This is a genomic window from Streptomyces sp. NPDC038707, from assembly GCF_040636485.1.
Taxonomy (GTDB): Bacteria; Actinomycetota; Actinomycetes; order Streptomycetales; family Streptomycetaceae; genus Streptomyces.
In genome coordinates this window covers 227,816-281,700 of sequence record NZ_JBEZUP010000008.1, presented here as the reverse complement: position 1 = coordinate 281,700, position 53,885 = coordinate 227,816, and the positions used below count along the sequence as shown (strand labels likewise).

General features: G+C 72.1%; 48 protein-coding genes and 1 pseudogene. 38 read left to right on the top strand and 11 right to left on the bottom strand.

The genetic code is table 11. The features are described from left to right. Positions 1-211 precede the first annotated feature (211 nt). From AB0E62_RS14455 to AB0E62_RS14445, 3 genes are all read left to right on the top strand, one after another. Entirely contained in the window at positions 212-913 is a 702-nt protein-coding gene (locus AB0E62_RS14455) for an HAD family phosphatase (protein ID WP_362192245.1), read from the top strand. Between the two features lie 377 nt (positions 914-1,290). Then, entirely contained in the window at positions 1,291-2,895 is a 1,605-nt protein-coding gene (locus AB0E62_RS14450; protein ID WP_362192243.1) for an ABC transporter substrate-binding protein, read from the top strand. 98 nt (positions 2,896-2,993) lie between these two features. Next, complete coding sequence (locus AB0E62_RS14445; protein WP_362192241.1) at positions 2,994-4,577, top strand: ABC transporter substrate-binding protein; 1,584 nt, start codon at positions 2,994-2,996, stop codon at positions 4,575-4,577. A 99-nt stretch (positions 4,578-4,676) separates the two neighbouring features. Here the strand turns inward: AB0E62_RS14445 and AB0E62_RS14440 are convergent. Beyond that, a pseudogene (locus tag AB0E62_RS14440) lies at positions 4,677-5,347 on the bottom strand (response regulator transcription factor). A 53-nt stretch (positions 5,348-5,400) separates the two neighbouring features. Continuing rightward, positions 5,401-6,339, bottom strand: a complete 939-nt coding sequence (locus AB0E62_RS14435) for a RecB family exonuclease (protein ID WP_362192239.1) — start codon at positions 6,337-6,339, stop codon at positions 5,401-5,403. Between the two features lie 175 nt (positions 6,340-6,514). Between AB0E62_RS14435 and AB0E62_RS14430 the strand changes: the two genes are divergently transcribed. From AB0E62_RS14430 to AB0E62_RS14420, 3 genes are all read left to right on the top strand, one after another. Then, positions 6,515-8,047, top strand: coding sequence for a site-2 protease family protein (locus AB0E62_RS14430; protein ID WP_362192237.1), 1,533 nt, complete (start codon positions 6,515-6,517; stop codon positions 8,045-8,047). Between the two features lie 64 nt (positions 8,048-8,111). Continuing rightward, positions 8,112-9,014 carry a tRNA (adenine-N1)-methyltransferase gene (locus tag AB0E62_RS14425; RefSeq protein WP_351549202.1) on the top strand — a complete coding sequence of 301 codons (903 nt, stop codon included), beginning with the start codon at positions 8,112-8,114 and terminating at the stop codon, positions 9,012-9,014. Positions 9,015-9,226: 212 nt separating this feature from the next. Next, the gene (locus tag AB0E62_RS14420) at positions 9,227-9,790 is read left to right on the top strand and encodes a hypothetical protein (protein ID WP_362192235.1); all 564 of its coding nucleotides are present in this window, start codon (positions 9,227-9,229) and stop codon (positions 9,788-9,790) included. A 7-nt stretch (positions 9,791-9,797) separates the two neighbouring features. Here AB0E62_RS14420 and AB0E62_RS14415 read toward each other — a convergent pair whose 3' ends face one another. Further along, the gene (locus AB0E62_RS14415; protein ID WP_362192233.1) at positions 9,798-10,100 is read right to left on the bottom strand and encodes a ferredoxin; all 303 of its coding nucleotides are present in this window, start codon (positions 10,098-10,100) and stop codon (positions 9,798-9,800) included. Between the two features lie 518 nt (positions 10,101-10,618). Between AB0E62_RS14415 and arc the strand changes: the two genes are divergently transcribed. From arc to prcA, 6 genes are all read left to right on the top strand, one after another. Continuing rightward, entirely contained in the window at positions 10,619-12,385 is a 1,767-nt protein-coding gene (arc, locus tag AB0E62_RS14410; RefSeq protein WP_362192231.1) for a proteasome ATPase, read from the top strand. 232 nt (positions 12,386-12,617) lie between these two features. After that, entirely contained in the window at positions 12,618-14,129 is a 1,512-nt protein-coding gene (gene dop, locus AB0E62_RS14405; RefSeq protein WP_362192229.1) for a depupylase/deamidase Dop, read from the top strand. Between the two features lie 171 nt (positions 14,130-14,300). Continuing rightward, positions 14,301-14,519, top strand: coding sequence for a ubiquitin-like protein Pup (locus tag AB0E62_RS14400; RefSeq protein ID WP_030608326.1), 219 nt, complete (start codon positions 14,301-14,303; stop codon positions 14,517-14,519). A gap of 46 nt (positions 14,520-14,565) precedes the next feature. Next, positions 14,566-15,159 (top strand): endonuclease VII domain-containing protein, encoded by a 594-nt coding sequence (locus AB0E62_RS14395; RefSeq protein ID WP_362192227.1) that lies wholly within the window; start codon positions 14,566-14,568, stop codon positions 15,157-15,159. Next, positions 15,111-15,956 (top strand): proteasome subunit beta, encoded by an 846-nt coding sequence (gene prcB, locus AB0E62_RS14390; protein ID WP_362192225.1) that lies wholly within the window; start codon positions 15,111-15,113, stop codon positions 15,954-15,956. The genes AB0E62_RS14395 and prcB overlap by 49 nt, the downstream gene beginning before the upstream one ends. A gap of 61 nt (positions 15,957-16,017) precedes the next feature. Continuing rightward, positions 16,018-16,770: a proteasome subunit alpha gene (gene prcA, locus AB0E62_RS14385; protein WP_362192223.1), complete on the top strand. Its 753-nt coding sequence runs from the start codon at positions 16,018-16,020 to the stop codon at positions 16,768-16,770. A gap of 60 nt (positions 16,771-16,830) precedes the next feature. Here prcA and AB0E62_RS14380 read toward each other — a convergent pair whose 3' ends face one another. After that, entirely contained in the window at positions 16,831-17,847 is a 1,017-nt protein-coding gene (locus AB0E62_RS14380; RefSeq protein ID WP_362192221.1) for a LacI family DNA-binding transcriptional regulator, read from the bottom strand. A 106-nt stretch (positions 17,848-17,953) separates the two neighbouring features. Between AB0E62_RS14380 and AB0E62_RS14375 the strand changes: the two genes are divergently transcribed. The 16 genes from AB0E62_RS14375 (at position 17,954) to AB0E62_RS14300 (ending at position 34,690) form a co-directional block, all read left to right on the top strand. Beyond that, a complete protein-coding gene (locus tag AB0E62_RS14375; protein ID WP_362192219.1) occupies positions 17,954-19,213 on the top strand; it encodes an MFS transporter in 1,260 nt (419 codons plus the stop codon). Positions 19,214-19,222: 9 nt separating this feature from the next. Beyond that, entirely contained in the window at positions 19,223-20,584 is a 1,362-nt protein-coding gene (pafA, locus tag AB0E62_RS14370; RefSeq protein WP_030608306.1) for a Pup--protein ligase, read from the top strand. Positions 20,585-20,725: 141 nt separating this feature from the next. After that, entirely contained in the window at positions 20,726-21,730 is a 1,005-nt protein-coding gene (locus tag AB0E62_RS14365; RefSeq protein WP_362192217.1) for an FKBP-type peptidyl-prolyl cis-trans isomerase, read from the top strand. 83 nt (positions 21,731-21,813) lie between these two features. After that, positions 21,814-22,185 carry an FKBP-type peptidyl-prolyl cis-trans isomerase gene (locus AB0E62_RS14360; RefSeq protein WP_362192216.1) on the top strand — a complete coding sequence of 124 codons (372 nt, stop codon included), beginning with the start codon at positions 21,814-21,816 and terminating at the stop codon, positions 22,183-22,185. A gap of 143 nt (positions 22,186-22,328) precedes the next feature. After that, positions 22,329-23,282: a WYL domain-containing protein gene (locus tag AB0E62_RS14355; RefSeq protein ID WP_362192215.1), complete on the top strand. Its 954-nt coding sequence runs from the start codon at positions 22,329-22,331 to the stop codon at positions 23,280-23,282. Between the two features lie 14 nt (positions 23,283-23,296). Further along, positions 23,297-24,301 (top strand): WYL domain-containing protein, encoded by a 1,005-nt coding sequence (locus tag AB0E62_RS14350; protein WP_362192213.1) that lies wholly within the window; start codon positions 23,297-23,299, stop codon positions 24,299-24,301. A gap of 144 nt (positions 24,302-24,445) precedes the next feature. Then, positions 24,446-24,739, top strand: a complete 294-nt coding sequence (locus AB0E62_RS14345) for a hypothetical protein (protein WP_362192211.1) — start codon at positions 24,446-24,448, stop codon at positions 24,737-24,739. Positions 24,740-24,937: 198 nt separating this feature from the next. After that, positions 24,938-25,132 (top strand): hypothetical protein, encoded by a 195-nt coding sequence (locus AB0E62_RS14340; protein ID WP_362192209.1) that lies wholly within the window; start codon positions 24,938-24,940, stop codon positions 25,130-25,132. Between the two features lie 259 nt (positions 25,133-25,391). Then, positions 25,392-25,673, top strand: a complete 282-nt coding sequence (tatA, locus tag AB0E62_RS14335) for a Sec-independent protein translocase subunit TatA (RefSeq protein ID WP_362192207.1) — start codon at positions 25,392-25,394, stop codon at positions 25,671-25,673. Positions 25,674-25,720: 47 nt separating this feature from the next. After that, positions 25,721-26,674 (top strand): twin-arginine translocase subunit TatC, encoded by a 954-nt coding sequence (gene tatC / locus AB0E62_RS14330; RefSeq protein ID WP_362192205.1) that lies wholly within the window; start codon positions 25,721-25,723, stop codon positions 26,672-26,674. Positions 26,675-26,830: 156 nt separating this feature from the next. Continuing rightward, a complete protein-coding gene (locus AB0E62_RS14325) occupies positions 26,831-29,683 on the top strand; it encodes a DEAD/DEAH box helicase (protein ID WP_362192203.1) in 2,853 nt (950 codons plus the stop codon). A 369-nt stretch (positions 29,684-30,052) separates the two neighbouring features. Next, positions 30,053-31,723, top strand: coding sequence for an ATP-binding protein (locus AB0E62_RS14320; RefSeq protein ID WP_362192201.1), 1,671 nt, complete (start codon positions 30,053-30,055; stop codon positions 31,721-31,723). Then, positions 31,720-32,124 carry a roadblock/LC7 domain-containing protein gene (locus tag AB0E62_RS14315; RefSeq protein ID WP_362192199.1) on the top strand — a complete coding sequence of 135 codons (405 nt, stop codon included), beginning with the start codon at positions 31,720-31,722 and terminating at the stop codon, positions 32,122-32,124. Before AB0E62_RS14320 ends, AB0E62_RS14315 begins: the two co-directional genes overlap by 4 nt. Beyond that, positions 32,121-32,537, top strand: a complete 417-nt coding sequence (locus AB0E62_RS14310) for a DUF742 domain-containing protein (RefSeq protein ID WP_362192197.1) — start codon at positions 32,121-32,123, stop codon at positions 32,535-32,537. The genes AB0E62_RS14315 and AB0E62_RS14310 overlap by 4 nt, the downstream gene beginning before the upstream one ends. Then, complete coding sequence (locus AB0E62_RS14305) at positions 32,518-33,138, top strand: ATP/GTP-binding protein (RefSeq protein ID WP_362192195.1); 621 nt, start codon at positions 32,518-32,520, stop codon at positions 33,136-33,138. The genes AB0E62_RS14310 and AB0E62_RS14305 overlap by 20 nt, the downstream gene beginning before the upstream one ends. A 46-nt stretch (positions 33,139-33,184) precedes the next feature. Further along, the gene (locus AB0E62_RS14300) at positions 33,185-34,690 is read left to right on the top strand and encodes a cytochrome P450 (RefSeq protein ID WP_362192193.1); all 1,506 of its coding nucleotides are present in this window, start codon (positions 33,185-33,187) and stop codon (positions 34,688-34,690) included. A gap of 55 nt (positions 34,691-34,745) precedes the next feature. Here the strand turns inward: AB0E62_RS14300 and AB0E62_RS14295 are convergent, their stop codons facing one another. Next, positions 34,746-35,708 carry a pseudouridine synthase gene (locus AB0E62_RS14295; RefSeq protein ID WP_362192191.1) on the bottom strand — a complete coding sequence of 321 codons (963 nt, stop codon included), beginning with the start codon at positions 35,706-35,708 and terminating at the stop codon, positions 34,746-34,748. Positions 35,709-35,829: 121 nt separating this feature from the next. On the opposite strand from AB0E62_RS14295, the gene AB0E62_RS14290 reads away from it, so the two are divergent. After that, a complete protein-coding gene (locus AB0E62_RS14290; protein ID WP_362192189.1) occupies positions 35,830-36,411 on the top strand; it encodes a GNAT family N-acetyltransferase in 582 nt (193 codons plus the stop codon). 220 nt (positions 36,412-36,631) lie between these two features. On the opposite strand, the gene AB0E62_RS14285 is transcribed toward AB0E62_RS14290, so the two are convergent. After that, positions 36,632-37,483: a siderophore-interacting protein gene (locus AB0E62_RS14285; RefSeq protein WP_362192187.1), complete on the bottom strand. Its 852-nt coding sequence runs from the start codon at positions 37,481-37,483 to the stop codon at positions 36,632-36,634. Positions 37,484-37,626: 143 nt separating this feature from the next. Then, entirely contained in the window at positions 37,627-38,532 is a 906-nt protein-coding gene (locus AB0E62_RS14280) for a 5'-3' exonuclease (protein WP_362192261.1), read from the bottom strand. Between the two features lie 169 nt (positions 38,533-38,701). Here AB0E62_RS14280 and AB0E62_RS14275 point away from each other — a divergent pair, with 169 nt between their 5' ends. From AB0E62_RS14275 to AB0E62_RS14260, 4 genes are all read left to right on the top strand, one after another. After that, positions 38,702-39,778 carry a glycine betaine/L-proline ABC transporter ATP-binding protein gene (locus tag AB0E62_RS14275; RefSeq protein ID WP_362192185.1) on the top strand — a complete coding sequence of 359 codons (1,077 nt, stop codon included), beginning with the start codon at positions 38,702-38,704 and terminating at the stop codon, positions 39,776-39,778. Beyond that, positions 39,771-41,585: an ABC transporter permease/substrate binding protein gene (locus tag AB0E62_RS14270; RefSeq protein WP_362192183.1), complete on the top strand. Its 1,815-nt coding sequence runs from the start codon at positions 39,771-39,773 to the stop codon at positions 41,583-41,585. Before AB0E62_RS14275 ends, AB0E62_RS14270 begins: the two co-directional genes overlap by 8 nt. Before the next feature lie 383 nt (positions 41,586-41,968). Then, a complete protein-coding gene (locus AB0E62_RS14265; protein WP_344350417.1) occupies positions 41,969-42,544 on the top strand; it encodes a helix-turn-helix domain-containing protein in 576 nt (191 codons plus the stop codon). A gap of 22 nt (positions 42,545-42,566) precedes the next feature. Then, positions 42,567-43,289, top strand: coding sequence for a helical backbone metal receptor (locus AB0E62_RS14260; protein WP_362192178.1), 723 nt, complete (start codon positions 42,567-42,569; stop codon positions 43,287-43,289). On the opposite strand, the gene AB0E62_RS14255 is transcribed toward AB0E62_RS14260, so the two are convergent. Then, a complete protein-coding gene (locus AB0E62_RS14255; protein ID WP_362192176.1) occupies positions 43,201-44,346 on the bottom strand; it encodes a TDT family transporter in 1,146 nt (381 codons plus the stop codon). The genes AB0E62_RS14260 and AB0E62_RS14255 overlap by 89 nt on opposite strands. 70 nt (positions 44,347-44,416) lie before the next feature. Here AB0E62_RS14255 and AB0E62_RS14250 point away from each other — a divergent pair, with 70 nt between their 5' ends. Together AB0E62_RS14250 and AB0E62_RS14245 are read left to right on the top strand one after the other, a co-directional pair. Beyond that, on the top strand, positions 44,417-45,340 hold the full coding sequence (locus AB0E62_RS14250; RefSeq protein ID WP_362192174.1) for a LysR family transcriptional regulator: 924 nt from the start codon (positions 44,417-44,419) through the stop codon (positions 45,338-45,340). A 216-nt stretch (positions 45,341-45,556) separates the two neighbouring features. Continuing rightward, positions 45,557-46,522: an aminoglycoside phosphotransferase family protein gene (locus AB0E62_RS14245; RefSeq protein ID WP_362192172.1), complete on the top strand. Its 966-nt coding sequence runs from the start codon at positions 45,557-45,559 to the stop codon at positions 46,520-46,522. On the opposite strand, the gene AB0E62_RS14240 is transcribed toward AB0E62_RS14245, so the two are convergent. Continuing rightward, positions 46,491-47,177, bottom strand: a complete 687-nt coding sequence (locus tag AB0E62_RS14240) for a gamma-glutamyl-gamma-aminobutyrate hydrolase family protein (protein ID WP_362192170.1) — start codon at positions 47,175-47,177, stop codon at positions 46,491-46,493. The genes AB0E62_RS14245 and AB0E62_RS14240 overlap by 32 nt on opposite strands. A 109-nt stretch (positions 47,178-47,286) precedes the next feature. Further along, positions 47,287-48,024 (bottom strand): FCD domain-containing protein, encoded by a 738-nt coding sequence (locus AB0E62_RS14235; protein ID WP_362192168.1) that lies wholly within the window; start codon positions 48,022-48,024, stop codon positions 47,287-47,289. Between the two features lie 95 nt (positions 48,025-48,119). On the opposite strand from AB0E62_RS14235, the gene AB0E62_RS14230 reads away from it, so the two are divergent. From AB0E62_RS14230 to AB0E62_RS14220, 3 genes are read left to right on the top strand one after another with little or no spacing between them, the layout of a single operon-like run. Further along, positions 48,120-49,478 (top strand): glutamine synthetase family protein, encoded by a 1,359-nt coding sequence (locus AB0E62_RS14230; protein ID WP_362192166.1) that lies wholly within the window; start codon positions 48,120-48,122, stop codon positions 49,476-49,478. Positions 49,479-49,489: 11 nt separating this feature from the next. Beyond that, entirely contained in the window at positions 49,490-50,863 is a 1,374-nt protein-coding gene (locus AB0E62_RS14225; RefSeq protein WP_362192164.1) for an aldehyde dehydrogenase family protein, read from the top strand. Further along, on the top strand, positions 50,860-51,642 hold the full coding sequence (locus AB0E62_RS14220; protein WP_362192162.1) for a 3-oxoacyl-ACP reductase: 783 nt from the start codon (positions 50,860-50,862) through the stop codon (positions 51,640-51,642). Before AB0E62_RS14225 ends, AB0E62_RS14220 begins: the two co-directional genes overlap by 4 nt. 6 nt (positions 51,643-51,648) lie before the next feature. Here the strand turns inward: AB0E62_RS14220 and AB0E62_RS14215 are convergent, their stop codons facing one another. Beyond that, positions 51,649-52,851, bottom strand: a complete 1,203-nt coding sequence (locus tag AB0E62_RS14215) for an amino acid deaminase/aldolase (RefSeq protein WP_362192160.1) — start codon at positions 52,849-52,851, stop codon at positions 51,649-51,651. Between the last annotated feature and the right edge of the window lie 1,034 nt (positions 52,852-53,885).

Genomic DNA, 53,885 nt, shown 5'->3' with positions numbered 1-53,885 from the left:
GGCGTCCACCTGTCCGAGGAGTTCCAGCTCCACCCCGAACAGTCCACCGACGCCATCGTGATCCACCACCCCGAGGCGAAGTACTTCAACGCACGATGAGGCACGGTTCACTCGGCACACTGATCGGATAAGTCGTACACTGGTCGGTCCACCACAGGCCGGTTCCCCACCGGGGAACCGGCCTGGTCGTCCCTCAAGGAGGTGCGCCCGGATGACCAGCACGGTCCCCGCGCCAGCAACCCGTACGGCCGAAGGCTCCGCCCTGCAAGCGGTGCTGCTGGACATGGACGGCACCCTGGTGGACACCGAAGGCTTCTGGTGGGACGTCGAGGTCGAGGTCTTCGCCTCCCTCGGCCACACCCTCGACGAGACCTGGCGCCATGTCGTGGTCGGCGGCCCCATGACCCGCAGCGCCGGCTTCCTCATCGAGGCCACCGGCGCCGACATCGGCCTCGCCGAACTCACCGTACTGCTCAACGACGGCTTCGAGAGCCGGATCGACCGGGCGCTGCCGCTGATGCCCGGCGCCGCCCGGCTGCTCGCCGAACTGCACCAGCACGAGATCCCCACCGCCCTGGTCTCCGCCTCCCACCGGCGCATCATCGACCGCGTGCTGTCCGTCCTGGGCCCGCACCACTTCACCCTGTCCATCGCCGGCGACGAGGTCTCCCGCACCAAGCCCTTCCCGGACCCCTACCTGCTCGCCGCCGCCGGACTCGGCGCCGACCCGGCCCGGTGCGCCGTGATCGAGGACACCGCCACCGGGGTCGCCGCCGCCGAGGCCGCCGGCTGCCGGGTGGTCGCCGTCCCCTCCGTCGCTCCCATCGGCCCGGCCCTGGGACGCACCGTCGTCTCCTCTCTGGAAGAGGTCGACCTCGCGTTTCTCCGCGGCATGATGACGAAAACGCACTAGCCGCACACCCGGGCGGAATACGTCCGCCGCCCGGCCGAATCCAACCGGCCCGCACCATGGCCGAGAGTGTGACGTTCGCCACCTTCAGGGGTCTCGACAACGTTGCCCACGCATGCTGAACGGCCCCTGCCGGGCGGTTCGGGAGAGACCTTGTGTCCCGATTGGTGGGAAGCTGCACTAATCCTGTCGCTGTCGGGTTTTCGGTGTGTCCGCGACCGGTTCCCCTGCGTGATGGCGGGTCAGCTCACGCGGCCGTGAACCCCCCTGCGGGTGCGGACTAATCTCATCGCGAGAACACCGCCGAGAACCCCCGTGATCCCTCGCACCACCCCTGCATGCCGGATACACGGACCCGACAGCTCTGGAGAAACTCCCGCATGAACCGCAAGACTTTGGTGCTGCCGGCGGTGGCCGGCCTGCTCACCCCGGTTCTCGCCGCGTGCGGCGGATCCGACAGCGGGAGCAAGAGCGGTGACGCCATCGTCGTCGGTACCACGGACCAGTTCACGGCCACCAAGGAAGCCCCCGCGCCCCTCGACCCGGCCTACGCCTACGACGTCGGCAGCTGGAACATCCTGCGCCAGTCCGTGCAGACCCTGATGGCGCAGCCCAAGGGCGAGGGCGAACCCGTCCCGGACGCCGCCGAGAGCTGCTCCTTCACCGACAGCGGCAGCGAGCGCTACGCCTGCAAGCTGCGCGACGGCCTGAAGTTCGCCAACGGCGACCCGGTCACCGCCGAGGACGTCAAGTACTCCATCGAGCGTGTCCTGCGCATCGACTCCGACAGCGGTGTGTCCGCCCTGCTGAACACCATCGACACGATCGAGACACAGGGTGACCGCGATGTCGTCTTCCACCTGAAGACCGCCGACGCCACCTTCCCGTACAAGCTGTCCACCCCGGTCGCGGGCATCATCAACCCGAAGGACTACCAGAAGGACAAGCTCCGCGAGGGCTTCGAGATCGACGGCTCCGGCCCGTACACCTTGAAGGCCGACGTCGAGGACGACGCCATCAAGAGCGTCACCTTCACCAAGAACCCTTCCTACAAGGGCAATGTGACGGTGAACAACGACAAGGTCGAGCTGCGCTCCTTCCCCGACGCCGACGCCATGGGCGAAGCGATCGACAAGGGCGACATCGACGTGATGACCCGCACCATGTCGCCCGCCCAGATCCAGAAGCTGGACGCCGGCGACGACGAGAAGGTCGAACTGGTCGACATGCCCGGCCTGGAGATCCGCTACCTGGCCTTCAACACCAACGCCCCCAGCGTCAAGGACAAGGCCGTACGCCAGGCCATGGCTCAGCTCATCAACCGCGGCGAACTGGTCTCCAAGGTCTACGGCACCCAGGCCGAGCCCCTGTACTCGCTGGTCCCGGCCACGGTCACCGGCCACTCCAACTCGTTCTTCAACAATTACGGCAACCCCAGCGCCGCCAAGGCCAAGGCCCTGCTCACCAAGGCCGGCATCACCACTCCGGTGAAGCTGACCCTGCACTACACGACCGACCACTACGGCTCGGCCACCAAGCAGGAGTTCGAGATCCTGCAGAAGCAGCTCAACGACAGCGGCCTGTTCGACGCCTCCATCGAGGGCCACCCCTGGAAGACCTTCCGGCCCGCCGAGCAGAAGGGCCAGTACGACGTCTACGGCATGGGCTGGTTCCCCGACTTCCCGGACGCCGACAACTTCCTCGCGCCCTTCCTCGACAAGGACAACTTCCTCGGCTCGCCGTACAACAACGGCACCATCCAGCGCTCGCTGATCCCGCAGTCCCGCCGCGAGGCCGACCGGCTCGGCGCCGTCAAGAACCTGACCGAGATCCAGAACACCGTCGCCGACGACGTCCCGGTCCTGCCGCTGTGGCAGGGCAAGCAGTACGTCGCCGCCCGCGACGACATCACGGGCACCGCCTACGCCCTCAACTCCTCCTCGACGCTCCAGCTGTGGGAGCTCGGCCGCGGCGTGAGCGGCTGACGGCTCTCCGTACCCGGGGCCGCGCACGGTGCGGCCCCCGGTGCCCGGGTCCAGGCACCGCGGACCCGGGCTGACGAACCGACGACAAGGCACTCCGAGTGAACCTGCGCAACCAGTGGCCGGTCCTGCCCCTCGTGGCGGGGCTGGCCTCCGGCCTGTTGACCGGCTGCGGCTCCGAGACCGGTGACTCCGGGGGCACCGGCTCCTCCGTGGTGGTGGGGATGTCCGACGACGTCCTCGCCACGGACCCGGCCGCCGGCTACGACCCCGGCTCCTGGCTGTTGTTCAACAACGTCTTCCAGTCGCTGCTCAGCTTCCCCAAGGGCGCGACCGAACCCGAGCCCGAACTGGCGAAGCAGTGCGCCTTCACCGACACCCGGGCCATGGTCTACAAGTGCGAGCTGAAGGACGGCCTGAAGTTCAGCAACGGTGACGACCTCACCTCCGCGGACGTGAAGTTCTCCTTCGACCGCATGCTGAAGATCGACGACCCGACCGGTCCCGCCCTGATGTTCCCGATGCTCGACAAGGTCGAGACACCGGACGCCAAGACGGCCGTCTTCCACCTGAAGGTGCCCGACGCCACCTTCCCCAGCAAGATCGCCTCCGGCGCCGGCTCCATCGTGGACCACCGCCAGTACCAGCCGAACGCCCTGCGCACCGACCACCAGGCGATCGGCTCCGGGCCCTACAAGCTGGACTCCTTCGACGAGGACCAGGCCGTCTTCTCCGTCAACGGCAACTACAAGGGCAGCGCCGGGATCAACAACTCCGGCGTCACCCTGAAGTTCTTCCACGGCGACCGCACAGCGCTGAAGGAAGCCCTCCTGGACGGCGGAGTCGACGTCGCCTACCGAGGTCTGACCGCGGCGGACATCAGCCAGCTCGACCAGCAGGACGACAGCAAGGGCATCGACGTCATCGAGGGCACCAGCGCCGAGGTGCAGCACCTGGTCTTCAACATGAAGGACCCGGTGGCCGGCAAGCTCGGCGTCCGCAAGGCCATGGCCTACCTCATCGACCGCGACGCCCTGATCAAGGACGTCTACCAGGGCACCGCCACCCCGCTGTACTCGATCGTCCCGGCCGGCGTCGCGGGCCACAACACGGCGTTCTTCGACACCTACGGCGCCCGCCCCTCCCGGGCCAAGGCCGCCGCCGCCCTGCGCGCCGACGGCATCACCGGCAAGGTGAAGCTCACCCTGTGGTCCACGCCGTCGCGCTACGGCCCCGCCACCGACGAGGAGCTGAAGGCCATCGCCGAACAGCTCAACGCCAGCGGCCTGTTCGACGCCGACGTCAAGTCCGTCGCCTTCGACCAGTACGAGAAGGACATCGCCGCCGGCAGGTACGGCGTGTACGTGAAGGGCTGGGTCCCGGACTACCCGGACGCCGACAACTTCACCGCCCCCTTCTTCGGCAAGGGCAACGTGCTGGGCAACCACTACGACAACCGCACGATCACCGGCACCCTGCTCCCCGATACCGCCGGGCAGAGCGACCGCTCGGCCACCGACAAGGACTTCGGCAAGCTCCAGAACATCGTCGCCGACGAGCTGCCCGTCCTGCCGGTCTGGCAGGCCAAGCAGTACGCGGTCGTCCGCGACGGCGTGTACGGCCTGGAGTACTGCCTGGACGCCTCCACGGTGTTCCGGTTCTGGGAACTCAGCAAGAGCGAGTGACACCGCGGAGCCACTGACGCCGGACACGGCGAAGGGCGCCCCGCTCCCGAGGGAGAGGGGCGCCCTTCGCCGTCGCCGCCCGCCCCGCCGGGCGGATGCCTACTGGGCGCCGGGGCGCACCAGCCCGCTCTCGTACGCGTACACCGCCGCCTGCACCCGGTCCCTGAGACCCAGCTTGGTCAGCACATGCCCCACATGCGTCTTCACCGTCGTCTCGCTGACGAACAGGTCCGCCGCGATCTCCGCGTTGGACAGCCCGCGCGCCACCAGCTTCAGCACCTCCACCTCACGGTCCGTGAGGGTGTGCAGGGTGTCCGGCACCGGCTCCTCGCCCGACGGCAGATGCGTGGCGTACTTGTCCAGCAGCCGCCGGGTGATGCTCGGCGCGAGCATCGCCTCGCCGTTCGCCACCACCCGGATCGCCTGCACCAGCTCGTTGGCGGGCGCGTCCTTCAACAGGAAGCCGCTCGCCCCGGCGCGCAGCGCCTCCACCACGTACTCGTCCAGATCGAAGGTGGTCAGCACCAGCACCTTGGCCGGGCCGTCCCGGCCGGGGCCGGTGATCTGCCGGGTGGCCTCCACCCCGTCCATCCGCGGCATCCGGATGTCCATGAGCACCACATCCGGTTGCAGCGCGCGCACCTGGTCGAGGGCCTGGAGGCCGTCACCGGCCTCGCCGACGACCGCGATGTCCTGCTCGGCCTCCAGGATCATCCGGAAACCGTACGCAGCAGGGGCTGGTCGTCGACCAGTAGGACACGGATGGCCACGTGACACTCCTTCGCTAGTCCGGGCCCATTCTGCCCTGCCCCCGCCGCCCGCCTCACCCGGCCCGCGACCCGGGAGACCGGACCGGCAGCGGATAGGGCGGGGGAGTGCCGCCGAACTCCGGACAGTGCGCCCGGTGGTCGCACCACCCGCACAACTTGGTCGGCCGCGGCCGCCAGTCCCCGCTCTCCGTCGCCTGCCGGATGGCCTCCCACAGCGCGTGCAGCCGACGCTCCACCCGCTCCAGATCGGCCGGGACCGGGTCGTACGTCAGCACGTCCCCGCTGCCGAGGTACACCAGCTGGAGCCGGCGCGGCACGACACCCTTCAGCCGCCAGACCACCAGGGCGTAGAACTTCATCTGGAAGAGCGCGCCCTCCGCGTACTCCGGGCGCGGGGCCTTGCCCGTCTTGTAGTCGACGATCCGCACCTCACCGGTCGGCGCCACGTCCACCCGGTCGATGATCCCGCGCAGCCGCAGCCCCGAGTCCAGCTCGGTCTCCACCATCAGCTCCCGCTCGGCCGGCTCCAGCCGCGTCGGGTCCTCCAGCGTGAACCAGCGCTCCACCAGCCGTTCCGCCTCGGCCAGCCAGCCGGCCAGCCGCTCGCCCTGCGGATCGTCGGCGAACAGCTCGGTCAGCTCGGGGCGGCTCTCCCGCAGCCGGTCCCACTGCCCCGGGATCAGCGCCTTCGCCCGGGGCGCCGTCCGCTCCCCGGCGGGCGCGTCGAACAGCCGCTCCAGCACGGCGTGCACCAGCGTGCCCCGGGTCGCCGCCTCGCTCGGCTTCTCCGGCAACCGGTCGATCACCCGGAACCGGTACAGCAGCGGACACCGCATGAAGTCACTGGCCCGCGACGGCGACAGCGACGCCGGCGCCACGGCACCGCGCTCCCCGGCGTCCCCACCCGGGCCACCGCTCGCCACCGGGCCGGCCCCGGTCCCGGCCCGGTCACCCGTGTCCGACGGCACTGCCTCGTCGATGCTGCTGTCCATGCCCCAGACCCTACGGCCCCCCACTGACAACGACCCGTCACGGCCCGCGCCACCGGGCGTCCACCAAGCGAACACAACAGGTGCCCGGGCGGAACGCGCAGCCACGGGCGCATACCATCGACCAGAGACCCTTCCGGCCGGCAGGTGCGGAAGACGCTTCGAACGAGGGGACACCGTGGACGTGAGCGGCGGGAGCGGGCAGCCCCGGTCCGGTGACGACAGGCCGGCCGAGCACTCCGCGGACCCTACGGCCCCGGTGACCGGAACCACCGGCTCCGAGGCCCGGAGCCACACGTCCGAGTCGGACGGCCCCGTCCCACCGGCCACCCGCGCCGACAGCACACCCCCCGCGGACGGCCCCCAGGACACACCCCCCGGTGACGAGCCGCCCGGCACCCACGGCCCCGGCACGCCCGAGGACCGGCCCGCCGGACCCGGCGCCCCCCGCCCCACCGGCCCCGCCCCGGGCACCACACCCCCCGACCAGCACCGCCCCTTCGCCCACTCCGGCATCGCCAAGGGCCGGCCGCCCCGGCCACGGCCCAAGGAACCCGGCCCCGGCGGCGGCATCCTCATGGGCCGCCCCTTCGGCGTGCCCGTCTACGTCGCACCCAGCTGGTTCCTCGTCGCCGCCCTGATCACCTGGGTCTTCGGCGGACAGCTCGACCGCGTGCTGCCCGAGCTGGGCGCCGCCCGCTACCTGGTCTCCCTCTTCTTCGCGGTCGCCTTCTATGCCTCCGTCCTGGTCCACGAGCTGGCCCACACGATCGCCGCGATCCGCTTCAAACTCCCCGTCCGCCGCATCCAGCTCCAGTTCTTCGGCGGCGTCTCGGAGATCGAGAAGGAGGCCGAGACCCCGGGCCGCGAATTCGTGCTCGCCTTCGTCGGCCCACTGCTCTCCCTGGTCCTGGCCGGCCTGTTCTACCTCGCCATGAAGCCCGTCGAACCCGGCACCGTACCCGGCGTCCTGCTGGCCGGACTCATGGTCTCCAACCTCATCGTTGCGATCTTCAACTTCCTCCCCGGCCTGCCCCTGGACGGCGGCCGCATGCTCCGCGCCGTCGTCTGGAAACTCACCGGCAAACCCATGAGCGGCACCGTCGCCGCCGCCTGGGTGGGCCGCGCCCTCGCCGTCTCCGTCCTGATCGGCCTGCCGCTGCTCAACTCCTCCGGCGCCCTCGGCGGCGGCGGAGAGGACACCGGCGGCATGGACACCGTCACCGACGCGCTGCTCGCCGCCATCCTCGCCGCGATCATCTGGACCGGCGCCGGCAACAGCCTGCGCATGGCCCGGCTGCGCGAACACCTCCCCGAACTGCGCGCCCGCACCCTCACCCGGCGGGCCGTACCCGTCGAGAACGACACCCCGCTCTCCGAGGCCCTGCGCCGCGCCAACGCCGCCGGCGCCCGCGCCCTCGTCGTGGTCGACGCCGACGGCACCCCGCTCTCCCTCGTCCGCGAGGCCGCCATCGTCGGCGTACCCGAACACCGCCGCCCCTGGGTGGCCGTCAGCGGCCTCGCCCAGGAGCTGACCGACGGCATGCGGGTCTCCGCCGAACTGGCCGGCGAAGACCTCCTGGACGTCCTGCGCGCCACCCCCGCCACCGAATACCTCGTGGTCGAGGAGACCGGCGAGATCTACGGCGTCCTGTCCGCGGCCGACGTCGAGCGCGCCTTCGTCCGCGCCATGGCCCGGCCGACCCCCTAGCAGGCCGGCAGGACCCGGCACCGGCACGGTCAAGCCCCCTGCGGGAACCCGGTAGGCTGGTCACATGTCCGAACCGACCGGTGCCGCCCGCAGGCGCGGGCCCTTCAAGGTCGGGGACCAGGTACAGCTGACCGACCCCAAGGGCCGCCACTACACGTTCACGCTCGAAGCCGGAAAGAACTTCCACACCCACAAGGGTTCCTTCCCGCACGACGAACTGATCGGTGCTCCCGAGGGCAGCGTTGTCCGCACCACCGGCAACGTGGCCTACCTCGCGCTGCGCCCCCTGCTCCCCGACTACGTCCTCTCCATGCCCCGCGGGGCAGCCGTCGTCTACCCGAAGGACGCGGGACAGATCCTCGCCTTCGCCGACATCTTCCCCGGCGCCCGCGTCGTGGAGGCCGGCGTCGGCTCCGGCTCGCTCAGCAGCTTCCTGCTGCGGGCCATCGGCGACCAGGGCATGCTGCACTCCTACGAGCGCCGCGAGGACTTCGCCGAGATCGCCCAGCAGAACGTGGAGCGCTACTTCGGCGGCCCGCACCCCGCCTGGCAGCTCACCGTCGGCGACCTCCAGGACAACCTGTCCGACACCGACGTCGACCGGGTCATCCTCGACATGCTCGCCCCCTGGGAGTGCCTGGAGGCCGTCTCCAAGGCGCTCGTCCCCGGCGGCATCCTGTGCTGCTACGTCGCCACCACCACCCAGCTCGCCCGGACCGTGGAGTCCATCCGGGAGATCGGCTGCTTCAACGAGCCGACCGCCTGGGAGACCATGATCCGCAACTGGCACATCGAGGGCCTGGCCGTCCGCCCGGACCACCGCATGATCGGCCACACCGGCTTCCTGCTGACCGCCCGCCGCCTCGCGGACGGCGTCGAGCCGCCCATGCGCCGCCGCCGCCCCGCCAAGGGCGCCTACGGCGAGGACTACGCCGGCCCCAACGCCGACGGCGGCGCCGGCCGCTGACCGGCCCCCACCCCTGCAACGCGAGGGCGCCGTGCCCGAGTTCCCCGGCCACGCCGGGAACCCGGGCACGGCGCCCGTCCGTTGACCCGGCACCGGCCGCAACGCCTCCCACACGGGCCCGCACCCGGCGGACCCCGCCGTTCCCCCGCACTGTGACGTGTGGCACGATGCAGGCCATCCCACCGGCACCGCCCTCGCAGGAGACGCTCCTCGTGCAGCAATCCGCCGTTCCGGAACTCGCGCACACCCGGACCCGCCCCATCCACTGGGTCGCCACCGCCACGGCCCTCGCGGGCGTCGTGGCCCTCTCCTCCGTCGTCCGGCCGGGACCGGCCACGGCCGCCCAGCCCGCCCCCGCCCGGCCCGCCGCCGCGCCGCCGAGCACCACCGGCGTCGCCTTCCCGCTGGACTGCGGACCCGTCGAAGCCGTGGTCGTCAAAAAGGCCACCGGCGACCTGGACGGCGACGGCAGGCCGGAAACCGTCGCCGTGGTCCACTGCGACGCCCCCATGGGCACCCCGCCCGACGGGGTCTACGTCCTCACCCACGGCGCCGACAGCCGCACCGCACGCGTGGTGGCCACCCTCGTCCAGCCCAGGGAACGGCTCACCGTCACGGAATTCCGCATACACGAGCGCGGCGTCTCCGCCACCCTGCTCGGCTACTCCTCGGACGCCGTGCCCAGTTGCTGCCCCGACACCCGCACCCCGGCCACCTGGCGATGGAACGGGAACGCGTTCGTCCGCTCCACCCCCGCCGGGGCGCACAGCGTCTGAACCGGACTCACTCCGCGTCGGGCCCGTACACCTCGACCCTGTCCGAAACCCGCCGGACGTGGATGCACTCGCCGGGACACTCCCTCGCCGAGTCCACCACGTCCGTCAGCAACGGCAGCGGCACCGGCACGCTCGCCCCCGGAGCCTGGAGCAGCTCGTCGTCCGCACCCTTCACGTACGCGAGCCCGTCGATGTCCAGCTCGAACACCTCCGGGGCGTACTGGGCACAGATCCCGTCGCCGGTACACAGGTCCTGGTCGATCCAGACCTCCAGCGCCTCGCCGCCCGCGGCCTCCTGCTGCACGGTCATCTCTCCTGCCGTCGGTTCGCCGCACGGCCCCGGCGCCCGAGGGCCGGCCGGGTCCGCACCAGCGGTCGTTGAACACCCCCGACCCTACCTCCGGCCGCTTCCCGGCCACCGGGCACCGCCCCGGGTTTCCGGCCCCGCCCGCCCGGGTACCAGCGCCGGACCGGGAGAGGCAGCACCGGCGGCCGGACCGACCGTCCCCAGCCGCCACGGCAGTGACACCATCCGCCTGAACCATCGCTCTACGTGACGACCGTACGAGCGCGCCGAGTGCTGCCCCGATCCCGGCCGAACGGTCCCCGTACGGACAACTCCGGCCAGCCACGAAGGGTTTCGACCGCAGCATGGATGGAACAAGCTGCTTTCCCCTCACGTTGAGTGGGTATCCCCTCCGTGCGAGGGAGTGTGCACCGGGTGACCGACGACACACCTTGACAGTCTTTGTGATCTAGGGGTTTCAATCGACACCCACCCAGGTAGGGTCTGGAAGCGTCCAGCTCCCCTTGGAGGAGGTGAGGACCGTGGCAGCCCACGACGACGACATGAACCGCGGCATCCGCCCGGGACGCGGGTCCGACGACCCGGCCGGGCAGATCGCCTACCTTGAGCAGGAGATCGCCGTCCTGCGCCGCAAGCTCGCCGACTCTCCGCGCCACACGAGAATTCTCGAAGAGCGGATCGTCGAGCTGCAGACCAATCTGGCCGGCGTGTCCGCCCAGAACGAGCGGCTGGCCAACACCCTGCGCGAGGCCCGCGACCAGATCGTGGCCCTCAAGGAGGAAGTCGACCGGCTCGCCCAGCCGCCGGCCGGCTTCGGTGTCTTCCTGCAAGCCAACGAGGACGGCACCGCCGACATCTTCACCGGCGGCCGCAAACTCCGGGTGAACGTCAGCCCCAGCGTCGACCTCGACGAGCTGAGGCGCGGCCAGGAAGTCATGCTCAACGAAGCGCTCAACGTGGTCGAGGCCATGGAATACGAGCGCGTCGGCGACATCGTCACCCTCAAGGAAATCCTCGAGGACGGCGAGCGCGCCCTCGTACTGGGGCACACCGACGAGGAACGGGTGGTCCGGCTCGCCGAGCCCCTGCTCGGCATCACCATCCGCGCCGGTGACGCCCTGCTGCTCGAACCCCGCTCCGGCTACGTCTACGAGGTCGTGCCCAAGAGCGAGGTCGAGGAACTGGTCCTCGAAGAGGTCCCCGACATCGGCTACGAACAGATCGGCGGCCTCGGCAACCAGATCGAGGCCATCCGCGACGCGGTCGAGCTGCCGTACCTCTACCCCGACCTCTTCAAGGAGCACGAGCTGCGCCCGCCCAAGGGCGTCCTGCTCTACGGCCCGCCCGGCTGCGGCAAGACCCTGATCGCCAAGGCCGTCGCGAACTCGCTCGCCAAGAAGGTCGCCGAGGTCACCGGCCAGGCCGCCGGCAAGAGCTTCTTCCTGAACATCAAGGGCCCCGAGCTGCTCAACAAGTACGTCGGCGAGACCGAGCGGCAGATCCGCCTGGTCTTCCAGCGGGCTCGCGAGAAGGCCAGCGAGGGCACCCCCGTCATCGTCTTCTTCGACGAGATGGAATCCCTCTTCCGCACCCGCGGTTCCGGCGTCAGCTCGGACGTGGAGAACACCATCGTCCCCCAGCTGCTCGCCGAGATCGACGGTGTCGAAGGCCTGCAGAACGTGGTCGTCATCGGCGCCTCCAACCGCGAGGACATGATCGACCCCGCCATCCTGCGCCCCGGCCGGCTCGACGTGAAGATCAAGATCGAGCGTCCCGACGCCGAGGCCGCGAAGGACATCTTCGGCAAGTACCTCACCGAGCGCCTCCCCCTGCACGCCGACGACCTCGCCGAACACGGCGGGGACAAGGCCGCCACGGTCCAGGGCATGATCCAGACCGCGGTCGAGCAGATGTACGCCGAATCCGAGGAGAACCGCTTCCTGGAGGTCACCTACGCCAACGGCGACAAGGAAGTCCTCTACTTCAAGGACTTCAACTCCGGCGCCATGATCGAGAACATCGTGGGCCGCGCCAAGAAGATGGCGATCAAGGACTTCCTCGAAAAGAGCCAGAAGGGCCTCCGCGTCTCCCATCTCCTCCAGGCCTGCGTGGACGAGTTCAAGGAGAACGAGGACCTGCCCAACACCACCAACCCGGACGACTGGGCCCGCATCTCCGGAAAGAAGGGCGAACGGATCGTGTACATCCGCACCCTCATCACCGGAAAGCAGGGCGCGGACACCGGACGCTCCATCGACACGGTGGCGAACACCGGTCAGTACCTGTAACGGCAGGGCGGCTGCGGGTGCCCTCGACGGGGCACCCGCAGCCGCCTGTTTTTCCGGCCACGACCGGACCAGCCAATGACGCAAATGATCTCCCCACCAGCGCAAAGGCGTTCTAGGCTCGTTCCTGTCGCCGAGTCGCGCCGTGCGGGGACGGGCACCGCACACGCACCGGAGCGCCAGCGCACTTGAGCGGCGCCCACGACCGAGGGTGCCGCCGGGCAAGGAGGGCCGCATGACCGTACGGCGAGTAATGGGCATCGAGACGGAGTACGGGATCTCCGTCCCCGGTCACCCCAACGCCAATGCCATGCTCACCTCGTCCCAGATCGTCAACGCCTACGCGGCGGCGATGCACCGGGCCCGCCGGGCCCGCTGGGACTTCGAGGAGGAGAACCCGCTGCGGGACGCGCGAGGCTTCGACCTCGCCCGCGAGGCCGCCGACTCCAGCCAGCTCACCGACGAGGACATCGGCCTGGCCAATGTGATCCTCACCAACGGCGCGCGCCTGTACGTCGACCACGCCCACCCCGAATACAGCGCCCCCGAAGTCACCAACCCGCGCGACGCCGTCCTGTGGGACAAGGCCGGCGAGCGCATCATGGCCGAGGCCGCCGAACGGGCCGCACAGCTCCCCGGCGCCCAGCCGATCCACCTCTACAAGAACAACACCGACAACAAGGGCGCCTCCTACGGCACGCACGAGAACTACCTGATGAAGCGGGAGACCCCCTTCTCGGACATCGTGCGCCACCTGACGCCCTTCTTCGTCTCCCGCCAGGTCTTCGCCGGAGCCGGCCGCGTGGGCATCGGCCAGGACGGCCACGAGCACGGATTCCAGCTCAGCCAGCGCGCGGACTACTTCGAGGTCGAGGTCGGCCTGGAGACCACGCTCAAGCGCCCCATCATCAACACCCGCGACGAGCCGCACGCGGACGCCGAGAAGTACCGCAGACTCCATGTGATCATCGGCGACGCGAACCTCTCCGAGATCTCGACCTACCTCAAGCTGGGCACCACCGCGCTGGTCCTGTCCATGATCGAGGACGGCTTCATCGCCGTGGACCTCGCCGTCGACCAGCCCGTGCGCACCCTGCACCAGGTCTCCCACGACCCCTCCCTCAAGCGCCTGGTCACCCTGCGCAGCGGACGCACACTCACCGCGGTCCAGCTGCAGATGGAGTACTTCGAACTGGCCCGCAAGTACGTCGAGGAGCGCTACGGCGCCGACGCCGACGACCAGACCAAGGACGTCCTCGGCCGGTGGGAGGACACCCTGACCCGGCTGGAGAACGACCCCATGAGCCTGGCCGGCGAACTCGACTGGGTCGCCAAGCGCGAGCTCATGGAGGGCTACCGCCGCCGCGACGACCTCGACTGGGACGCCGCCCGGCTGCACCTGGTCGACCTCCAGTACGCCGACGTACGCCCCGACAAGGGCCTGTACAACCGTCTGGTGGCCCGCGGACGCATCAAGCGCCTCCTGGACGAGTCCGAGGTCGACAGGGCCCGTACGAAGCCCCCGGAGGACACCCGGGCGTACTTCCGCGGCCGCTGCCTGGAGCAGTACGCCGACGACGTCGCGGCCGCCTCCTGGGACTCGGTCATCTTCGACCTCCCGGGCCGTGACTCCCTCCAGCGCGTTCCAACCCTGGAACCGCTACGCGGAACGCGAAATCACGTCAAGGAGCTCCTGGACCGCTGCCGCACGGCGGAAGACCTGGTCAGGGTCCTGTCCGGGCACTGAGCGCGGTCAGCGGGCTCTCGGACCGCCCCGGGCGGGCGGGGTGGAAACCCCACCGCCCGGGAATCATCGAGATGGCCCCCGCACGTTGTGGAAACTGCGGGGCCGATGTCGGACCCGGCCTATAGGGTCTGATCATCACCGATCGGCAGGCGAACTGAGCGGGGTGAGGTTATGGCGACCAAGGACACCGGCGGCGGCCAGCAGAAGGCCACCCGGTCCACCGAAGAGGTCGAGGAGCAGGCGCAGGACGCGCAGGCCTCCGAGGACCTCAAGGAACGGCACGAGAAGCTGAGCGACGACGTGGACTCGGTCTTGGACGAGATCGACGACGTCCTCGAGGAAAATGCGGAGGATTTCGTGCGCTCATTCGTTCAGAAGGGTGGTCAGTAGACCGCTTTTGCCTTCGAATCGAAGGTTCGGGGGCTCGGGGGTGTAGGTGAGCGACGAACAGGGGGTGAAGCGTTGCTCGCGGTGCAAGCAAGGCAAGCCGCGAGCAGCCTTCGCCGGCAACAAGGCGGCCCGCGACGGACTGCAGGCCTGCTGCCGGGAGTGCTGGGCCGCGTATCACCAGGCCCGGCAACTGGCCAAGGGCAGGAAGGTCCGACCGCGGGTGGAGACGCCCGAGGGGCACAAGCTGTGCCGGAGCTGCGGTGAGATCAAGCCGCACAGCGAGTGGCACCGCATTGCGACGGCTTCCGACGGTGGGTCGACGAGTTGCAAGGCCTGCCGCGCGGCCAAGGGCCGGGCGGGCCACCTGAAGCGTCGATACGGAATCACGGAGACCGAGCGCGACGAGCTGATCGCCTCTCAAGGGGGCGTCTGCTGTACATGTCCCAGCGCCGTGCCGGTGCATGTGGATCACTGCCATGAGACGGGTAGGGTCCGTGGCGTACTGTGCTTCAGCTGCAATGCCGCACTGGGGCAGTTCAAGGATCAGCCCGAGGTCATAAGGCGGGCTGCTGCTTATGTGGAAGGAATCGCGTGGAAGCCAACACTCGTAGCACCGGGCGTCTACCAGCTGCCTTCCTGACGCCAGGATCCTCTTCGTTCATGGACTTCCTCGCCGAGCACCAGCCCGAGCTGCTGCCCGGCAACCGGCAGCTCCCGCCCACGCAGGGCGTGATCGAGGCGCCGCACGGGACGACCATCGTGGCCGTGACGTTCCCCGGCGGGGTGGTGCTCGCCGGTGACCGCCGGGCCACGATGGGCAACGTGATCGCCCAGCGGGACATCGAGAAGGTGTTCCCGGCCGACGAGTACTCGGCGGTCGGTATCGCCGGCACCGCCGGCCTGGCCGTGGAGATGGTCAAGCTCTTCCAGCTGGAGCTGGAGCACTTCGAGAAGGTCGAGGGCGCCCAGCTGTCGCTGGAGGGCAAGGCGAACCGGCTGTCGACCATGATCCGGTCCAACCTCGGCATGGCCATGCAGGGCCTGGCCGTGGTCCCCCTGTTCGCGGGGTACGACCTGGACCGTGAGAAGGGGCGCATCTTCTCCTACGACGTCACGGGCGGCCGTTCCGAGGAGCACAACTTCGCGGCGACGGGATCGGGCTCGGTCTTCGCCCGCGGTGCGATGAAGAAGCTGTTCCGGGACGACCTGACCGAGGAGCAGGCCACCACACTGGTGGTGCAGGCCCTCTACGACGCGGCTGACGACGACTCGGCGACCGGTGGTCCCGATGTCGCCCGCCGGATCTATCCGATCATCACCGTGATCACCGAGGACGGCTTCCGCCGGCTCACCGAGGAGGAGGCGTCGGAGCTGTCCCGCGCGGTGCTCCAGAAGCGCCTGGAGGAGCCGGACGGCCCGAAGGCCGCCCTGCTCTGAGCGCGGGCCCGGTTCTTATCAAGGTGATCCAGTGACCATGACAGAAAGGGACGGATAACCGGTGTCGACGCCGTTCTATGTCTCACCCCAGCAGGCCATGGCCGACCGGGCGGAGTACGCCCGCAAGGGCATCGCCCGTGGCCGCAGCCTGGTCGTGCTGCAGTACGCCGACGGCATCGTGTTCGTCGGCGAGAACCCGTCCCGCGCGCTGCACAAGTTCAGCGAGATCTACGACCGGATCGGCTTCGCCGCGGCCGGGAAGTACAACGAGTACGAGAACCTGCGCATCGGCGGTGTCCGCTACGCCGACCTGCGGGGTTACACCTACGACCGCGACGATGTCACCGCCCGCGGTCTGGCCAACGTCTACGCGCAGACGCTGGGCACGATCTTCTCCTCGGCGGCCGAGAAGCCGTACGAGGTGGAGCTGGTGGTGGCCGAGGTCGGGGAGACCCCGGAGGGCGACCAGATCTACCGGCTGCCGCACGACGGTTCCATCGTGGACGAGCACGGCTCGCTCGCGGTGGGCGGCAACCCGGAGCAGATCAGCAGTTTCCTGGACCAGCGGCACCGCGACGGCATGAGTCTGGCGGAGGCGCTGAAGCTGGCGGTGCAGGCGCTGTCCCGGGACACCAACGGCAGCGAGCGGGAGATCCCCGCGGAGCGGCTGGAGGTGGCGGTGCTGGACCGTACGCGCCCGCAGAAGCGGAAGTTCAAGCGGATCGTCGGGCGGCAGCTGGACCGGCTGCTTGCGGTGGACGGTGCGAGCACGGAGGCGGAGAGCTCCGCGGAGGAGGGTTCCGAGGAGGAGTGAGCCGCCCGCGCGCGTGCGGTGAGGACGCCCCGGCCGTCGCAGGCCGGGGCGTCCGGCGTTCTAGGGCGTGCGTGGTGGGGCCGTGGAGCCGCGGACGACGAGGTGGACGGGGATGTCCCCGCTCGGCGGCCGGCGGCCGTCCAGGACGGCCAGCAGGGCGTGCATGCCGCGTTCGCCGAAGAGTTCGGCGTCGAGTCGTACGGTGGTCAGTTCGGGGTCGATGGCGGTGGCCAGGGCGAGGTCGTCGAGGCCGGTGACGGAGATGTCGTCGGGGATGCGCAGGCCGAGGCGGCGCAGGGCCTTGTAGGCGCCGGCGGCGAGTTTGTCGTCGTCGCAGACGATGGCGGTGGGGCGGGGCCCGGTGGTGGTGAGAGCGGTCTCGGTGGCGGTGCGCGCGCCGTCGATGGAGATCGGGGCGCGGGCGGTGCGGACCTCGGTGCCGGGGGCGGCGGCCATGCGGGCGGCCAGTTCCCGGGCGCGGATCTCGAAGGTCCAGGAGGGTACGTCGGCGGCCAGGTGGAGGATCCGGCGGTGGCCGAGGGTGAGGAGGTGCTCGGCGACCTGGCGGACGCCGTCGGCGATGTCGAGGTTGACGGTGGCGGCGCCGAGGCTGCCGGCGGGGTCGCTGTCGAGCATGACGAGGGGGAGCTGGTCGCCGCGGATGGCGGTGAGGGCGTCGGCGGCCATGGAGGAGGCGATGACGCCGTCCAGGGCGGCCTGTGCGGAGGCGAAGGGGTCGCGGGCGGGGCCGACGCCTTCGGGGGAGGGATAGAGGACGACACCGAAGCCGTGGGCGGCGGCCACGCGGGCGGCGCCGGTGTAGACGCCGGCGAAGAACTCGGTGGTCAGGGCCGGGACGACGAGCAGGACGGTGCGGGTGTGGCCGAGGCGGAGGTTGCGGGCGGCGAGGTTGGGCCGGTAGCCCAGTTCGCGGGCGGCCTGGCGGACGCGTTCGGCGGTGGCCTCGGAGACCCGGCCGCGCCATTTGTCGCCCAGCACGAGGGAGACGGCCGCCTGGGAGACCCCGGCCGCGTGGGCGACGTCCCGGCTGGTCGGGCGCGTGCTGCTGCGTGCCACGGTGGGCGTGCTCCTTCGGGTGGGCGTGTGGACCACGTGTGGACGTGTGAACAGCGCACATGGTACGTATGAGAAGGGAAGTTATACGTAACACTTGGAGGCGGGCATGGCCACGGGGTATCTGGAGATCCTGCGGGCGAGACATGCGGTGCGGCTGCTCGCCGGGACGCTGGTGGGCCGGCTGCCGAACGCGACCGCGGCCATCGCGCTGGTGCTGTTCGTCCGCGCCGAGGGCGGCACCTACAGCCTGGCCGGTGGCCTCGCGGCCGTGTACGGCGTCGCGAACGCCCTCGGCCAGCCGGTGCTGGGCCGGCTCGTGGACCTGTACGGCCAGCCGCGCGTCCAGCTGCCCGCGGCCGTGCTGGCCGCCCTGGCCATGACGGTCTTCGCCTTCGGCGGCGTCGACCCGCTGCCGCCGGCCTACGCGGCCGTCGCGGTGTCCGGTCTGTTCGCGCCGCCGCTGGAGGGCGGCCTGCGTGCCCTGTGGCCGTCCGTGCTGCGCCGCGAGGAGCAGGTGCACACCGCGTACGCCATGGACGCCATCGCGCAGGAAGTGATGTTCACCGTCGGCCCGCTGCTGGTGACGCTGTGCGTCTCGGTGTGGGACGAGCGGGCCGCTCTGCTCGTGCTGAACCTGCTGGGTGTGCTCGGCGCCCTGTCCGTGGTCGTCTCGCCGCCCTCGCGCGCGTGGCGCTCGGCCCCGCGTGAGGCGCACTGGCTGGGCGCGCTGCGCTCGCCCGGTCTGCTGGCCCTGCTGGCCGCGTTCCTGTTCGTCGGCATCGCGCTGGGCTCCATCACGGTCGCGGCGGTGTCGTACGCCGACGGCCACGGCGGCGACGCGGTCTACGGCTGGCTGATGGCCGGGCTCGGTCTGGGCGCGCTGGCCGGCGGCACCGTCTACGGCGCCCGCCAGTGGGCGGGCTCGCCCGAGCGGCGGCTGAGGGGCCTGGTGGCCGCGCTGGCGGTGTGTTACCTGCCGCTCACGCTGACGCCGGGCACGGTCTGGATGGTGCTGCTCAGCGTGGTCTCCGGTGTCTTCCTGGCGCCCTGCATCGCCTGCGCGTTCATCATCGTGGACCGGCACGCGCCGAGGGGCACGGTCACCGAGGCGTTCTCCTGGCTGGTGACGACGTTCACGGTGGGCGCGTCGGTGGGAACCGGCCTGGCGGGGCCGGTGGTCCAGGCGGGTGGCACCGTGTGGGGCTTCGGCCTGCCGAGCGTGGCGGGGGCCGTGTCGTTGCTGGTCCTGCTCGCCACCGGACGGGTCCTGGCAGCTCCCGCGCGGGGCGATGTCGTCGCGGCCTCATCGGAAAATGATCCAAATCGTGCCGTCGAACCCCGTTTCAGCTCGGGGGATCGGGCGTAATGTTCCCTCATGGACCGCCGCATTTTCGGGCTGGAGAACGAGTACGGCGTCACGTGCACGTTCAGGGGACAGCGGCGCCTGTCTCCTGACGAGGTGGCGCGGTACCTCTTCCGCCGTGTCGTGTCATGGGGCCGCAGCAGCAATGTCTTTCTGCGAAACGGCGCCCGGCTCTATCTCGACGTGGGCTCACATCCGGAATACGCGACCCCCGAATGTGACAACGTGACCGAACTGGTCACCCACGACAAGGCCGGCGAGCGCATTCTCGAAGGACTCCTGGTGGACGCGGAACGACGCCTGCACGAGGAGGGAATCGCGGGCGACGTCTACCTCTTCAAGAACAACACCGACTCGGCGGGCAACTCGTACGGCTGCCACGAGAACTACCTGGTGGCCCGGCACGGGGAGTTCTCCCGGCTCGCGGACATTCTCATCCCCTTCCTCGTCACCCGGCAGCTGCTGTGCGGCGCCGGCAAGGTGCTGCAGACCCCGCGCGGTGCCGTCTACTGCGTCAGTCAGCGCGCGGAGCACATCTGGGAGGGCGTCTCCTCGGCGACGACCCGTTCCCGGCCCATCATCAACACCCGCGACGAACCGCACGCGGACGCCGAGCGCTACCGCCGGCTGCACGTCATCGTCGGCGACTCGAACATGTCCGAGACGACGATGCTGCTGAAGGTCGGCGCCACCGATCTGGTGCTGCGCATGATCGAGGCGGGCACGGTGATGCGCGACCTCACCCTGGAGAACCCGATCCGGGCGATCCGCGAGGTCAGCCACGACATCACGGGCCGGCGCAAGGTGCGCCTGGCCAGCGGCCGGGAGGCGTCCGCGCTGGAGGTGCAGCGGGAGTACTTCGACAAGGCGCTGGACTTCTGCGACCGCCGGGGCATCCGCACCGGCACCGTCGCGCAGGTCCTGGAGCTGTGGGGCCGCACCCTGGAGGCCATCGAGACCGAGGAACTCGACCGGGTCGAGACCGAGATCGACTGGGTCATGAAGTACAAGCTCATCGAGCGGTACCGGGCCAAGCACAACATGACGATGTCGCATCCGCGGGTCGCCCAGATAGACCTCGCCTACCACGACATCCACCGCCGTCGTGGCCTGTACTACCTGCTGGAGAAGAAGGGCCAGGCCGCCCGGATCTGCAACGACTTGAAGATCTTCGAGGGCAAGTCGGTGCCCCCGCAGACCACTCGGGCCCGGCTGCGCGGCGACTTCATCCGGCGGGCGCAGGAACAGCGCCGGGACTTCACGGTCGACTGGGTGCACCTGAAGCTCAACGACCAGGCGCAGCGCACCGTCCTGTGCAAGGACCCGTTCCGTTCGGTGGACGACCGGGTGGAGAAGCTGATCGCCGGCATGTAGCGGAACCCGGGCGGAGTGCCCGCCCGGCCGTGGCATGCGGGAACGCGACACGGGCGCCGCACGTTTTCCGTGCGGCGCCCTTCTCGAGCCGTAGAGTTGCGCGCACGCCATCCGCAGAACCGACCGATTACGAGGCTCTCCGTGCGCCGACGCTCGCTTCTCCTCGCCGCCGTACCCGCAGGACTGGTCACGCTCGCCGGGTGTGGTGACGACTCGTCCGCCTCCAGCAGCGCCGACGCCTCGCCGTCGGCCTCCGCGTCCGCCGCGCCCCCGCCCAGGATCGTGGAGGGGCCGCTGCCGGCGATCACGGCGGGCAGGAAGTTCGGCGAGAAGCCGACGGTCGCCAAGGGGGCGGGCGCCCCGTCGAAGAACCTCGCGGTCCGGACGCTGATCGCGGGCGGCGGGCGGACGGTCGCGGAGAACGACTTCATCCGGGCGGACTACCTGGGCCAGATCTGGGACACCGGCAAGGTCTTCGACAACTCCTACGACCGCAAGCGGCCGCTGGTCATGCAGCTCGCCCGGGGCAGCATCATCGACGGCTGGCGGTACGCCCTCCAGGGCAAGAAGACCGGCAGCCGGGTCCAGATCGCCGTCCCGCCCACCTGGGGCTACGGCACGAGCGGCAATCCGCAGGCGGGTATCAAGGGCACCGACACGCTGGTGTTCGTCATCGACCTGATCGAGTCGTTCAACTCCAGGAGCTCCGCCAAGGGCACCCCGGTCCCGCAGACCGACGCCGCCCTGCCCAAGGTGGGCACCGGCACCGACGGCAAGGCGCCGAAGGTCACCGTGCCCAGCACCGACCCGCCGAAGAAGCTCGTGTCGCAGTACGTCCTGGAGGGCGACGGCCCGGAGCTGAAGGCCGACCAGACGGTGCTGTGCCAGTTCCAGGGCCTGGTCTGGGACGGCGGCAAGACGTTCGAGCGGACGTACGGCTCGGGCCGGCTCAGCCAGTTCGCGCTGCAGCAGATGCAGGAGGTGGTCAAGGGCCTGGCCCAGGGTCTGACCGGCAAGAAGGTGGGCAGCAGGGTCCTGATCGTCGTTCCGCCCGGCCTGGCCTACGGCGACAAGCCGCCGACCGGCGGGGCCATCAAGAAGGGCTCCACCCTTGTGTTCACGGTGGACATCCTCGCGGCCATGTAGCACGGGGCCCGCGGCGGGCGGGGGATCACCGGGGATGAAAGACTGTCCCGGATCCGTGTCGTAGACAAGCAGGAGCTTTTGACGTGAACATCGAGAAGCCCGAGATCGACTTCCCCGAGGGCGCGCCGCCGGCGGACCTCGAGATCAAGGACATCTGGGAGGGCGACGGCCCGGTCGCCGAGGCGGGCCAGATGGTCACCGTCCACTACGTGGGCGTTGCCTTCAGCACCGGCGAGGAGTTCGACGCCAGCTGGAACCGCGGTACTCCGTTCAAGTTCCCGCTGGGTGCCGGCCGGGTCATCGCGGGCTGGGACCGCGGCGTGCAGGGCATGAAGGTCGGCGGCCGCCGCCAGCTGACCATCCCGGCCCACCTCGCCTACGGCAACCAGAGCCCGACCCCGGCGATCAAGGCCGGCGAGACGCTCATCTTCGTGGTGGACCTCCTCGGCGTCTGATCCACGCCAGGGCGTCCGGGCCGCACCGGACGTGATCACCTGGGGCCCATGCCCGCCGGGCATGGGCCCTCGGCTTTTGCCGACGCCCCGTGGAGCGGTACGGTCATCGGTCGGAAGCACCATAGGGAAGGCGAAGGGCGTCGATGGCCATTGCCAAGGCCGAGCGGCTGATGAACCTCGCGCTGTGTCTGCTCGGCGCACGCCGGCCGCTCAGCAAGCGCGAGCTGCGCGAGTCCATCGAGGCCTATCTGGAAGCGGGCTCCGACGACTCCTTCAACCGCATGTTCGAGCGGGACAAGGACGACCTGCGAGAGCTGGGACTGGTCATCGAGACCGTGGAGAACCTCGACGGCGAGACCGGGTATCTCGCCCGCCGGGACAGCAACCGCTTGCCCCCCATCACCCTGGACGCCGAGGAGGCCGCCGCCCTCGGCCTCGCCGCCAAGGTCTGGCAGCAGGCCCGGCTGGCCGGCGCGGCCAGCGGAGCCCTGCAGAAGCTGCGCGCCGCCGGGCTCCCCGAGGACGTCGACCCGTACGGGGCGCACAGCGCCCTGGAGCCGCGCATCCCGGTGCACGAGGCCGCCTTCGAACCGCTGATGCTGGCCTGCCGCGACCGCCGCCCGGTCGTCTTCGACTACCGCAAGGCCACCGCCGCCCGCCCCGAGCCCCGGCACGTCGAGCCCTGGGCGCTGGAGTGCTGGCGCGGCCACTGGTACCTGGCCGGCTTCGACCGGGACCGGGGCGCCGAACGCGTGTTCCGGCTGTCCCGGATCACCGGCAAGGTCCGCTCCCGTGGAACGGGCTTCACCGCGCCGGTGCCGGACGTCGTCACCGTGCGCGAGACCGTCGCGAGCTGGGCCGGCGAGATCGCCGACCGTTCGGCGCTGATCCGGCTGCGTTCCGGCGCCGGTTACCCCCTTCGGGCGAAGGCCGTCAAGGTCCGGGAACTGGGTGACGGCTGGGACGAGTTGGAGATTCCGTACGGGCACGGACTGGACGCGTGGCTGGTGGAGTTCGGGCCGGACGTGGTGGTCCTGGAGCCGGCCGAGCTGCGGGCCGACGTGGTGGACCGGCTGCGCGCCGTGGCCAAGGGCTGAGGGGGAGCGGGACAGTGGCAGGCAGACCGGCCAGGACCGGCAACGCGATCGACCAGACCCGGCGGATGCTCTCCCTGGTGACGTATCTGCGCGAGCGTCCGGGCGCCCGGATCGCCGACGTCGCGCGGGCCTTCGGGATCAGCGAGGACGAACTGGTCGCCGACCTCGACGTGCTGCCCATGTGCGGCACCAGCTTCCGCGGCGGCGATCTGCTGGACATCGACACCGACGGCGAGCGCATCTGGTGGCACAATCCGGCCGCGCTCGGCGAGGAGGCGGCCGAGCCGCTCCGGCTGGCCGCCGACGAGGCCACCGCCCTGCTGGTCGCCGCCCGCGCGGTCGCCACGCTGCCCGGCCTGCGGGAGAGCGACCGCCAGGCCCTGCTGCGGGCCACCGCCAAGGTGGAGGCCGCGGCCGGCGAGGCCGCCGGCGCCAGCTCCCGGCTGTCGGTGACCTTCGAGTCCGAGGGCGGTGTCTTCGCCGACGTCGACCGGGCCATCTCCGAGCGCCGCCGGCTGTGGATCCGCTACTACTCACCGGCCCGCGACGAGGTCACCGAGCGCGAGATCGACCCCATCCGGCTGGTCAGCGTCGGCCACACCTATGTGGAGGCGTGGTGCCGCCGCTCCGAGGCCCGGCGCACCTTCCGGCTGGACCGGGTCGCCGAGATCAAGATCCTCGACGCGCCCGCGGCGCCGCCCGAGATAGAACTGCGCGACCTCTCCGAGGGGCTGGTGCAGCCCGCCGCCGAGGACCCGGAGGTCGTGGTCGAGGTCGGCCCCGGCGGTCGCTGGGTCGCCGAGTACTACCCGCACGACAGCGCCGACGAGCTTGCCGACGGCGGGCTGCGCATCACCCTGCGCACCCCCGATCCGGCCTCCCTGCGCCGGCTGGCGCTGCGGCTCGGCCGTGACGGCCGGATCGTCTCGCCGCCCGAGCTGGCGGAAAGCGCCCGCCGGGCCGCCCGGGAGGCCCTGGCGGCGTACGACGTTCCCGCCGGCGCGGTGCGGGTGCCGTAGGCGCGGGGGCCGGGCGGTCTCCGGGACGGGGGCCGTACGGCCGTGGGGAACCGGGGTCTTGTGGCCCTGACCGGGAACGACCAGGTGTGATCAGCTGCGACCAGAGGATTCGGCTGCTACCAGAGGAAAAGGGAGCGAGGGCCTGTGAGCGAGTCTCCGGAATCCGGTGCGGGTGAGATGACGGTGGCGACGGCCTTCGCGGGGATGCGAAGGGCGGCCCCCGTGGTGTTCAAGGCCGGCTGCCCGGACTGCCGGGGCCGCTTCGAACTCGCCGCGAGCGCGCTGCGGCTCGCCATCGGCGCCAGCAGCCGGACGACGTTCTACTCCTTCACCTGCCCGGACTGCGGCGCCGCGGTCCGCAAACCGGCCGGGGAGCGGATCGTGGAACTGCTCACCGGGGGCGGGGTCAGGACGCTGCGGCTGCACTCCAGGGTGTAGCGGGCGGCGTCCGCGCGCGAGGGTGTCCGCGGTGCGGCGGCGGCCGGCCGGTGACCGGCCGATCACCGTGCGGCGGGTGGCGTCCCGGGGGAGACGACCGCCGCGTGACCGGACCGGTGCCGGGGAGTGAGCGGCCCGGTGCCGGCCACCGCACGGCCGGGTGCGGACCGGGGTGGCGGACCGTCTAGTCTCGTCGTCATGTTCTGGCCGATGTTCGCCGTAGCCATGGGGTTCCTGGGTCTCGCCGTCCTGGGGGTGCTCGCCGTCCGGGTGTTCGTGGCGGCGCGGCTCCTCGGACAGCAGGTGACGGACTCGGCCCGCCGCATCAACCGGGCCGCCGAGGACCTGGAGCGGGCGACCGTGAGCGCGGCCCGCGCCGTCGACACGTTGTGAGCCGCGCCGGACGGTGGCGGTGAGACCAGTGATACAAGCGATTTGAGTCGCTTCGCCCTGTCATGCTGCCCTGTCGGAAAGGTACCCTGCTGATCGCGGTGCGGAGAACGAGGCCCGCACCGTGGACCGGGAGTACGCACGGGGATTGCCTCACGTTTACCCCTGAGCGTTACGATCGCTGCCAGCACGACCATCGGACACATGTCCGACTGGTCGGACAGCACCCCACCCAGCCGCCTCGGTGAGAAGGTATAGATTCATGTTCGGTGGAAAAATCGGAGCTCCCGAGATCATTCTGATCCTCGTCGTCATCATCCTGCTGTTCGGCGCGAAGAAGCTTCCGGACATGGCGCGCTCGCTCGGCAAGTCCGCCCGCATCCTCAAGAGCGAGGCCAAGGCGATGAAGGAAGAGGGCAAGACCTCCCCCCAGGCGTCCGGTACCACCGAGCAGTCCTCGGCCCAGCGCACCATCCAGGCGGCCCCCGGCGACGTGAGCAGCTCGCGGCCGGTCAACGAGCCGACGGATTCCGCCCAGCGCTGACACAAGGCCGGAAAGCCCCGGCCTGCCGCACGAGATGAGGACGTGGGTTGCTCAAGCCTGCCCGCAAGAAGGAGAAGGATCCCGAGGGGCGGATGCCTCTCGCGGATCACCTTCGTGAGCTCCGCAACCGGCTCGCGAAGGCGATGCTGGCCATCGTCATCGTGACGATCGTCGCGGCCTTCTACTACAACGACATCATCAACTTCCTGACGGAGCCGATCCTGGACTCGGTCGGCTGTCGGGAGACCTTCGCAGAGCTGGCGAAGTCCAGTGGCAAGACCCAGTGCGCGGAGATCACCATCAACGGTCTTCTCGCGCCGTTCACGCTGGCCCTCCAGGTCTCGCTGATGGCCGGCGTCGTCGCCGCCTCGCCGATCTGGCTGTTCCAGCTCTGGGCGTTCGTGGCGCCGGGTCTGCACCGGCACGAGAAGAAGTACGCCTACGCCTTCGTCTTCACCGGGGTGCCGCTGTTCCTCGGCGGTGCCTTCTTCGCGTACAAGCTGCTGCCGACCACGGCCAAGGTGCTGATCGACTTCACACCGAACGGCGACATCAAGAACCTGCTGCCGCTCGACGATCTGCTCCAGCTGGTCACCCGCATGGTGATCGTCTTCGGTCTCTCCTTCGAGCTGCCGCTGCTGCTGATCATGCTGAACCTCACCGGGGTGCTGACGGGCAGGCGCATGCTGAGCTGGTGGCGGGCCATGATCCTGGGCATCACGGTCTTCGCGGCCGTGGCCACCCCGAGCACCGATCCGCTGTCGATGCTGGCCCTCGCCGGGCCGATCTGGGTGCTGTACTTCGCGGCGGTCGCGTTCTCCCTCCTCAACGACCAGCGCAGGCGCCGGCGCGACGCCGAGGGGCCCGCCGACGACGAGGCCGCCGAGCTGGACCTGACGCCCGAGGACATCGGCGAGGCCGAGCCGGTCTCCGCCGCCCGCGCAGTGCCCGAGCAGACGAACACCACCGACCGGGTCAACGGCTACGACGACGTGACGTAAACGGCCGCCCCCCACCGAGGCACCGCACGCGATGCCCCCGCCCCCTGGCTCCGTCCCGGGGGCGGGGGCATCCGTCCGTTCCGGCGGCCTCCACCGTCCCGCCGCCTGCCGGGTGCCGGCCGCTCCCGTCCCTGGTCTCCGACCGGGATCCGGATAATGATCGTCCTGCTGTCAGTGGGGCCCGGTACGCTCGAAAGTACGATGACAGAGGATCTCTCACCGGCCGAGCGGTACGCGGCAGCCCGCAGGCGGGCAGCCGAGCAGGCCACCGCGCTCGCCCCCTTCCGCGAGATGTACGACTTCGGCCTCGACCCCTTCCAGATCGAGGCATGTCAGGCACTCGAAGCGGGGAAGGGCGTACTGGTGGCCGCCCCCACCGGCTCGGGCAAGACGATCGTGGGCGAGTTCGCCGTCCACCTCGCCCTGACGCAGGGCAAGAAGTGCTTCTACACGACACCCATCAAGGCGCTGTCGAACCAGAAGTACGCCGACCTGTGCCGTCGCTACGGCGCCGCGAAGGTCGGCCTGCTCACCGGCGACAACAGCGTGAATTCCGACGCCCCGGTGGTCGTGATGACCACCGAGGTGCTGAGGAACATGCTCTACGCGGGCTCCCAGACCCTCCTCGGCCTCGGCTACGTGGTCATGGACGAGGTGCACTACCTCTCCGACCGCTTCCGCGGCGCCGTCTGGGAGGAGGTGATCATCCACCTCCCCGAGTCGGTGACGCTGGTCTCGCTCTCCGCGACCGTCTCCAACGCGGAGGAGTTCGGTGACTGGCTGGACACCGTCCGCGGTGACACCGAGGTGATCGTCTCCGAGCACCGGCCCGTGCCGCTGTTCCAGCACGTGCTCGCCGGACGGCGGATGTACGACCTGTTCGAGGAGGGCGAGGGCCACAAGAAGGCCGTCAACCCCGACCTGGTGCGCCTGGCCCGCATGGAGGCCACCAGACCGTCGTACCAGGACCGCAGGCGCGGCCGGGCGATGCGCGAGGCCGACCGGGAGCGGGAGCGCAGACAGCGTTCGCGGGTGTGGACGCCGGGCCGTCCCGAGGTCATCGAGCGCCTGGACTCCGAGGGCCTGCTCCCGGCCATCACCTTCATCTTCAGCCGCGCCGCCTGCGAGGCCGCCGTCCAGCAGTGCCTGTACGCGGGCCTGAGGCTCAACGACGAGGAGGCGCGGGAACAGGTCCGCGCCCTGGTCGAGGAGCGCACCGCCCACATCGCCTCCGAGGACCTGCACGTCCTCGGCTACTACGAATGGCTGGAGGGCCTGGAGCGGGGCATCGCCGCCCACCACGCGGGCATGCTGCCGACCTTCAAGGAGGTCGTGGAGGAGCTGTTCGTCCGCGGCCTGGTCAAGGCGGTGTTCGCCACCGAGACCCTCGCGCTCGGCATCAACATGCCCGCCCGCTCGGTCGTGCTGGAGAAGCTCGTCAAGTGGAACGGCGAGCAGCACGCCGACATCACGCCCGGCGAGTACACCCAGCTCACCGGCCGTGCTGGCCGCCGGGGCATCGACGTCGAGGGCCACGCCGTGGTGCTGTGGCAGCGCGGCATGAGCCCCGAGCACCTGGCCGGTCTCGCGGGCACGCGCACGTACCCGCTGCGCTCCAGCTTCAAGCCGTCGTACAACATGGCGGTCAACCTGGTCGAGCAGTTCGGGCGGCACCGCTCGCGCGAACTGCTGGAGACGTCCTTCGCGCAGTTCCAGGCGGACAAGTCGGTCGTCGGGATCTCCCGCCAGGTGCAGCGCAACGAGGAGGGCCTGGCCGGTTACAAGGCCTCCATGACCTGCCACCTCGGCGACTTCGAGGAGTACGCGCGACTGCGCCGGGAGCTGAAGGACCGGGAGACCGAGCTGGCCCGGCAGGGGGTCGCGCAGCGCCGGGCGGAGGCCACCGTCGCCCTGGAGAAGCTGAAGCCGGGCGATGTCATCCACGTGCCCACGGGCAAGTACGCGGGCCTCGCGCTGGTGCTGGACCCGGGTCTGCCCGCGGGCCGCTCCAACGGGCACCGCGGCTTCGACCACCACGACGGGCCGCGCCCGCTGGTGCTGACCGCCGAACGGCAGGTCAAACGGCTGGCGACGATGGACTTCCCGGTGCCGGTCGAGCCGCTGGACCGGATGCGGATCCCGAAGTCCTTCAACCCGCGCTCGCCGCAGTCCCGCCGGGACCTCGCCTCCGCGCTGCGCACCAAGGCCGGGCACATCCCGCCGGAGCGGGCCCGCAAGAAGCGGTCGCAGGCCGCCGACGACCGCGAGATCGCGCGGCTGCGCACGGCGATCCGGGCACACCCCTGCCACGGCTGCAACGACCGTGAGGACCACGCCCGCTGGGCCGAGCGCTACCACCGGCTGCTGCGCGACACCTCACAGCTGGAGCGGCGCATCGAGGGCCGTACGAACACCATCGCGCGCACCTTCGACCGGATCGTGGCGCTGCTGACCGAGCTGGACTACCTGCGGGGCGACGAGGTCACCGAGCACGGAAAGCGGCTCGCGCGGCTGTACGGCGAACTCGACCTGCTGGCCAGCGAGTGCCTGCGGGAGCGGGTCTGGGAGGGGCTGAGCCCGGCCGAACTCGCCGCCTGCGTCTCGGCGCTGGTGTACGAGGCACGGGTCGGTGACGACGCCATGGCGCCCAAGCTGCCCTCGGGCAAGGCCAAGGCGGCACTCGGCGAGATGGTCCGGATCTGGGGCCGGCTCGACGCCCTGGAGGAGGAGTTCCGGATCAGCCAGACGGAGGGCGTCGGCCAGCGCGAGCCCGACCTCGGCTTCGCCTGGGCCGCCTATATGTGGGCCTCCGGCAAGGGGCTCGACGAGGTGCTGCGTGAGGCGGACATGCCGGCCGGTGACTTCGTGCGCTGGTGCAAGCAGGTCATCGACGTCCTCGGGCAGATCTCCGCCGCCGCGCCCGCGGAGGACTCGACCGTGGCCAAGGCCGCCCGCAAGGCCGTCGACCAGCTGTTGCGGGGCGTGGTGGCCTACTCGTCCGTGGGCTGATCCGCCCCGGGACGGCGCTGACCGTTCGCGGGGAGAAACCGAGGCCGCACCCTTCCGGGTGCGGCCTCGACCGCTTTTTCACTCGTTACGGTGAGTGACAATCGCACGCGTGTGCACAGATACTGTCAGTGTGCGAATGACAGCGCAGTGTGCGGAAGGAGTCGAGCGTACTCCTCTCGCGGAGGCCATTTCACGTGCTTGCCGAAGATGACACGACGTTGATCTGGTCGGACTAAGCTCGCCCGCGACGCACCGAGTTGAGGGAATTCGCGCGTCTGTTCCCCTATGTGCAGTACATCCCGACAGTTCCTCATACCTTCCCCAGCAAGCTCCCCCCGACACCCAGCCGATTCGTTACAGAAGGCATCCATGGTGAGTGTTCAGAAGCCTCGCGGTCGCCGTGAACGGCCCTATGCGCGCGTGCTGTTGCCGCCGGCCATAGTGATGGCCGCGGCGGCCGGAGCCGCCGTCGCCCTGGTACCGCCCGCGGCCCGCGTGGCCGTCGGCGTGTGCGGAGCGCTGGCCGTGCTGCTGGTCCTCGGCACGGCCGGGGAGGCCGCCCGGCGCGGCCGGCTGCTGCGCGAGGCGCAGGCCGAACACTCCCGGCACGCCGCGCAGCTGCAGCAGCAGATCGCGCTGCACCACCACCTGATGGACCACTTCGCCCACAACGTCCTGCCCCTCGGCTTCATCCGGCTGCGCCGGGGCGAGGCGCTCCGCGACACCGTGCGCTACGTCTTCGACGAGGACCCCGAACTGCGCGGCCTGCCCGACGGCTACCGCGAACTGGTACGCGTCGCGCTGACCGGCGCCGACCACGAGATCTCGATGCGCGACGCCACCGAGCGCTCGTACGTCAGCATCGCCCGCCGTGTCCAGGCCATCGTCCACCAGCAGGCCAAGGAGCTGCGGGAGATGGAGGAGGACCACGGGCGCAACCCCGAGGTCTTCGACGACCTGCTGCGCATCGACCACGGCACCTCGCTGATCGGCCGCCTCGCCGACACCATCTCCGTCCTCGGCGGCGGCCGGCCCGGCCGCCAGTGGCCGCTGCCGGTCTCCCTCTACAGCACGCTGCGCGGCGCGATGTCCCGCATCCTGGAGTACCGTCGCATCGAGCTGAGCTCCATCGTCAACATCAACATCAAGGGCACCGCGGTCGAGCCGGTCATCCACGCCGCCGCCGAACTCCTGGACAACGCCACCCGGTACTCGCCGCCGACCACCAAGGTGCACGTCACCGCCTCCGAGGTGCAGGCCGGCATCGCCATCGAGATCGAGGACGCGGGCGTCAGCCTCAGCGAGGAGTCCCGGGCCCGGATCGAGAAGGCGATCGAGGACGCCAGGAACCTCGACGACGCGGACAACCTCGGTGAGAACCCGCGCCTCGGCCTCGCCGTCGTCGGCCGGCTGTGCAAGCAGTTCGACATGGAGGTCTCGCTGCGCTCCTCCGCCTACGGCGGCGTCCGCGCCATCCTCATCGTGCCGCGCGTCATGACGACCACCGAGCCCGGTGTCGGCGTCGCCCACGGCATCGGTGCCACCGGTATCCCCAAGCCCGAACTCGGTGCCGTGGAAGGTCCCAAGCGCCCGCCGAAGACGCGTCGCCCCACCAGCCCCAAGATCCCCGCCGGAATCTCCCTGGAGGACGACATTCCGGAGGTCACCGAGTGGACCGCGACCGGGCTGCCGCAGCGCCGCAGCCGGGTGAAGACCCCGCTCAGCCAGCGGATCGCGGAGCAGGCGGCCATCGAGCGCGCCGAGCGCGAGGGCAGGCCCACCATCTGGTCCCAGACCCGGTCCGAACCGGAACCCGAGCCCGAGATCGACCCCGAGCGCAGGAAGCTCATGGACCGGCCGATCGGCTCCGGGATCGAGGCCTTCTGGAAGGGCCTCAGGGAGGGCATGCCCCCGGACGCCACCGGCCCCGAGCTGACCGACTTCACCCGCAACCCGACCAAGTACCTGCATCTGCTCAAAGATCCGGCCGAATACGCCCAGGGCGTCACCGAGGCCGACGACGAGGGGGACCTCAAGTGATCCAGCAGCGAGCGAACCTGGACTGGATGCTCAAGCAGCTCAACGACGGCGTACCGGGTATCGAGATGATCGTGGTCCTGTCCGCCGACGGACTGCGCATCGCCCGCTACGGCGGCGAGCCCGACGCCGCCGACCGGGTCGCAGCCGCCTGCGCGGGCGTGCAGAGCCTGGCCGGCGCCATCATCCAGGAACTGCCGGGCGCCGGCGACATGAAGCTCGTGGTCTTCGAGATCGAGGGCGGCTACTTCTACCTGATGAACGCCGGCCCCAACGCCTACCTCGCCGTGCTCGCGGACGTCACCTGCGAACCGGGCCGGATGAGCGGCATGATGCGCGACCTCGTCGTCCGGCTCGGCGCCCACCTCACCAGTCCGCCCCGGCGGAACGGGCAGACCGTATGACCCCTCCACGACGCAAACGGCGCCGGCCGCCGCACCCGTCGCCGCGGCCGGTGCCGGTCGCGAAGCCGGCGGGCGGTGCGGACAGACCCGGCAACCCCGAGCGGCTCTACACCATCGCCGGATCGGCGGACGGCAAGCGCGCGGAACTCGACCTGGTGACCCTGATCGTGGCCCGCTCGGCGCCCCCGCTGTCCGCCTCCCCGGAGGTGGCGGCGGTGCTCCGGCTGTGCGCCGCCCCCCTGTCCATGGCCGAGCTCTCGGCCTATCTCCAACTGCCGTTCAGCGCGATGACCGTACTGATCACCGAGCTGATCCAGGCGGAACTGGTGCAGGCCCGCGCCCCGATCGTCCGCCAGTCGGCTTTCGACCGTTCCCTCCTCGAAGCGGTGATGCATGGACTTCAAAGGCTCTGACACGATCCCCGGACCGCGCACCGAGGATCATCTGCCGCACACGGCGCAGGCAGCGGTGAAGATCGTGATCGTGGGCGGGTTCGGCGTCGGCAAGACCACCATGGTCGGCTCCGTCAGCGAGATCAGGCCGCTGACCACCGAGGAGACCATGACCCAGGCCGGCATCGGCGTGGACGACGACTACGGCTCGGAATCCAAGACGGCCACCACCGTGGCCATGGACTTCGGCCGCATCCAGATCACCGAGGAACTGGTGCTCTATCTCTTCGGCACCCCCGGCCAGGAGCGGTTCTGGTTCCTGTGGAACGGCCTGTTCGAGGGGGCCCTCGGCGCGGTCGTCCTGGTCGACACCCGGCGCCTGGAGGTCAGCTTCGACGTCATGGGCCGGCTGGAGGAACGCGGCGTGCCCTTCGTCGTCGCCGTCAACTCCTTCCCGGACGCGCCCCGTTACCCGGTCGAGGAACTGCGTACCGCCCTGGACCTGGGCCCGGAGGTCCCGATCGTCGAGTGCGACGTGCGCCGCCGGGCCTCCAGCAAGGACGTGCTGCTGACCCTCACCCGCTTCCTGCACTCCCTCGCCCTGTCCGGCGCCCTCACCTGACCCGCCGCCGGCCCACCCACCCCATCCGCTCCGGAGCGACACCACCGTGACCTCTGAATCCCCCTCCCTGACCGGTACGGATCCCCTCACCCCGCCACCGGGCTGCCCCGCCCACGGCCTCGGTGCCGGGGAACCGCGGCGGCTCTACGGCCCCGACGCCGAGGACCTCGCCGGTCTCTACGAACGCCTGCGCGAACAACACGGCCCGGTGGCCCCCGTGCTGCTCCACGACGACGTACCCATGTGGGTGGTGCTCGGGCACGCCGAGAACCTGCAACTGGTGCGCAGCCCCTCGCAGTACACCCGGGACAGCCGGATCTGGACCCCGCTGAAGGACGGCCGGGTCAAGCCGGACCATCCGCTCATGCCGCACATCGCCTGGCAGCCCATCTGCTCGCACGCCGAGGGCGCCGAGCACGAGCGGCTGCGCGACGCGGTCACCGCGGCCATGGCCACCATCGACCACCGCAGCGTCCGCCGGCACATCGGACGCCACACCCAGGCCCTGGTCAACGGGTTCTGCGAGCGCGGGCGGGCGGACCTGGTGTCCCAGTTCGCCGAGCATCTGCCGATGGCGGTGATGTGCGAGATCCTCGGCATGCCCGAGGAGTACAACGACCGGATGGTGCAGGCCGCGCGGGACGCCCTGAAGGGCACCGAGACCGCCATCCAGAGCCACGCCTACGTCATGGACGCGCTCAGCCGGCTCACCACCCGGCGGCGCACCCGGCCCGAGGACGACTTCACCAGTCACCTCATCGGCCACCCGGCCGGGCTGACCGACGACGAGGTCCGCGAACACCTGCGGCTCGTCCTGTTCGCCGCCTACGAGGCGACGGCGAACCTCCTCGCCAACGCGCTGCGCATGGTCCTCACCGAGCCGGGCTTCCGGGCCCAGCTCAACGGCGGCCAGATGACCGTGCCCGAGGCGATCGAGCAGTCCCTCTGGGACGAGCCGCCGTTCAGCACGGTGTTCGGCTACTTCGCCAAGCAGGACACCGAACTGGGCGGCCGGCGCATCCGCAAGGGCGACGGGCTGCTGTTCGCACCCGCCCCCGGCAACGTCGACCCGCGGGTGCGGCCCGACCCCTCGGAGAGCATGCAGGGCAACCGTTCCCACCTCGCCTTCGGCGGCGGCCCGCACGAGTGTCCCGGCCAGGACATCGGCCGTGCCATCGCCGACGTCGGTGTGGACGCGCTGCTGACCCGGCTGTCCGACATCCAGCTCGACTGCGCCGAGGAGGACCTGCGCTGGCGCTCGTCCATCGCCTCCCGGCACCTGGTGGCCCTGCCGGTGCGCTTCGAACCGAAGCCGCAGCAGGACGTGGACCTGCCGCCGCGGGCCATGCCGGTGCCGCCGCAGCGCTCCGGCTGGCAGGTCGGCACGCTGAGCAGCGACCCGGCCCCGGCCGCCGAACCCCAGCCGGGCACCGAACCCCGGCCGGGGGCCGGCCGGCCCCCGGCCGCGCCGGAACCCGTCCCTCCGGCCCCCGGACCGGACCGCCCCCGTGGCCTGTGGCAGCGGCTCCTGCGCTGGTGGCACGGCGGCTGACGGTCCCCGGCCGTTCCCGGGGGCGGGCACGGCCGGGCCCGGACCGTGTCCGGTGTCAGCCGGGCGGCAGGGGTTCGCCCGACCAGTCGGCGTACGACGTCCAGGCGCCCAGCTCACGGCCGCTGGTGAAGGCGTGGTGCGCGCCGGTGACCGGGTCGGTGAACTCCAGCCGCCGGGCCAGCAGTTGCAGCGGGCGCCGGAAGTCGCCGGGCGGCACCGGGGCGGTCACCTCGGGATACAGCGGATCGCCGAGGATGGGCACGCCCAGCGACGCCAGGTGCACGCGGAGCTGGTGGGTCTGGCCGGTCGTCGGGACCAGGCGGTACCGGCCCAGCCCGGCCCGGTGCCCGGCCCGCTCCACATGGGTCTCCGCGTTCGGCTCGCCGGCGACCTCCCGGGCGGCCGGCACCCCGCGCTCCTTCAGGATCCGGCTGCGCACGGTGCGGGGCAGGGCGAGCGAGGGGTCGTAGGGGGCGACGGCCTCGTACTCCTTGCGTACCCGCCGGTCCCGGAACAGGGTCTGGTACGCGCCGCGTTCCTCGGGCCGCACGGTGAACAGCACCAGTCCCGCGGTGAGCCGGTCCAGGCGGTGCGCCGCGGTCAGCGCCGGGAGGCCCAGTTCGTGCCGGAGCCGGGCCAGGGCGGTCTGGGTGACATGCGAGCCGCGCGGGGTGGTGGCCAGGAAGTGCGGCTTGTCGGCCACCACGATGTGCTCGTCCCGGTACACCACCTCCACGGGGAACGGCACCGGGACCTCGGCGGGCGGTTCGCGGTGGAACCAGACGTACATCCCCGGCCGGTAGGGGGCGTCCGGCGGTACGGCCCGTCCGTCGGCGCCGACCACCTGGCCCGCGGCGAACATCGACTCCACCATGCCGGGACCGGCCCCCGTGAGCCGCTCCACCAGATGCTCCCGCACGGTGGCCCAGGTCCCGGCGAAGGGCAGCCGTACCCGTACGGGGTCGACCCCGTCGCGTTGGGGGAGCGGGGCGGGCGGGGGCGGCGTACGGCGACTCATCGGCGTCAAGGGTACGGCCGGGGTGGGGGAGGGGCGGCGTCAAGGGGGCGGTGGCGTGGTCACCCGGGGGTGGTCGGAAACGGGTTGGGGCTCAGGACGTGGACCCGGCAGGATGTGGATCATGCCCTTCCTCACCCAGCCGGTCCTCGGCGCCGGCGCCCTCGCGCGTGTTCCGCAGCCCACCCTTCCCGCCGCCGACGGCCTGGTCCTGCGCCCCTGGCGGGCCGAGGACGCGCCAGCCGTGCACGCCGCCTTCCAGGACCCGGCGATGCACCAGTGGCACCTGAGGGCCTGCGACTCCGAGGAGGAGGCCGCCGGCTGGATCGCGCAGTGGCAGGCGTCCTGGGCGGGGGAGAGGGAGGCCCAGTGGGCCGTCGTGGAGGAGCGGACGGACGAACTGCGGGGCCGGGTCGCGCTGCGGCAGATACTGCTCGGTGACGGCGTGGCCGAGGTGGCGTACTGGACGGTGGCGCGGGCGCGGGGCCAGGGTGTCGCCGCCCGGGCCGCCGCCGCCCTGTCCCACTGGGCCTTCGAGGAGATCGGCTTCCACCGCCTCGAACTCTTCCACTCCACCGCCAACGAGGCGTCCTGCCGGGTCGCCGCCAAGGCCGGTTTCGCCCTGGAGGGCACCAAGCGCAGCGCCCTCCAGCACCCGGACGGCTGGCACGACATGCACTTCCACGGGCGGGTGCGGGCGGACTGAGCCGGCGGGCTCGGTCCGGGGTGACGTGCCGCGCGTCCCCGGCGAGCGCGTAGGCCCCGGTCCGGCGCACGCGGCGCTGGGCCGGTGACAGCGGCGGCACCTCGCGGTGGGTGCACGGAGACATGGGAAGGCGGCGGCACCTCGTGGAGGTGCCGACTGGCCGGTGCCTGGCCGGCCGGCTCAGGTGCCGGGCCGTGTCGCTGACGAGGGTCCCGCTCCCTCAGGCCGCGGTCGCCGCCGTGCCGCCCTCCTGCTCGGCCTCCACCCGGGCGTTCCACTCGCGCTTGGAGGCCTGCCAGCCGTCCTCGTTGTGACCCAGACGCCAGTAGCCGGAGATCGACAGGTCCTCGCGCGGGATCTGGCGCTCGATCCGCAGCAGCCGGCGCAGTTCCTTGACCACGCCCGCCTCGCCGTGCACGAAGGCGTGCACCCGGCCCTGCGGGAACTCCAGCCCGCGCACGGCCTCCAGCAGGGCCTCGCCCACCGGCCGGTCGCCGCGGTGCAGCCAGACGACCCGCACGCCCGTGTCGATCTTCTGCTCCTCCTCGGGCCCGGAGACCTCGACGAAGGCGTGCGCGCGGGCGCCGGCGGGGAGCGTCTCCAGGGCGCGGGCGATCGCCGGCAGCGCGCTCTCGTCGCCGGCGAGCAGATGCCAGTCGGCCTCCGGGTCGGGCGCGTACGCGCCGCCGGGGCCCATGAAGCGCACGGTCTCGCCCGGCTGTACGCGGGCGGCCCAGGGGCCGGCCAGGCCCTCGTCGCCGTGGATGACGAAGTCCAGGGTCAGCTCGCCGCGCCCGGCGTCCCAGTCGCGCACGGTGTACGTCCGGGTCACCGGCCACTGCTCGCGCGGGAACTCGGCGCGGATCCGCTCCAGGTCGAAGGGCTCGGGGTAGGTGACGCCGGCGGCGCCGAACAGGAGCTTCACGTAGTGGTCGGTGCAGGTGTCCGCGGCGAACTCGGCGAGACCCGCGCCGCCGAGCACCACACGCTGCATGTGCGGGGTCAGCCGTTCGGTGCGTACGACCTGGGCGGTGTGGGGCTTGCGCGGCTTTCGTCCCGGGCGCTCTGCCATGACGGCCTCCTGCGGATTGGTTAGGTTTACCTAAGTTAGCACCTCCGCTGAGTCAACACCCCTCTTGTGAGCTGCCGATGGGAGTCTTTTGCCGGAACCTTTCGCCCGGCGCCCGCCCGAAGCGGTTCGGCGGCCTTGCCGGCTCAGCTCGCCAGCGTGGTCAGCAGGCGTTCCAGTGAGCCGCCCAGGCCCCAGCGCCGGGCCAGGCCGGCCAGGGCCGCCGGGTCGCGCGGCGCGCGCGGCACGGCCGTGCCGACCTCCGGCAGGGGCACGTCGTCGGCGACCCGCACCACCTTCGGCGCGACCGCGAGATACGGCCGGGCCTCGGTCAGCCGCTTGCGCTGCGACGGCGTCAGCTTCGCCCCCGGGTCGTCGACCGCCGCCATGATCCCGGCCAGGTCGCCGAACTCGGCGAGCAGCTTGGCGGCCGTCTTCTCGCCGATCCCGGCCACGCCCGGCAGGCCGTCGCTGGGGTCGCCGCGCAGCAGCGCCAGATCCGCGTACCCGCGCCCGTCGACGCCATACTTCTCGCGCAGCACCGCCTCGTCGGTCACCTGGAGCGTGCCGACGCCCTTGAGCGGATACAGCACCCTGACCCCGCGCCCGTCGTCCACCAGCTGGTACAGATCGCGGTCGCCGGTGACGATGTCGACCGGACCCCGGGCCCGCGCGGTGAACGTGCCGATCACGTCGTCCGCCTCGTACCCAGCGACGCCCACGCGGGCGATGCCGAGCGCGTCGAGCACCTCCTCGATCACCGGCACCTGCGGGGCGAGCGTGTCCGGGACCTCCTCCGCGTCCGGCGCGCCGGTGTGCTCCTCGGCGACCCGGTGCGCCTTGTAGCCGGGGATCAGCTCCACCCGCCACTGCGGGCGCCAGTCGGCGTCCATGCAGGCCACCAGGTGATCCGGCCGGTGGTCCTTGACCAGCCGGTCGATGAAGTCGAGCAGCCCGCGCACCGCGTTGACGGGCGTGCCGTCCGGCGCGCGCACCGAGTCCGGGACGCCGAAGTAGGCGCGGAAGTAGAGCGAGGCGGTGTCGAGAAGCATGAGTCGTCCGGTCACGCACGCATCATGCCGCACGGCACCGACAGCGCCCCGCGCACCGGGAACGCGTTGCGTCACGCGCACCGCCGTGAACCCGGCCACTTACGCGTTTGCCCCTGTCCGGCCTGGGGAGGCGCGGCCTCTGTCCTGTCCCCGGAGACGAGAGGTGCGCGTGTCACCCAGGCTTGAGGCAGAACACTTGTTCAAGGTGTTCGGAAGACGACCCGACGACGCGGTGGAACGGCTGCGGCGCGGCGCGGACCGGGCGGAGCTGCGCGTGGACGGCGCGACGGCCGCCGTGATCGACGCCTCCTTCCGCGTCGAGGCCGGCGAGATCTTCGTCGTGATGGGACTGTCGGGCTCCGGCAAGTCCACCCTGCTGCGGATGCTCAACGGGCTGCTGGAGCCGACCGCGGGCAGCGTGCGCTTCGACGGGCAGGACCTGACCGCGCTCGGCGACCGGGCACTGCGCGAGCTGCGCTCGAGGAAGATCAGCATGGTCTTCCAGCACTTCGCGCTGTTCCCGCACCGCAGCGTCCGCGACAACGCCGCCTACGGCCTGGAAGTGCAGGGCGTGCCCCGCGCCGAGCGCGAGCGCCGCGCCGACGAGGCGCTCGCCCTGTGCGGCCTGGCCGGCTGGGAGTCGTCCTGGCCCGACGAGCTGTCCGGCGGCATGCAGCAGCGCGTCGGCCTCGCCCGCGCCCTCGCCACCGACGCGGACCTGCTGCTGATGGATGAGTCCTTCAGCGCCCTGGACCCGCTGATCCGCCGCGACATGCAGGACCAGCTGCTGGAACTCCAGAAGACCCTGAAGAAGACGATCGTCTTCATCACCCACGACCTCAACGAGGCCATGCGGCTCGGCGACCGGGTCGCCATCATGCGGGACGGCCGCATCGTGCAGACCGGCACCGCCGAGGACATCCTGCTGCGCCCCGCGAACGACTACGTGGCCTCCTTCATCCAGGACGTGGACCGCTCCCGGGTGCTGACGGCGGGCGCGCTCATGGACACCTCGGTGACCGCCGACGCCCCCCTGTGCGGCTGCGAGACCGCGACCCGCGAGACGCCGTTCACGCAGCTGTGCGCGCTCAGCGCCCGGCTGTCCCACCGGGTCTCGGTGGTGGACGGGGCGGGCCGGGTGGTCGGGGTGGTGCGGCGGCAGCGCCTGCTCGGCTTCCTCGGCGACGAGACGGCCGCTCCCGTGGTCTGCGACAACCCCGAGGGGAAGGTGATCAGCCATGCCTAGGATCCGTCTCGGCGACTGGGTCGACTCCGGCGTGGACTGGCTGGTCGCCCACCTCTCCTGGCTGTTCGACGCCGTCAAGGCGGTCATGGAGGGCATGTACGACGGCATCGACACCGTGCTCGCCGCCCCCCAGCCGCTGCTGATGGCCGGCATCCTCGCCGTCGTCGCCTGGTGGCTGCGCGGGCTGGTCGCCGGTGTCCTCGCCTTCGCCGGGTTCGCCCTGGTCGACTCGCTCGACCTGTGGGACCAGGCCATGTCCACCCTCGCCCTGGTCCTGGTGGCGACCGTGCTCGCCCTGGTGATCTCCCTCCCGCTGGGCATCTGGGCCGCCCGCTCCAAGGCGGTCGGCGCCGCCGTACGGCCGGTCCTGGACCTGCTCCAGACCATGCCCTCGATGGTGCTGCTGATCCCGGCCATGCTCTTCTTCGGGCTGGGCACCGCCGCGGGTGTCGTCGCCACCTTGATCTTCGCGCTCGCCCCCGGCGTGCGCATGACCGAGCTGGGCATCCGCCAGGTCGACGCGGAACTGGTCGAGGCCGCCGAGGCCTTCGGCACCACCCCGCGCAGCATCCTGTGGCGGGTGCAGCTGCCGCTCGCCCTGCCGACCATCATGGCCGGCGTCAACCAGGTGATCATGCTGGGCCTGTCCATGGTGGTCATCGCCGGCATGGTCGGCACCGGCGGTCTCGGCGGCGCCGTCAACGAGGCCATCGGCCGGCTCGACATCGGTTACGGCTTCGAGGCGGGCGTCGGCATCGTCGTCCTCGCCATCTACCTGGACCGGGTCACCGGCGCGCTCGGCACCCAGCTCTCCCCGCTGGGCCGCAGGGCCGCCGCGAAGGAACGCACGCGCGCGTGGTCGTACCGTCCGCACCCGGCCGTCGCCCTGGCCGGAGTGGTCGTCCTCGCCCTCGTCGCGGGCGGACTCGGCGTCTTCGGTCCCTCCGCCGGGACCTCCGAGGCGTCCGGCACGGACGTCGGCAAGGGCAAGGAGATCCGGATCGGCTACATCCCGTGGGACGAGGGCATCGCCTCCACCTTCCTGTGGAAGGAGATCCTCCAGGAGCGCGGCTTCAAGGTCAGCACCACCCAGTACGCGGCCGGCCCCCTCTACACCGGCCTCGCCACCGGCCAGCTCGACTTCCAGACCGACGCCTGGCTGCCCACCACACACGCCGAGTACTGGACGAAGTACGGCAAGCGGCTGGACGACCTCGGGAAGTGGTACGGCCCCACGTCCCTGGAGCTGACCGTGCCCTCCTACGTCAAGGACGTGAACTCCCTGGCGGACCTGAAGGAGCACGCCTCCGAGTTCCACGGGAAGATCGTCGGCATCGAGCCCAGCGCGGGCATGATGCGCCTGCTCAAGAGCAAGGTGCTGAAGGAGTACGGCCTCGAGGGCACGTACGACGTGGTCGACGGCTCCACCCCGGCCATGCTCGCCGAGCTGAAGCGCGCCTACGCCCGGCACCAGCCGGTCCTCGTCACCCTGTGGTCGCCGCACTGGGCGTACAGCGACTACGACCTGAAGAAGCTCGGCGACCCCAAGGGAGCCTGGGGCGAGGGCGACGGCGTGCACACCCTCGCCCGCAAGGGCTTCGCCGCCGACAACCCGCTGGTCGGCCGGTGGCTGAAGGACTTCTCGATGACCGAGGAGCAGCTCACCGGCCTGGAGGCGCGGATCCAGAAGGCCGGCAAGGGCAAGGAGCAGGACGCCGTCCGCGGCTGGCTGCGCGACCACCCCGGCCTGGTCGACAAGTGGGCCCCCGTCGCCAAGGACGGCACCCGCAGCGAGGCGGCCGGGTGACCTGACCGCCCCGGACCGCCTCCCGAGGGGCGGGCGCCGCCGGACGCCGACCCGCGTCCGGTGCCGCCCGCCCCTCGGACCGTCGTGCCCACGACGCACTTCCGGCCAATCACCGGGCGTGACGAGTCCGGGCCCGGGCTCCGGTCCGGGCCCGGCCGGGGGGTGTCCGCATCCGGTCCGGGGGCCCGCTCCCGGGCCCCTCCCGGCCCCGGGACACTGGCGCGAACCGGGAGGGTGGAGCATCAGGGAGGTGTCGGGGATGTGACAGCCACGTGAAACGGTTTGCCGAACATGCGTAGGGTGCAGAGAAGTCATCAGAAGAGGGACGCCTCGTAAGGGGCACCCGGACAGCGGTACGACGAGCGAGGGAGGGAGCCGGAGCGATGGGCGACCACAAAGAGCAGCAGCCCGTGCGGGTGGGCGCGGCCGTCCGGCGGCGCCGCCGTGCGCTGGAGCTGACCCTCGCCGTCGTGGCCGAGCGCAGCGGCCTGTCGGTGCCCTTCCTCAGCCAGGTGGAGAACGACCGGGCCCGCCCGAGCAGCACCTCCCTGGAGAAACTGGCCGACGCCCTGCGCACCACGGCCGTCGAGCTCCTCGCCGCCGCCGACCCGGCGGCCAGCGTGGACGTGGTGCGCGCCGAACCGGTCGCCGAGGGCGACTTCGACCCGCGCACCCGCGCCCTGGTGCGCGGCCACCACCAGCTGCACGCCTCCGAGTTCACCGGCGACCACGACGCCGGCCGCGAGCTCCAGCACCGCAACGACGAGCTGATGTACGTCGCCGACGGCGCGGTGGAGATCGAGGCGGAGGGCCGCGCCTACCGCCTCGGCCGGGGTGACACCCTGTATCTGACCGGCGGTGTCCGGCACCGCTGGCGGGCCACGGTCCCGGACACCCGGATCATCGTGGTGGCGGTCGCCGAGCACATCGAGGCCGTCCAGCACAGATCCCACCGCTGAGCGGCGGGCGGAAGGCGGCGCCGTGACACGGGTGGTCTCCCTGGTCCCGTCCCTGACCGAGGCCGTCGCGGTGACACTGCCCGGCGCCCTCGCCGGCGCCACCGACTGGTGCACCCACCCGGCGGACCTGGACGTCCCCCGGATCGGCGGCACGAAGAACCCCCGGGTGGACCGGATCGTCTCCCTCGCACCCGACCTGGTGATCGCCAACGAGGAGGAGAACCGCGCCCGCGACCTGGACGCCCTGCGCGCGGCCGGCCTCGAGGTACTGGTCACCGAGGTGCGCGGCGTGCCGCAGGCCCTCACCGAGCTGGACCGGGTGCTCACCGCCTGCGGCGCCCGGAGCCGGCCCGGCTGGCTGGACGCGGCGGAGGCGGCCTGGACGTCCCTGCCCGAGCCCGCGCACCGTACGACGGCGATCGTGCCCGTCTGGCGCCGGCCCTGGATGGTCCTCGGCCGCGACACCTTCGCGGGCGACGTGCTGGCCCGCCTCGGCGTGGACCACCTCTACGCCGGCCACCCCGACCGCTATCCGCGCGTCCCCGTGACCGAGCTGCGCGCGGCGGCCCCCGATCTGGTCGTCCTGCCCGACGAGCCCTACCGCTTCACCGCCGGCGACGGCCCCGAGGCCTTCCCCGGCCTGCCGTGCGCCCTGGTCAGCGGACGGCACCTGACGTGGTACGGCCCGTCCCTGACGCGAGCACCACGGACGCTGGCCGGGGCCCTGCGAGCAGCTCGCCGCTGAACAGGCCGCGCACGGTGCCCCGGACCGCCGCGAGCCAGGCCGCCACCAGGACGGCGTACAGACCCACGGCCAGCGCCTGGTACGCCACCAGGCCGGTGTGCCGGGCCAGGGCCGCCGCGCCGGTGACGCAGGTGCCCACCGGGAAGGTGAACGCCCACCAGGTCAGCGCGAACCCCATCCCGTGCCGCCGGGCCCGCACCACGTGCGCGGTGGCGAGCGCCAGCCACAGCAGCGCGAAGCCCATCACGGGCACGCCGTACAGCACGGCGAAGACCGTGAGGCCGGTGTCGTAGGGGGCCGGTACGACCCCGGGCGCGGCGTCCGCCATCGCCCCGGCGGCGGTGGCGGACTGCCCGAGCGGGCCGAGGACCAGGAACAGGGTCGGGGTGAGCGCGAGCGGCAGCGGACCGGAGGTGATCAGCCGGGTGAAGACCAGCGGCAGCATCAGCAGCACGGCCAGCAGGCTCAGTCCGAACAGCGCGAGGCACGCCAGCAGCAGGGTCTCCCGCGGCTGCCCCGGCGGCAGGTGCGGCACCAGCAGCGGCCCGGACGTGGCCGACACCATGGGCGCGACCAGCGGCAGCAGCCACACCGGGCTGGCCTGCGCGGGCTCGACGCGATGCCGTACGGCCATCAGGTAGGGCACGGCGACGGCGGACGCGAGCCCGGCCGCCGTGCCGGAGGTGTACAGCACGGTGTCCAGGGCGACGGCCGCGCGGGTGCCGATCAGGTCCCGGCCGCTCGTCAGCGCGCCGGCACCCACCGACAGCAGCGCCATCGCCAGGCAGGCGTGGAAGGGCGCCATGGCCGGATCGAGGAGGTGGGCGCGGGCCTGGTCGTGGTGGCGGGCCCAGTGCACGGCGCGGGCGGCCAGCAGGCCCAGGAGCAGCAGCAGTGACAGCACCCAGACGGCGGCGAAGATCCCGCGCGGCCCGTTCGCCGGTGCGGGCAGCGCGACACCGGCGGAGCCGACGATCGCGGTGCCCATCACGGAGGCGTACCAGTTGGGGCCGAGGTGTCTCAGCGAGGACGTACGGGGCCGGACTGCGGTGATCATGCGCCCACGATGACCCATCGGTTCGCCCCTGACCAGGGAGTTCCCGTCTATGAGGGCATAAGCTGGTCTTATGGGCAGGGCCGAGGGACACCAGGAACGCACGGAACCGCTGGCGCACCGGGTGCCGGACCTGGCCGCGCTGGAGCTGCTGCTCGCGGTGGCGCGGCTGGGCAGCCTGGGCGCGGCGGCCCGCGAGGTCGGCATCACCCAGCCGGCCGCGAGCAGCCGGCTTCGCTCCATGGAACGGCAGCTGGGCGTGGCCCTGGTCGACCGTTCCCCGCGGGGCTCCCGGCTCACCGACGCGGGCGCCCTGGTCACCGACTGGGCCCGCCGGGTGGTGGAGGCGGCGGCCGCCTTCGACGCGGGCGCGCGGGCGCTGCGGGACCGGCGGGACTCCCGGCTCCGGGTCGCGGCCAGCATGACCATCGCCGAGTACCTGCTGCCCGGCTGGCTGCTCGCGCTGCACGCCGAGCGGCCCGACACGGCCGTCTCGCTGCTCGCGGGCAACTCGGCGAAGGTCGCGGAGCTGCTGCTGGCCGGGGAGGCGGACCTCGGGTTCGTGGAGGGGCTGACCGTGCCCACGGGACTGGACTCCACGGTCATCGCCCACGACCGGCTGATCGTCGTCACCGCGCCCGGCCATCCGTGGGCCCGGCGCCGGCGGCCCGTGACGGCGGCGGAGCTGGCCGCCACCCCGCTGATCCTCCGGGAGCGCGGCTCCGGCACCCGCCAGGTCCTGGACGCGGCGCTCGGCGGCCTGGCCCGCCCCCTGATCGAACTGTCCTCGACCACGGCGGTCAAGGCCTCCGCGGTCAGCGGCGCGGGTCCCTCCGTCCTCAGCGAACTGGCCGTGGGCGAGGAACTCTCCCTCCGCCGCCTGGTCAGCATCCCCGTGGAGGGCCTCCCCCTGCGCCGGGCACTCCGGGCGGTCTGGCCCACCGGCCACCGCCCCACGGGCCCGGCGAGGGAACTCCTGTCGCTCACGCGAGCGTGAGCGCCCCGGAGGGGCGCGGGGAACCGCGCGCTCGGCCGCGACGCACCCGCGCCCGGCCCACGACGCCGGCCCCCGCGAGGCGCCCCCGCGCCCGACCCGCCCCGCCCCCGGAAGAGAGGTGGCCGAACCGCCCGCCCCCGGAAAAGTGGTGGCCGAACCGCCCGCCCCCGGAAAAGAGGTGGCCGAACCGCCCGCCCCCCGACACCATTGCTGCGCATGACCCTCACCGCCCCGCCCGCCGCGGGCGTCCGTGCTCCCTGGGAGTCCCTCCCGGCCGTCGTCCGTGACGCCGTCGGCGAGGTGCTGGGCGCGCCGGTCGTGCACGCCTCGACCCAGTCCGGCGGCTTCTCCCCGGGCGTCGCGGCCCGGGTCCGCACCGCCGCCGGCGGGACCGGATTCGTCAAGGCGGTGAGCGCCGTCACCAACCCGCACAGCCCCGGCCTGCACCGCAAGGAGGCCCGGCACGCCGCCGCGCTGCCGCCCAGCGTGCCCGCGCCCCGGCTGCTCGGCTCGTACGACGACGGCACCTGGGTGGCGCTGGTCTTCGAGGAGGTGGCGGGCCGCCAGCCGCACGTGCCCTGGCGGCCGGCGGAACTGCGCCGGGTGCTCGACGCCGTGACCGTCCTCGCCCGCACCGACGCCCCCGGGGTGGACGCCCCGCCCGTCGCCGAGGACCTGGCCGACGCCTTCTCCGGCTGGCGGCAACTGAACGACGGCGCGGCCGGTGACGTACGGGACCGGCTCGGCGCGTGGACCGCCGGCCGGCTGCCGGAACTCGCCGCGCTGGAGGCCGGGTGGGCCGAGGGCGCGTCCGGACAGGCCCTGGCCCACGGCGATCTGCGCGCGGACAACGTCCTGCTCACGGACGGCGGAGACGTCGTGTTCGTGGACTGGCCGCACGCCCTGCGGGCCGCGCCCTGGTTCGACCTGCTGGTGATGCTGCCGTGCGTGCGGGCCCAGGGCGGGCCGGACCCGGAGGAGGTGTTCACCGCACACCCCGTGGGCCGAGCCGCGGACCCGGACGCCGTGACCGCGGCGCTGGCCGGTCTCGCCGGCTACTTCCTGCGCAGCTCGCTGCGCCCGGCGCCGCCCGGCCTGCCCACCCTGCGCCCCTTCCAGCGGGCCCAGGGCGACGCCGCCCTGGCCTGGCTCAGGACGCGGCTGCGACCAGGGCGCGCATGACCCGCAGGTCCTCGCTCTGCTCGGGGTGCCACTGCACCCCGAGCACCCAGCCCCGGTCCGCGGGCAGTTCCACGGCCTCCACGGTGCCGTCCGCAGCGTAGGCCGACGGCACCAGCCCGGCGCCGAGCCGTTCCACCGCCTGGTGGTGGTGCGTCGGCACGGTCAGCTCCTCGGGGACGATCCCGCCGTACAGCGTCCCCGGTACCGGCTTCACCGGGTGCCCGCCGAACACGCCGACCGTCTCCACGTGTCCGTCCAGGTGCTGGACCAGCGTGCCGCCCAGCGCGACGTTCAGCAGCTGCATGCCCCGGCAGACGCCGAGCAGGGGCACGCCCGCCGCCAGCGCGGCCTCGATCAGCGCCAGCTCCCAGGCGTCCCGCTCGGGCGCGGGCGGCCCGGTCCGCGGGGAGCGCTCGGCGCCGTAGCGGGCCGGGTCGACGTCCGGGCCGCCCGCGATGACCAGCCCGTCCAGCGGGGCCACGGCCGCGGCGGCCCGCTCGGGCGCGTCCGGCGGCAGCAGGAACGCCAGCCCGCCGGCCCGCTGCACGAGCCGGGTGTACGCGGCCGGCAGCAGCACCGCCTCCAGTGCCCACACCCCCCAGCGCGCGCCGGACTCCAGATACGTGCTCACGCCGATCAGCGGCCGTGCCGTCATGCTGCCCTCCCCGGAGACCCGGCGGTCCTCGTTCCACCGTGCTCGTTCACGGCGCCCGCTTCAAGAGCGCCCCCGCAAAGGTACCCAGTCGAACCTTTATGTGGCCGGATCACGCCAAGAAGCCCCGCAGCAGCGCCGCCGTACCCGCGCAGTGCTCGCGCATCATCTCCCGGGCCCCGTCCGCGTCCCCCTCCAGCACCGCCTCCACCAGCGCGGTGTGCTGCCGCTGGGAGTGCTCCAGGTTGCGCACCAGCAGCGGAATGCAGTCCAGCAGGTCGTTCACCGTGGCCCGGACCGCCGCGTACCGCGCGGTCAGCGACGGCGAGCCGGACAGCTCGGCCAGGGTCAGGTGGAACAGCGTGTCCGCCCGCCGGTAGTCCGCGAGCGGGGCCTCGTGCGTGCGCTCCAGCGCCCGGCGCAACCGCCCCGCGCCCTCCCCGGCCGGCCCGTGCGCCGCGCACAGGCCCGCGGCGCCCACCTCCAGCACCTCGCGGAAGCGCAGCACGTCCTCCAGGTCCACCCCGGCCACCCGGCGCCGCAGCTCGTCCTCGCCGCCCGCGTCCGGCCGGGGCAGCACGAACGTTCCGCCGTACCGCCCGCGCCGCGCCTCCACCAGCCCCTGCTCCTGGAGCACCTTCAGCACCTCGCGCAGCGTCACCCGGCTGACCCCCAGCCGCTCCGCCAGCTCCCGTTCGGCCGGCAGCCGCCCGCCGTCCGGCACCAGGCCCAGCCGGACGACCTGGAGGATCTGCTCCAGCGCCTCCTCGAAGCCGTTGCCCGCGCGCACCGGCCGCAGCACCGCGGCCAGCCGGTCCTCGGGGCCGCCCCGATCCGCCTCCCGCGCCATCCGCCGCGCCCCCTTCCCAAGCAATGGTTCCCGGCAATACCTTATGGCTCCCGGCTCGGCCGAGAAAGCGCGTTGGCGCCGAAGGAGGCTCTCCCGTGGCAGACCGCACAGCCCCGCTCAGCGTCGAGGAACTGCACGCCCTCGTCGCGGGCGGTGAGATCGACACGGTCGTCCTGGCCTTCCCCGACATGCAGGGGCGGCTCCAGGGCAAGCGGTTCGCCGCCCGCTTCTTCCTCGACGAGGTGCTCCACCACGGCACCGAGGGCTGCGACTACCTCCTCGCGGTCGACCCCGAGATGAACACCGTCGACGGCTACGCGATGTCCTCCTGGGAGCGCGGCTACGGCGACTTCGCCATGCTCCCCGACCCCGCCACCCTGCGCCGCGTCCCCTGGCACCCCGGCACCGCCCTGCTCCTCGCCGACCTCGCCCGGGACGACGGCACCCCGGTCACCGTCGCGCCCCGCCAGATCCTGCGCCGCCAGCTGGAGCGGCTCGCCGCCCTCGGCTACACCGCCCAGGCCGGCACCGAGCTGGAGTTCATCGTCTTCAAGGACAGCTACGAGGCGGCCTGGGACGCGGGCTACCGCGGCCTGACCCCCGCCAACCAGTACAACGTCGACTACTCCATCCTCGGCACCGGCCGCGTCGAACCCCTGCTGCGCCGGCTGCGCAACGAGATGGCCGGCGCCGGCCTCACCGTGGAGTCCGCCAAGGGCGAGTGCAACCCCGGCCAGCACGAGATCGTCTTCCGCTACGCCGAGGCCCTGCGCACCTGCGACCAGCACGCGTTGTACAAGACCGGCGCCAAGGAGATCGCCGCCCAGGAAGGCGTCTCGATCACCTTCATGGCCAAGTACAACGAACGCGAGGGCAACTCCTGCCACATCCACCTCTCCCTCGCCGACGCCGACGGCCGCAACGCCATGGCCGACGGCGACGGCATGTCCGACGTCATGCGGCACTTCCTCGCCGGGCAGCTCGCCGCACTGCGCGACTTCTGCCTCCTGTACGCCCCCAACATCAACTCCTACAAGCGGTTCCGGCCCGGGTCCTTCGCCCCCACCGCCGTCGCCTGGGGCCACGACAACCGCACCTGTGCCCTGCGCGTGGTCGGCCGCGGCCGCTCCCTGCGCTTCGAGAACCGCCTCCCCGGCGGCGACGTCAACCCCCACCTCGCCGTCGCCGCACTGGTCGCGGCCGGGCTGTACGGCGTCGAGCAGCGACTCGACCTGCCCGAGCCCTGTACCGGGAACGCCTACACCGCCGGGTTCGAGCACGTCCCGGCCACCCTCCGCGAGGCCGCCGAGCTGTGGGAGAACAGCCCGATCGCCAAGGCCGCCTTCGGGGACGAGGTGGTCGCCCACTACCGCAACATGGCGCGGGTCGAGCTGGACGCCTTCGACGCCGCGGTCACCGACTGGGAGCTGCGCCGCTCCTTCGAACGCCTGTGAGAGGTCACCCCGTGCCCGACCCGAACGAGCTGACCGTCCTGAACCCCGCCACCGAGGAGACCGTCGCCACCCTTCCCGCCGCGAGCGAGGAGGACGCCGCCGCCGCCGTCGCACGGGCCGTACGGGCCCAGCGGACCTGGTCCGCTCTCGCCCCCGCCGACCGGGCCCGGCTGCTGCGCCGCTTCGCGGACGTGGTCGACGCCCACACCGAGGAACTCGCCCGGCTGGAGGTCCGCGAGGCCGGCCACACCCTCGGCAACGCCCGCTGGGAGGCCGGCAACGCCCGCGACCTGCTGCTGTACGCGGCCGGCGGTGCCGAACGCCTGCTCGGCCGGCAGATCCCGGCACCCGGCGGCTGGAACGTCACCTTCCACGAACCGCTGGGTGTGGTCGGCGTGATCGCTCCCTGGAACTTCCCCATGCCGATCGCCGCCTGGGGCTCCTTCCCGGCACTCGCCGCGGGCAACGCCGTCGTCCTCAAACCCGCCGAGGCCACCCCGCTCACCGCCCTCCGCCTCGCCGCCCTGGCCCTGGACGCGGGCCTGCCCGAAGACGTGCTCCAGGTGCTGCCCGGCTACGGCACCACCGCCGGACGCGCCCTGGTGGACCACCCGGACGTCGCCAAGATCGTGTTCACCGGCTCCACCCGCACCGGCCGCGAGGTCATGGAACGCTGCGCCCGCCTGGTCAAACCGGTCACCCTGGAACTCGGCGGCAAGAGCCCCAACATCGTCTTCGCCGACGCCGACCTCACCGCCGCCCTCGACCCGTTCTCCTTCCTCGACAACGCCGGCCAGGACTGCTGCGCCCGCACCCGCATCCTGGTCCAGGAGACCGTGCTGGAGGAGGCCACCGCCCTGCTCGCCGACGCGCTGGCCGCCGTGGCCGTCGGCGACCCGGCCGACGAGAAGACGCAGATGGGCCCGCTGATCTCGGCACGGCAACGCGAGCGGGTACGGTCCTGCGTCCCCGACGACGCCCCGGCCCTGCGCGGCAGCGCCCCCGACGGCCCCGGCTTCTGGTTCCCGCCGACGGTGCTCACCGGCGAGCGGCACGACAGCCGGGCGGCCCGCGAGGAGATCTTCGGCCCCGTCGCCGTCCTGCTGCCCTTCACCGACGAGCAGGACGCCGTCCGCCTCGCCAACGACACCCCCTACGGCCTGTCCGGCTCCATCTGGACCCGGGACGTCGGCCGCGCGCTGCGCGTCTCCCAGGCCGTCCGCGCGGGCAACCTGTCCGTGAACTCCCACTCCAGCGTCCGCTACTGGACCCCGTTCGGCGGCTTCAAGCAGTCCGGCCTCGGCCGCGAACTCGGCCCCGACGCCCTGACCGCCTTCACCGAGACCAAGAACGTCTTCATCAGCACGGAGGGCCCCGCACAGTGACCGACACCAGTGTCTGCCGCCGCCTGACCGGCCGTACCGCCGTCGTGACCGGAGCCGGCAGCGGCATCGGCCTCGCCACCGCCCGCCGCCTCGCCTCCGAAGGCGCGCACGTCGTCTGCGCGGACATCGACGAGACCCGCGGCAAGGCCGCCGCCGAGGAGGTGGGCGGACTCTTCGTCAGGACCGACGTCACCGACCCCGAGCAGGTGGAGGCGCTGTTCAGGACGGCCCACGACACCTACGGCAGTGTGGATGTCGCCTTCAACAACGCCGGCATCTCCCCGCCCGACGACGACTCCATCCTGGAGACCGGCCTGGAGGCCTGGAAGCGCGTCCAGGAGGTCAACCTCACCTCCGTCTACCTGTGCTGCAAGGCCGCCCTCCCCTACATGCGGCGCCAGGGCAAGGGCTCCATCATCAACACCGCGTCCTTCGTGGCCCGGATGGGCGCGGCCACCAGCCAGATCTCGTACACCGCGTCCAAGGGCGGAGTCCTCGCCCTGTCCCGGGAACTCGGCGTGCAGTTCGCCCGGGAGGGCATCCGGGTCAACGCCCTGTGCCCCGGCCCGGTCAACACCCCGCTGCTCCGGGAACTGTTCGCCAAGGACCCCGAGCGGGCCGCGCGCCGCCTGGTGCACATCCCCGCCGGCCGGTTCGCCGAGGCCGAGGAGATCGCCGCCGCCGTCGCCTTCCTGGCCAGCGACGACTCCTCCTTCGTCAACGCCACCGACTTCCTGGTGGACGGCGGCCTCACCGGCGCCTACGTCACCCCCCTGTAGGAACGCTCACAGGAAGGTGTGCCCCTCGCCCCGGTAGGTCGGCACGGTCGCGGTCACCGTGTCCCCCTCGATCAGGTGCAGCGCCTCGAACCGCTCGCACAACTCGCCCGCCTTGGCGTGCCGGAACCACACCTTGTCGCCGATGAGCAGGTCGTCGGCGGGCGAGCCGAGCAGCGGGGTCTGCACCTCCCCGGGCCCCTCCTGCGGGTCGTAGCGCAGCCCCTCGGGCAGATGCGGCACCGGCAGCCGGTCGGGGCCGGCGGCACCGGAGGCCGGATAGCCGCCGCCCAGCACGGTCACCACCCCCACAGCGGGCCGCCGGACCACGGGCTGGGCGAACAGGGCGGCCGGACGGCCGGTGAAGGAGGTGTAGTTGTCGAACAGGCGCGGCACGAACAGCCCCGAACCGGCGCCTATCTCCGTGACCGCGTCCTCGGCGGCGGTGTGCTGCACGCTGCCGGTCCCGCCGCCGTTGACGAACTCCAGGTCCGGGGCGACGGCCCGCACCGCCCGGACGACCGCGGCCCGCCGTTCGGCCAGCTCCCGCCGGGCGGCGGCCTGCATCAGCCGGACCGCCCGGGACCGCAGCGGCCGGCCCGCGACCGCGTCCCCGACCCCGGCGACATGCCCCTCGTACGCCATGATTCCCACCAGCCGGAAACCCGGCCGCCGGGCCACCGAGCGGGCCAGCTCGGCCAGTTGGGCGGGGGAGTGCAGCGGCGAGCGCCGGGCGCCGATCCGCACCCGGCCGCCCAGCAGCCGTAGCGAGGTGTCCAACTCCAGGCACACCCGGACGACTTCGCGCCCGCCGTCGCGAGCGGCGTCGATGAGGTCCAGGTGCGCCGGGTCGTCGATCATCACGGTGACGGCACCGGCGAGCTTCGGATCGGCGGTCAGCTCGGCGAAGCGGGCCCGGTCGGCGGACGGATAGGCCAGCAGGACGTCCTCGAACCCCGACCGCGCCAGCCACAGTGACTCGGCCAGGGTGAACGACATGACGCCCCGGAAACCGTCCCTGGCCAGGACCCGCTCCAACAGGGCCCGGCAGCGCACCGACTTGCTGGCGACCCGGACCGGCTTGCCCCCGGCCCGGCGCAGCAGGTCGTCCGCGTTGGCGTCGAACGCGTCCAGGTCCACGATCGCGAGGGGGGCGTCGAGATGGGCGGTGGCCCGGTCGTAACGGGCGCGGGCGGCGGCAGGCGCAGTCATGGCGGAAGCCTGCCAGAGAGGATTATCGCAGGGTAGGGGGACGTTCCGGGCAGATGCCCCGGGCCCGCGGACCGGTTCCGTCCCGGCCCGCGGCAAGCCGTAGAGTGACGCGCACGTACGGCGGACCGCGCCCGGCGCTCCAGGCGGACCGGGATGCCCGTCCTGCCGTACGGGTATGCGTGCCCGGGTGGGGCCTGCGCACCGGGCGCGGCCGGACGGCAGCCGGCCCGCGTACGAGGAAGACGGCCCGGGCACGAGGAAACGGGGGGTGCATTGAGCACGGAAGCGCGGCACACCCCCGTACCGCCCCGCCCCTCGGCCCCGCCGCCCGCCACGGGCACCGCGCGCCCCGACGGCGGGGCGGCCGGTACGGCCCCGCGTCCCGCCGCCGGCCTCGACGACGAACCGTCGGTCTTCACCCCGCGCGCCGCCCGGCCCCCGCGTCCTCCGGCGGTGCCCGAGGTCCCCGCCCCGGTGAGCCCGCCCCCGCCGCCCGCGTCCGCCCGCTTTCCCGACGCGCCGCCGAGCGCGGGGGCCGGTGCGGGCCGTGCCGGCGACGGACTCCAGGCGCCGGGCGCGCGGTCCGGCCGGCCGGTAGCTCCCGGGCGGACGCCCGCGGGGACGGGCGGGACGAGCACCTCGCGGACCGCTCCCGCGGCCCCTGCCGGACCTGCCGCGCAGCCGGCCCGCGCGGCGGGGACCGGGCCGCGGACCGGCGACGGGCCGCCCCGGCCGGGCGCTCCGGCCGAGCCGGGGCCGGAGACGACCGCGCGGCCGGTGACGGGCATGGGGTGGGATCCGCCGGCGGCCGGTGGGTCCGGGCGTCCTGGTGGGTCCGGCGTCCCGGTCGAGTCTGGGTCGGAGACGACCGCGCGGCTGCGGCCTGTTCCGCCGGTGTCCGGTGGTGGTGCGGGGGCCGGGGGGCCGGTGTCCGGTGCCGGGGCCTGGGGTCCGCCGGCGGCCGGTGGGTCCGGGCGTCCTGGTGTGCCTGGTGTTCCGGTCGAGTCTGGGTCGGAGACGACCGCGCGGCTGCG

Excerpts from the sequence above, each read along its gene's own strand:
- AB0E62_RS14455 (WP_362192245.1), top strand. The coding sequence starts at position 212 with ATGACCAGCACGGTCCCCGCGCCAGCAACCCGTACGGCCGAAGGCTCC.
- AB0E62_RS14450 (WP_362192243.1), top strand. The coding sequence starts at position 1,291 with ATGAACCGCAAGACTTTGGTGCTGCCGGCGGTGGCCGGCCTGCTCACC.
- AB0E62_RS14435 (WP_362192239.1), bottom strand. The coding sequence starts at position 6,339 with ATGGACAGCAGCATCGACGAGGCAGTGCCGTCGGACACGGGTGACCGG.
- AB0E62_RS14425 (WP_351549202.1), top strand. The coding sequence starts at position 8,112 with ATGTCCGAACCGACCGGTGCCGCCCGCAGGCGCGGGCCCTTCAAGGTC.
- AB0E62_RS14415 (WP_362192233.1), bottom strand. The coding sequence starts at position 10,100 with ATGACCGTGCAGCAGGAGGCCGCGGGCGGCGAGGCGCTGGAGGTCTGG.
- dop (WP_362192229.1), top strand. The coding sequence starts at position 12,618 with ATGACCGTACGGCGAGTAATGGGCATCGAGACGGAGTACGGGATCTCC.
- AB0E62_RS14400 (WP_030608326.1), top strand. The coding sequence starts at position 14,301 with ATGGCGACCAAGGACACCGGCGGCGGCCAGCAGAAGGCCACCCGGTCC.
- AB0E62_RS14375 (WP_362192219.1), top strand. The coding sequence starts at position 17,954 with ATGGCCACGGGGTATCTGGAGATCCTGCGGGCGAGACATGCGGTGCGG.
- pafA (WP_030608306.1), top strand. The coding sequence starts at position 19,223 with ATGGACCGCCGCATTTTCGGGCTGGAGAACGAGTACGGCGTCACGTGC.
- AB0E62_RS14355 (WP_362192215.1), top strand. The coding sequence starts at position 22,329 with ATGGCCATTGCCAAGGCCGAGCGGCTGATGAACCTCGCGCTGTGTCTG.
- AB0E62_RS14340 (WP_362192209.1), top strand. The coding sequence starts at position 24,938 with ATGTTCTGGCCGATGTTCGCCGTAGCCATGGGGTTCCTGGGTCTCGCC.
- tatA (WP_362192207.1), top strand. The coding sequence starts at position 25,392 with ATGTTCGGTGGAAAAATCGGAGCTCCCGAGATCATTCTGATCCTCGTC.
- AB0E62_RS14325 (WP_362192203.1), top strand. The coding sequence starts at position 26,831 with ATGATCGTCCTGCTGTCAGTGGGGCCCGGTACGCTCGAAAGTACGATG.
- AB0E62_RS14320 (WP_362192201.1), top strand. The coding sequence starts at position 30,053 with ATGGTGAGTGTTCAGAAGCCTCGCGGTCGCCGTGAACGGCCCTATGCG.
- AB0E62_RS14310 (WP_362192197.1), top strand. The coding sequence starts at position 32,121 with ATGACCCCTCCACGACGCAAACGGCGCCGGCCGCCGCACCCGTCGCCG.
- AB0E62_RS14305 (WP_362192195.1), top strand. The coding sequence starts at position 32,518 with ATGGACTTCAAAGGCTCTGACACGATCCCCGGACCGCGCACCGAGGAT.
- AB0E62_RS14295 (WP_362192191.1), bottom strand. The coding sequence starts at position 35,708 with ATGAGTCGCCGTACGCCGCCCCCGCCCGCCCCGCTCCCCCAACGCGAC.
- AB0E62_RS14290 (WP_362192189.1), top strand. The coding sequence starts at position 35,830 with ATGCCCTTCCTCACCCAGCCGGTCCTCGGCGCCGGCGCCCTCGCGCGT.
- AB0E62_RS14285 (WP_362192187.1), bottom strand. The coding sequence starts at position 37,483 with ATGGCAGAGCGCCCGGGACGAAAGCCGCGCAAGCCCCACACCGCCCAG.
- AB0E62_RS14280 (WP_362192261.1), bottom strand. The coding sequence starts at position 38,532 with ATGCTTCTCGACACCGCCTCGCTCTACTTCCGCGCCTACTTCGGCGTC.
- AB0E62_RS14270 (WP_362192183.1), top strand. The coding sequence starts at position 39,771 with ATGCCTAGGATCCGTCTCGGCGACTGGGTCGACTCCGGCGTGGACTGG.
- AB0E62_RS14265 (WP_344350417.1), top strand. The coding sequence starts at position 41,969 with ATGGGCGACCACAAAGAGCAGCAGCCCGTGCGGGTGGGCGCGGCCGTC.
- AB0E62_RS14255 (WP_362192176.1), bottom strand. The coding sequence starts at position 44,346 with ATGATCACCGCAGTCCGGCCCCGTACGTCCTCGCTGAGACACCTCGGC.
- AB0E62_RS14250 (WP_362192174.1), top strand. The coding sequence starts at position 44,417 with ATGGGCAGGGCCGAGGGACACCAGGAACGCACGGAACCGCTGGCGCAC.
- AB0E62_RS14245 (WP_362192172.1), top strand. The coding sequence starts at position 45,557 with ATGACCCTCACCGCCCCGCCCGCCGCGGGCGTCCGTGCTCCCTGGGAG.
- AB0E62_RS14240 (WP_362192170.1), bottom strand. The coding sequence starts at position 47,177 with ATGACGGCACGGCCGCTGATCGGCGTGAGCACGTATCTGGAGTCCGGC.
- AB0E62_RS14235 (WP_362192168.1), bottom strand. The coding sequence starts at position 48,024 with ATGGCGCGGGAGGCGGATCGGGGCGGCCCCGAGGACCGGCTGGCCGCG.
- AB0E62_RS14215 (WP_362192160.1), bottom strand. The coding sequence starts at position 52,851 with ATGACTGCGCCTGCCGCCGCCCGCGCCCGTTACGACCGGGCCACCGCC.